Source organism: Agrobacterium sp. 10T429, from assembly GCF_056393925.1.
In genome coordinates this window covers 1-56,133 of the sequence record NZ_JBFTGV010000008.1, presented here as the reverse complement: position 1 = coordinate 56,133, position 56,133 = coordinate 1, and the positions used below count along the sequence as shown (strand labels likewise).

The 56,133-nt window shown below is 59.0% G+C and carries 56 protein-coding genes, 1 tRNA gene and 1 pseudogene (1 of these 58 only partly in view); 38 read left to right on the top strand and 20 right to left on the bottom strand.

The genetic code is table 11. From position 1 onward, the window contains the following. The 13 genes from AC1DCP_RS18125 to AC1DCP_RS18065 all read left to right on the top strand — a co-directional run. On the top strand, positions 1–79 hold the final stretch of the coding sequence (locus AC1DCP_RS18125; RefSeq protein WP_121557339.1) for an ATP-binding protein. Its footprint begins 1,079 nt before the window's first position; only the last 79 of its 1,158 coding nucleotides appear in the window; its start codon lies beyond the left edge, outside the window; it ends in the stop codon at positions 77–79. A gap of 319 nt (positions 80–398) precedes the next feature. Then, on the top strand, positions 399–1,427 hold the full coding sequence (locus tag AC1DCP_RS18120; protein ID WP_476774527.1) for a ketopantoate reductase family protein: 1,029 nt from the start codon (positions 399–401) through the stop codon (positions 1,425–1,427). Between the two features lie 48 nt (positions 1,428–1,475). Further along, positions 1,476–2,054 carry a TetR/AcrR family transcriptional regulator gene (locus AC1DCP_RS18115; protein WP_174046160.1) on the top strand — a complete coding sequence of 193 codons (579 nt, stop codon included), beginning with the start codon at positions 1,476–1,478 and terminating at the stop codon, positions 2,052–2,054. After that, positions 2,051–2,653: a DsbA family protein gene (locus AC1DCP_RS18110; RefSeq protein ID WP_476774526.1), complete on the top strand. Its 603-nt coding sequence runs from the start codon at positions 2,051–2,053 to the stop codon at positions 2,651–2,653. Before AC1DCP_RS18115 ends, AC1DCP_RS18110 begins: the two co-directional genes overlap by 4 nt. A gap of 121 nt (positions 2,654–2,774) precedes the next feature. Continuing rightward, positions 2,775–4,181, top strand: coding sequence for an FAD-binding oxidoreductase (locus tag AC1DCP_RS18105; protein WP_476774525.1), 1,407 nt, complete (start codon positions 2,775–2,777; stop codon positions 4,179–4,181). 18 nt (positions 4,182–4,199) lie between these two features. After that, on the top strand, positions 4,200–6,494 hold the full coding sequence (locus tag AC1DCP_RS18100; RefSeq protein WP_003518075.1) for a molybdopterin guanine dinucleotide-containing S/N-oxide reductase: 2,295 nt from the start codon (positions 4,200–4,202) through the stop codon (positions 6,492–6,494). A gap of 461 nt (positions 6,495–6,955) precedes the next feature. Next, positions 6,956–8,605: an ABC transporter substrate-binding protein gene (locus AC1DCP_RS18095; RefSeq protein WP_003518073.1), complete on the top strand. Its 1,650-nt coding sequence runs from the start codon at positions 6,956–6,958 to the stop codon at positions 8,603–8,605. Between the two features lie 37 nt (positions 8,606–8,642). Then, a complete protein-coding gene (locus tag AC1DCP_RS18090; protein ID WP_003518071.1) occupies positions 8,643–9,650 on the top strand; it encodes an ABC transporter permease in 1,008 nt (335 codons plus the stop codon). Beyond that, the gene (locus AC1DCP_RS18085; RefSeq protein ID WP_003518068.1) at positions 9,647–10,495 is read left to right on the top strand and encodes an ABC transporter permease; all 849 of its coding nucleotides are present in this window, start codon (positions 9,647–9,649) and stop codon (positions 10,493–10,495) included. Before AC1DCP_RS18090 ends, AC1DCP_RS18085 begins: the two co-directional genes overlap by 4 nt. Then, positions 10,474–12,213: a dipeptide ABC transporter ATP-binding protein gene (locus tag AC1DCP_RS18080; RefSeq protein ID WP_003518066.1), complete on the top strand. Its 1,740-nt coding sequence runs from the start codon at positions 10,474–10,476 to the stop codon at positions 12,211–12,213. Before AC1DCP_RS18085 ends, AC1DCP_RS18080 begins: the two co-directional genes overlap by 22 nt. Further along, on the top strand, positions 12,210–13,289 hold the full coding sequence (locus AC1DCP_RS18075) for an LLM class flavin-dependent oxidoreductase (RefSeq protein WP_003518065.1): 1,080 nt from the start codon (positions 12,210–12,212) through the stop codon (positions 13,287–13,289). The genes AC1DCP_RS18080 and AC1DCP_RS18075 overlap by 4 nt, the downstream gene beginning before the upstream one ends. Before the next feature lie 192 nt (positions 13,290–13,481). Then, entirely contained in the window at positions 13,482–14,585 is a 1,104-nt protein-coding gene (locus tag AC1DCP_RS18070; RefSeq protein ID WP_003518064.1) for an LLM class flavin-dependent oxidoreductase, read from the top strand. A 112-nt stretch (positions 14,586–14,697) separates the two neighbouring features. Further along, a complete protein-coding gene (locus AC1DCP_RS18065) occupies positions 14,698–15,879 on the top strand; it encodes an acyl-CoA dehydrogenase family protein (RefSeq protein WP_003518063.1) in 1,182 nt (393 codons plus the stop codon). Positions 15,880–15,904: 25 nt separating this feature from the next. Here the strand turns inward: AC1DCP_RS18065 and AC1DCP_RS18060 are convergent, their stop codons facing one another. Next, a complete protein-coding gene (locus tag AC1DCP_RS18060) occupies positions 15,905–17,425 on the bottom strand; it encodes an MFS transporter (RefSeq protein ID WP_003518062.1) in 1,521 nt (506 codons plus the stop codon). Positions 17,426–17,567: 142 nt separating this feature from the next. Between AC1DCP_RS18060 and AC1DCP_RS18055 the strand changes: the two genes are divergently transcribed. From AC1DCP_RS18055 to AC1DCP_RS18035, 5 genes and pseudogenes are all read left to right on the top strand, one after another. Next, positions 17,568–18,425: a LysR family transcriptional regulator gene (locus AC1DCP_RS18055; RefSeq protein ID WP_003518061.1), complete on the top strand. Its 858-nt coding sequence runs from the start codon at positions 17,568–17,570 to the stop codon at positions 18,423–18,425. A gap of 1 nt (position 18,426) precedes the next feature. Beyond that, positions 18,427–18,908 (top strand): annotated as a pseudogene (locus tag AC1DCP_RS18050) (aromatic-ring hydroxylase C-terminal domain-containing protein); the annotation flags it as partial. A gap of 144 nt (positions 18,909–19,052) precedes the next feature. After that, positions 19,053–19,835, top strand: a complete 783-nt coding sequence (locus AC1DCP_RS18045; protein ID WP_476774524.1) for a pyrroline-5-carboxylate reductase — start codon at positions 19,053–19,055, stop codon at positions 19,833–19,835. 43 nt (positions 19,836–19,878) lie between these two features. After that, positions 19,879–20,724: a PhzF family phenazine biosynthesis protein gene (locus AC1DCP_RS18040; protein WP_003518059.1), complete on the top strand. Its 846-nt coding sequence runs from the start codon at positions 19,879–19,881 to the stop codon at positions 20,722–20,724. 27 nt (positions 20,725–20,751) lie between these two features. After that, on the top strand, positions 20,752–21,348 hold the full coding sequence (locus AC1DCP_RS18035) for an NUDIX domain-containing protein (protein ID WP_035252620.1): 597 nt from the start codon (positions 20,752–20,754) through the stop codon (positions 21,346–21,348). 144 nt (positions 21,349–21,492) lie between these two features. Here AC1DCP_RS18035 and AC1DCP_RS18030 read toward each other — a convergent pair whose 3' ends face one another. Both AC1DCP_RS18030 and AC1DCP_RS18025 read right to left on the bottom strand, forming a co-directional pair. Then, a complete protein-coding gene (locus tag AC1DCP_RS18030) occupies positions 21,493–22,416 on the bottom strand; it encodes an SMP-30/gluconolactonase/LRE family protein (RefSeq protein ID WP_003518056.1) in 924 nt (307 codons plus the stop codon). 35 nt (positions 22,417–22,451) lie between these two features. Continuing rightward, positions 22,452–23,165 carry a GntR family transcriptional regulator gene (locus AC1DCP_RS18025; RefSeq protein ID WP_003518055.1) on the bottom strand — a complete coding sequence of 238 codons (714 nt, stop codon included), beginning with the start codon at positions 23,163–23,165 and terminating at the stop codon, positions 22,452–22,454. Between the two features lie 106 nt (positions 23,166–23,271). Here AC1DCP_RS18025 and AC1DCP_RS18020 point away from each other — a divergent pair, with 106 nt between their 5' ends. The 14 genes from AC1DCP_RS18020 to arsH all read left to right on the top strand — a co-directional run bounded on the left by AC1DCP_RS18020 (position 23,272) and on the right by arsH (position 36,998). Then, a complete protein-coding gene (locus tag AC1DCP_RS18020; RefSeq protein WP_476774523.1) occupies positions 23,272–24,324 on the top strand; it encodes a Gfo/Idh/MocA family protein in 1,053 nt (350 codons plus the stop codon). After that, positions 24,317–25,333, top strand: coding sequence for a Gfo/Idh/MocA family protein (locus tag AC1DCP_RS18015; protein ID WP_003518052.1), 1,017 nt, complete (start codon positions 24,317–24,319; stop codon positions 25,331–25,333). The genes AC1DCP_RS18020 and AC1DCP_RS18015 overlap by 8 nt, the downstream gene beginning before the upstream one ends. Next, on the top strand, positions 25,330–26,403 hold the full coding sequence (locus AC1DCP_RS18010) for a Gfo/Idh/MocA family protein (protein ID WP_060642177.1): 1,074 nt from the start codon (positions 25,330–25,332) through the stop codon (positions 26,401–26,403). Before AC1DCP_RS18015 ends, AC1DCP_RS18010 begins: the two co-directional genes overlap by 4 nt. Positions 26,404–26,425: 22 nt before the next feature. Then, positions 26,426–27,694, top strand: a complete 1,269-nt coding sequence (locus AC1DCP_RS18005; protein ID WP_003518050.1) for an ABC transporter substrate-binding protein — start codon at positions 26,426–26,428, stop codon at positions 27,692–27,694. A gap of 57 nt (positions 27,695–27,751) precedes the next feature. Further along, positions 27,752–28,720: a carbohydrate ABC transporter permease gene (locus AC1DCP_RS18000; protein ID WP_003518048.1), complete on the top strand. Its 969-nt coding sequence runs from the start codon at positions 27,752–27,754 to the stop codon at positions 28,718–28,720. Next, entirely contained in the window at positions 28,713–29,756 is a 1,044-nt protein-coding gene (locus AC1DCP_RS17995; RefSeq protein WP_003518047.1) for a carbohydrate ABC transporter permease, read from the top strand. The genes AC1DCP_RS18000 and AC1DCP_RS17995 overlap by 8 nt, the downstream gene beginning before the upstream one ends. 23 nt (positions 29,757–29,779) lie before the next feature. Then, on the top strand, positions 29,780–30,859 hold the full coding sequence (locus AC1DCP_RS17990; protein WP_003518045.1) for an ABC transporter ATP-binding protein: 1,080 nt from the start codon (positions 29,780–29,782) through the stop codon (positions 30,857–30,859). 39 nt (positions 30,860–30,898) lie between these two features. After that, positions 30,899–32,623, top strand: coding sequence for an L-arabinonate dehydratase (gene araD, locus AC1DCP_RS17985; protein WP_003518044.1), 1,725 nt, complete (start codon positions 30,899–30,901; stop codon positions 32,621–32,623). 16 nt (positions 32,624–32,639) lie between these two features. Then, complete coding sequence (locus AC1DCP_RS17980; protein ID WP_111804757.1) at positions 32,640–33,437, top strand: NAD-dependent epimerase/dehydratase family protein; 798 nt, start codon at positions 32,640–32,642, stop codon at positions 33,435–33,437. 34 nt (positions 33,438–33,471) lie between these two features. Beyond that, positions 33,472–34,191, top strand: a complete 720-nt coding sequence (locus AC1DCP_RS17975) for a ribonuclease activity regulator RraA (RefSeq protein WP_003518042.1) — start codon at positions 33,472–33,474, stop codon at positions 34,189–34,191. 261 nt (positions 34,192–34,452) lie between these two features. Further along, complete coding sequence (locus tag AC1DCP_RS17970; protein ID WP_003518041.1) at positions 34,453–34,809, top strand: ArsR/SmtB family transcription factor; 357 nt, start codon at positions 34,453–34,455, stop codon at positions 34,807–34,809. Further along, positions 34,809–35,867, top strand: a complete 1,059-nt coding sequence (gene arsB / locus AC1DCP_RS17965) for an ACR3 family arsenite efflux transporter (protein ID WP_111788747.1) — start codon at positions 34,809–34,811, stop codon at positions 35,865–35,867. Before AC1DCP_RS17970 ends, arsB begins: the two co-directional genes overlap by 1 nt. A gap of 2 nt (positions 35,868–35,869) precedes the next feature. Beyond that, positions 35,870–36,295, top strand: coding sequence for an arsenate reductase (glutaredoxin) (gene arsC / locus AC1DCP_RS17960; protein WP_476774522.1), 426 nt, complete (start codon positions 35,870–35,872; stop codon positions 36,293–36,295). Next, positions 36,270–36,998: an arsenical resistance protein ArsH gene (gene arsH, locus AC1DCP_RS17955; RefSeq protein WP_476774521.1), complete on the top strand. Its 729-nt coding sequence runs from the start codon at positions 36,270–36,272 to the stop codon at positions 36,996–36,998. The genes arsC and arsH overlap by 26 nt, the downstream gene beginning before the upstream one ends. A gap of 4 nt (positions 36,999–37,002) precedes the next feature. On the opposite strand, the gene arsK is transcribed toward arsH, so the two are convergent. The 3 genes from arsK to AC1DCP_RS17940 all read right to left on the bottom strand — a co-directional run bounded on the left by arsK (position 37,003) and on the right by AC1DCP_RS17940 (position 39,637). After that, positions 37,003–38,208, bottom strand: coding sequence for an arsenite efflux MFS transporter ArsK (gene arsK, locus AC1DCP_RS17950; protein ID WP_476774520.1), 1,206 nt, complete (start codon positions 38,206–38,208; stop codon positions 37,003–37,005). Then, positions 38,201–38,572: an ArsR/SmtB family transcription factor gene (locus AC1DCP_RS17945; RefSeq protein ID WP_476774519.1), complete on the bottom strand. Its 372-nt coding sequence runs from the start codon at positions 38,570–38,572 to the stop codon at positions 38,201–38,203. The genes arsK and AC1DCP_RS17945 overlap by 8 nt, the downstream gene beginning before the upstream one ends. A gap of 141 nt (positions 38,573–38,713) precedes the next feature. Next, a complete protein-coding gene (locus AC1DCP_RS17940) occupies positions 38,714–39,637 on the bottom strand; it encodes a LysR family transcriptional regulator (RefSeq protein ID WP_476774567.1) in 924 nt (307 codons plus the stop codon). 112 nt (positions 39,638–39,749) lie between these two features. On the opposite strand from AC1DCP_RS17940, the gene AC1DCP_RS17935 reads away from it, so the two are divergent. Genes AC1DCP_RS17935 through speB form a run of 5 tightly spaced genes read left to right on the top strand, consistent with a single transcriptional unit; the run spans position 39,750 to position 43,666 of the window. Then, on the top strand, positions 39,750–40,592 hold the full coding sequence (locus tag AC1DCP_RS17935; RefSeq protein WP_035199834.1) for a transporter substrate-binding domain-containing protein: 843 nt from the start codon (positions 39,750–39,752) through the stop codon (positions 40,590–40,592). 19 nt (positions 40,593–40,611) lie between these two features. Then, positions 40,612–41,262, top strand: a complete 651-nt coding sequence (locus tag AC1DCP_RS17930) for an amino acid ABC transporter permease (RefSeq protein ID WP_476774518.1) — start codon at positions 40,612–40,614, stop codon at positions 41,260–41,262. After that, positions 41,259–41,909: an amino acid ABC transporter permease gene (locus tag AC1DCP_RS17925; protein ID WP_003518030.1), complete on the top strand. Its 651-nt coding sequence runs from the start codon at positions 41,259–41,261 to the stop codon at positions 41,907–41,909. Before AC1DCP_RS17930 ends, AC1DCP_RS17925 begins: the two co-directional genes overlap by 4 nt. 1 nt (position 41,910) lies before the next feature. After that, complete coding sequence (locus AC1DCP_RS17920; RefSeq protein ID WP_476774517.1) at positions 41,911–42,693, top strand: amino acid ABC transporter ATP-binding protein; 783 nt, start codon at positions 41,911–41,913, stop codon at positions 42,691–42,693. 19 nt (positions 42,694–42,712) lie between these two features. Continuing rightward, positions 42,713–43,666 (top strand): agmatinase, encoded by a 954-nt coding sequence (gene speB / locus AC1DCP_RS17915; RefSeq protein WP_476774516.1) that lies wholly within the window; start codon positions 42,713–42,715, stop codon positions 43,664–43,666. A 211-nt stretch (positions 43,667–43,877) separates the two neighbouring features. On the opposite strand, the gene AC1DCP_RS17910 is transcribed toward speB, so the two are convergent. The 6 genes from AC1DCP_RS17910 to AC1DCP_RS17885 all read right to left on the bottom strand — a co-directional run bounded on the left by AC1DCP_RS17910 (position 43,878) and on the right by AC1DCP_RS17885 (position 48,517). Next, complete coding sequence (locus AC1DCP_RS17910; protein WP_003518022.1) at positions 43,878–44,552, bottom strand: 4-carboxy-4-hydroxy-2-oxoadipate aldolase/oxaloacetate decarboxylase; 675 nt, start codon at positions 44,550–44,552, stop codon at positions 43,878–43,880. A 101-nt stretch (positions 44,553–44,653) separates the two neighbouring features. Beyond that, positions 44,654–45,490 carry an ABC transporter substrate-binding protein gene (locus tag AC1DCP_RS17905; protein WP_476774515.1) on the bottom strand — a complete coding sequence of 279 codons (837 nt, stop codon included), beginning with the start codon at positions 45,488–45,490 and terminating at the stop codon, positions 44,654–44,656. 30 nt (positions 45,491–45,520) lie between these two features. Then, a complete protein-coding gene (locus AC1DCP_RS17900) occupies positions 45,521–46,282 on the bottom strand; it encodes an amino acid ABC transporter ATP-binding protein (protein WP_476774514.1) in 762 nt (253 codons plus the stop codon). After that, the gene (locus AC1DCP_RS17895; RefSeq protein WP_003518019.1) at positions 46,279–47,037 is read right to left on the bottom strand and encodes an amino acid ABC transporter permease; all 759 of its coding nucleotides are present in this window, start codon (positions 47,035–47,037) and stop codon (positions 46,279–46,281) included. The genes AC1DCP_RS17900 and AC1DCP_RS17895 overlap by 4 nt, the downstream gene beginning before the upstream one ends. Next, positions 47,034–47,741: an amino acid ABC transporter permease gene (locus tag AC1DCP_RS17890; RefSeq protein ID WP_476774513.1), complete on the bottom strand. Its 708-nt coding sequence runs from the start codon at positions 47,739–47,741 to the stop codon at positions 47,034–47,036. The genes AC1DCP_RS17895 and AC1DCP_RS17890 overlap by 4 nt, the downstream gene beginning before the upstream one ends. Then, on the bottom strand, positions 47,738–48,517 hold the full coding sequence (locus tag AC1DCP_RS17885; protein ID WP_003518017.1) for an SDR family oxidoreductase: 780 nt from the start codon (positions 48,515–48,517) through the stop codon (positions 47,738–47,740). Before AC1DCP_RS17885 ends, AC1DCP_RS17890 begins: the two co-directional genes overlap by 4 nt. 210 nt (positions 48,518–48,727) lie before the next feature. Between AC1DCP_RS17885 and nac the strand changes: the two genes are divergently transcribed. Further along, positions 48,728–49,633, top strand: coding sequence for a nitrogen assimilation transcriptional regulator NAC (nac, locus tag AC1DCP_RS17880; RefSeq protein ID WP_003518016.1), 906 nt, complete (start codon positions 48,728–48,730; stop codon positions 49,631–49,633). Between the two features lie 45 nt (positions 49,634–49,678). On the opposite strand, the gene AC1DCP_RS17875 is transcribed toward nac, so the two are convergent. From AC1DCP_RS17875 to AC1DCP_RS17840, 8 genes are all read right to left on the bottom strand, one after another. Further along, entirely contained in the window at positions 49,679–50,884 is a 1,206-nt protein-coding gene (locus tag AC1DCP_RS17875) for a pyridoxal phosphate-dependent aminotransferase (protein WP_476774512.1), read from the bottom strand. A gap of 49 nt (positions 50,885–50,933) precedes the next feature. Continuing rightward, entirely contained in the window at positions 50,934–51,701 is a 768-nt protein-coding gene (locus tag AC1DCP_RS17870; protein ID WP_121557329.1) for a 5-oxoprolinase subunit PxpA, read from the bottom strand. A gap of 30 nt (positions 51,702–51,731) precedes the next feature. Further along, entirely contained in the window at positions 51,732–52,727 is a 996-nt protein-coding gene (locus AC1DCP_RS17865; protein WP_112681630.1) for a 5-oxoprolinase subunit C family protein, read from the bottom strand. Then, positions 52,724–53,431 (bottom strand): 5-oxoprolinase subunit PxpB, encoded by a 708-nt coding sequence (gene pxpB, locus AC1DCP_RS17860; protein ID WP_476774511.1) that lies wholly within the window; start codon positions 53,429–53,431, stop codon positions 52,724–52,726. The genes AC1DCP_RS17865 and pxpB overlap by 4 nt, the downstream gene beginning before the upstream one ends. Next, a complete protein-coding gene (locus tag AC1DCP_RS17855) occupies positions 53,428–53,856 on the bottom strand; it encodes a dihydrolipoyllysine-residue succinyltransferase component of 2-oxoglutarate dehydrogenase complex (RefSeq protein ID WP_112959661.1) in 429 nt (142 codons plus the stop codon). The genes pxpB and AC1DCP_RS17855 overlap by 4 nt, the downstream gene beginning before the upstream one ends. Next, on the bottom strand, positions 53,853–55,211 hold the full coding sequence (gene accC / locus AC1DCP_RS17850; RefSeq protein ID WP_112959666.1) for an acetyl-CoA carboxylase biotin carboxylase subunit: 1,359 nt from the start codon (positions 55,209–55,211) through the stop codon (positions 53,853–53,855). Before accC ends, AC1DCP_RS17855 begins: the two co-directional genes overlap by 4 nt. A 29-nt stretch (positions 55,212–55,240) precedes the next feature. Further along, positions 55,241–55,675, bottom strand: a complete 435-nt coding sequence (locus AC1DCP_RS17845) for an acetyl-CoA carboxylase biotin carboxyl carrier protein (protein ID WP_112201073.1) — start codon at positions 55,673–55,675, stop codon at positions 55,241–55,243. Between the two features lie 310 nt (positions 55,676–55,985). Further along, a tRNA-Met gene (locus AC1DCP_RS17840) sits at positions 55,986–56,062 on the bottom strand. Positions 56,063–56,133 lie beyond the last annotated feature (71 nt).

Genomic DNA, 56,133 nt, shown 5'->3' with positions numbered 1-56,133 from the left:
GCATGACAGCGATTTGCAGATAGATCCGCGACAAGACGGCGGAACCGTCGTCACGGTTCTCTTCAAGGCGGCCTCCTGAAAAAAGCCAGCGAGTTGATGCTCTCCCATGCGCGCTGACGGTGTGCTTCGTTGGGGCTTATTCCACGGTTCACCGCGCCAGGACTGCTGTCGGGAATAAGGTGATCGCAAATTTTCCCTACGCCGAATTATTTTCTATAAAATAGATAGAAAAAGAACGACCTGTCTTTCTTGAGGCGCTCCTCATGCCTAGTTTAGCTTTCATCATTGGTCGCCATCAGGGAGGACCGATGTTGAGCGAAATCCCGTATCGATCCAGCAAACTGCACCGCTGCAATTGATACTGGCGCATTATCGGCCCGGTTGAATCGGAGGAAAAGGTGACACGATACGTTATCATTGGCGCAGGCGCGGTTGGCGCGAGCCTTGCCGCACAGTTCGAGCTTTCCGGCATCAAATATGCTCTGGTCGGACGCGGCGCACAAATTGCCTCCATCATTGAACAGGGACTGAGCTACCAACGCCCCTCAGGCACGCAGCAAATAAGGCTGAACGCCTTCGACGTATCCGCTCCGCCGGACCTGGCGCCCGACGATATCCTGCTGCTGACCGTCAAAACGCAGGATGCGGCAGCCACTCTGGCAGACTGGTCATGGCGACAGGTATCGGGCGTGGAAGGTCTAACAGCCACGCAGTTGCCGGTGGTTACCTTTCAGAACGGTCTGGCGACGGAAGCGCTGGCGCTCAGGACCTTCGCCAATGTCTACGGCGCCAGTATTCTGACCCCTGCCCGGTTTACACAAACCGGCGCGGTTGCGGCGGCCGGCAATCCGCAGGTCGGCGTGGTCACGATCGGACGCTTCCCGACCGGTTCCGACGAAACGGCGAAGGAGATTGCCGCAGACCTCACACGCGCCAATTATCTTGCGGAAACCAGCAGCGATATCCGCCGCTGGAAATCAGCAAAACTGCTTCATAACGTCCGCAATGCGCTGGATCTGTTCGACGGAGAAGACGATCTGCGAGCATCGATCGCCGAAGCGCTGGTCAATGAAGCCCGCCAGACGCTTGAGGTAGCAGGCTACAATCTCGCCTCTCCCTCTGAACGCGCTGTCGATATTTCAGGCTGGAGCATCGCTCAAAACAGCGGCATTCAGCCAGGCCAGCAATCGACCTGGCAGAGCTTTGCCCGGGGCGCTTCCAGCGAGGTCGATTTTCTCAACGGTGAGATTGTGCTGCTCGGCCGTCTGCATAACGTTGCGACACCGTATAACGAGGCTATCCAGTCTCTTGGCGGCAGGCTGGCGCATCAGGGCGGCTTCTTGAAGGCGGTGCCGCTTGACGCGATCCTTTCTTTTGTCGGGCAGCTCCACGAGCGCGACAAAACCGGTCTCGCCGCCGCGCAATGATGCGTGCGACCTGTTCTTCCCATGAAACCACCAAGCTGAAGCGATAAAATGAGAGAAGCCATTCCAGACCAGATTCTCACCGCCGCCGGAGCGCTGTTTTATACCGAAGGTATCCGGGCAGTCGGTATCGACCGCATCATCGAAGAAGCGAAGGTCGCAAAAGCTACTCTCTATCGGCATTTTCCGTCCAAGGATCATCTTGTCGCGGCCTATCTTCAGGATCGCCACGACCGTGTCATTCGCTCGCTGAAGGATGTTCTGACGGCGACGATTGATCCAAGGGACCAGCTGCGGGTGATTTTCGAGCGACTTTACGAGAAGGCCGACAGCCCTGAATTCAGGGGCTGCGCCTTTGCACTCGCGGTTGCCGAACACGGCGATTCCGAACGCGTCGTCACCGTAGCTCGAACCCACAAAAGAATGGTGCGGGATATTTTCGAGACCGTCATGTCTAAAGCGGGGGTGCGACTGGATCAGGCCGCCTCCCACCTTTCGCTTCTTTACGAAGGCGCACTTGCCACGGTCGCGGTCGGGCGCGATCCGCATGCCGTACTCATCGCCCGGGACTGTGCGCTCTCGGTGTTCGATCTCGCCACCGGCAAGATATCCTCAGGAGACAAGATATGACCAAGACCATCGACTACTTCTTCGGCATCGGCTCCCCCTGGGCCTTTCTCGGCCTGGAGCCTTTCGCCGCGCTCGCCGCCGAGCACAACGCCACGATACGGCCCTATGTCATCCCGCTGATCGAGGATAATGGCGCCATCTACTCACGCAACCGTCCGGAAGCGCGCCGCGCCTATTGGACGAAGGATTTGAAGCGATGGGCGGCGTTGCGCGGCAAGTCCCTTAACTTCGACAATCGCGCCGCCCTTTCCGATCCCACGCCGGCCGGCTTCATGGTCATTGCCGCGATCGATGCGCGCGAGGACTGGTTGAGGCTGACCAAGGCGCTTCAGGAAGCTTTCTGGGAAGGAGGCGAAGATATTGGCAATGCCGAAGTTCGCCGCGCAATCGCTGACAAAGCTGGTTTCGACGGTGCGGCGCTGGACGAACGCGGCGGAAGCGATGCCGTGGAAGCCATCCGGAAAGCCAATTATGAGGCCGCAAAGGCAGCCGGTGTGTTCGGGCTTCCGACATTCCGCTACGAGGACGAACTGTATTGGGGACAGGACAGCCTGCCTTTCCTCGAACGTCATCTCAAGGGCGAAAAACTGGCCGCCTGATCCCAGCCGAAAACCGGGTGACTGTCACGCCGTGGCCGCAACCCGGCCATGGCTCTCTCCAGACCATTCCCGTGGAGTTTCTCATGTCTCTTTTCCCGCCCTCTTCGCGCGGAGTATCGCGATGAGCGCACTGCCTCCCGCTCTCTCGAACGCTTTGCGCAACCGTTTCGGCGAGCGTTTTTCCACCGCGCAGGCATTGCGGGAACAACACGGCCGTGGCGAATCCCACCATACGCCGGCGATCCCCGATGCCGTCGTTTTCGCCGAGAGCACGGATGATGTGGCGGAAACCGTGCGGCTTTGCGCCGCTGAAGGTGTTCCCGTCATCGCCTTCGGCACCGGCACTTCGCTCGAAGGCCATCTGACGGCAGTGCGTGGCGGTGTCTCGGTCGATCTGTCGCGCATGTCGAAAATCGTCCGCATCAGCGCCGAGGATCTCGATTGCACGGTGGAGGCCGGGGTCACGCGCGAGCAACTGAACACACATCTGCGCGACATGGGCCTGTTCTTTCCGATCGATCCTGGCGCCAATGCGTCTATCGGCGGCATGGCCGCAACCCGCGCTTCCGGCACAAACGCCGTGCGTTACGGCACAATGCGAGAAAACGTGCTGTCGCTGACAGTCGTCTTGCCCAACGGCCAGGTCATCCGCACCGGCGGGCGGGCGCGTAAATCATCAGCAGGTTATGACCTAACGCGGCTGTTCGTCGGCTCCGAGGGGACGCTCGGCATCATCACGGAAGTGACGTTGCGACTCTACGGAATTCCCGAAACCATCTCAGCTGCACTTTGCTCCTTCGAAAGCGTCGAACAGGCTGTTGCGGCAGCCATTACGGTCGTGCAGCTCGGCATTCCAGTTGCGAGAATGGAATTAATGGACCGTGGCCTGATCGAGGCCGTCAACGCCTATTCCAGTCTTTCCCTCAAGGTCGAGGACACGCTCGCCTTCGAGTTCCACGGCTCGCCTGCTGGCGTGAAGGAGCAGGTCGAGATGGTCGCTGCCATAGTGGAAGATAATGGCGGCAGGGATTTCGAATGGGCGAATGCGCCGGAGGACCGCAACCGCCTGTGGAAGGCGCGCCACAACGCGTTTTACGCCGTGGTCTCGCAGCGCCTGAACGCCAAGGGCTGGTCTTCCGATGTCTGCGTGCCGGTATCCGAGTTGAGCGGCTGCATCGTCAGGACCCGGGAATTGCTACGCGACTGCAGCGTGCCCGCCGCCATTCTCGGCCATGTCGGCGATGGCAACTATCATGTGGTCTTCGCCGTAGATCCTGCAAATCAAACTGAACTCGACGAGGTGGCGGCAATCAACAAGAAGATGGTGCAGCACGCCATCTCGGTTGGCGGCACTTCCACCGGCGAGCATGGAGTCGGCACCGGCAAGATCGCTTATCTGCGGCAGGAACACGGCGACGCGGTGGACCTCATGGCGATCATCAAAAAAGCCATAGATCCGGCTGGCATCATGAACCCGGGCAAGATCCTGCCGAGCCAAGACTTGCCCAGCCGCCGAGAAACGCTTTGACCGTGCGGGATTTCGCAGATGGATAATTACAAGACCCACAGCTCCCACTGGGGCGCCTTTTCCGGCAGCTACCGGAATGGCAAGCTCGATATCCGTCCACATCCGGACGATCCACACCCCTCGCCCTTGCTCGCCAATCTGCCGGCAATCGCCGATAGCGCCGCGCGCATCCGGCGTCCGGCGGTCAGGCGCGGCTGGCTGGAGGGAAAACCGGGCAACGCGCAGATACGCGGGGCGGACGACTATGTGGAGGTCGATTGGCCGCAGGCGGCGGACCTCGTCGCGAAGGAGCTTCAAAGGGTTTACGGCGATTACGGCCCACAGGCCGTGTTCGGCGGCTCCTACGGCTGGTCGAGCGCCGGACGTTTCCATCACGCGCAAAGCCAGGTCCACCGTTTTCTGAACACGCTTGGCGGATATGTGCGCTCCGTCAACACCTATAGTTCAGGCGCGGCGATGGTCATCATTCCGCATGTGCTCGGACCCTACGATCATTTCGACCGCAAGAGCGTTACCTGGGATGCAATCGAGCGCAGCAGCGAATTGATCGTCGCCTTCGGCGGCATGGCGATAAAGAATACGGACGTGCATGGCGGCGGCAACAGCGTGCATATCGTGCCACAGAAGCTGAATGGCGCACGCGCACGCGGCGCGCGATTCGTGCTGATCAGCCCGCTAAAAGACGATTTTCCGAAAGACCTCAATGCGGAGTGGCTGCCGGTCATACCCGGTACCGATGTCGCGCTGATGCTCGGACTTGCGCATGTTCTCGTCACCGAGGGCCTGCACGATCGGGCGTTTCTTGACCGCTATGCCGTCGGCTATCAGCGTTTCGAAGACTACCTGCTCGGCCGGACCGATGGTGTGGCGAAAAGCCCCGAATGGGCTTCCGGGCTCTGCGGCATCGGCACGGAAACTATTAGGGAACTCGCCCGCACCATGGCGCGCGCGAGAACATTGATCACTGTCAGCCATTCGCTTCAGCGCGCCGATTATGGTGAGCAACCCGTCTGGCTAGGGATCGTTCTTGCCGCCATGCTCGGTCAGATTGGCCTCGACGGCGGCGGATATTCCTATTCCCTCGGCGCTTTGGGCAATGTCGGCAAGAACCTGCTGGCCGTTCCCCTGCCGACACTTAACCAGTTCAAAAACCCGGTCGCGGATTTCATTCCGGTCGCGCGCATCGCCGACATGCTGCTCAATCCTGGTGGGGAATTTCACTATAACGGCCAGAGGATGCACTATCCCGATATCCGCTTGGTTTACTGGGCGGGTGGTAACCCGTTCCACCACCATCAGGATATCAACCGACTACGGGCAGCGTTCAGACGGCCCGAGACCATCATCGTGCACGAAACCGCATGGACATCATCTGCGCGGCATGCCGATGTCGTGCTGCCGGCGACGACAACTCTGGAGCGCGACGACATTGGCGCCGCCGACCGCGATCCTCTGATGATCGCGATGAAAAAGCTGATCGAACCGGTTGGTGAGGCGCGCGACGACTACGAAATCTTCTCCGAGATCGCGCGCCGGCTCGACAAATTCGAAACCTTCACCGAAGGCCGCAGCAGCCGGGAATGGCTTGCCTTCCTCTATGAAACAACGCGTGGGGCGCTTGCCGCCGGTGGGTACGAGGCTCCCGATTTCGAAACGTTCTGGGAACGTGGAGAGATAGGTCTGCCGCTCAAGCCGGATGACGGAGGGCCTGCGCGTGCCTTCCGTGATGATCCCATAGCCTTCCCTCTGAAGACACCATCCGGTAAAATCGAAATCTTCTCCGAGACGATCGAGGGTTTCGGCTATGACGATTGCGGCGGCCATCCGCAATGGTATCCCGGCAGGACGAAACCGGAAGACGAAGCGCTCTATCCGCTGCATCTGGTCTGCAATCAGCCGCATCAGCGTCTGCACAGCCAGCTCGACTATGGCGCCTTCAGCCGCTCCACCAAGATTAAGGGCCGGGAACCCGTGCGCATCAACCCCGAAGATGCAGCCCGCCGGGGCATTGCCGATGGCGATATCATCAGGCTGTTCAACAGTCGTGGCAGCTGCCTCGCCGCAGCCGTCCTGAGCACGGATGTGCGCAACGGCGTGATGCAGCTGGCAACTGGTGCGTGGTTCGAACCGCATGACCGGCATGCAGAGCAAGCGATGTGCATTCACGGCAATCCGAACATCCTGACGCGCGACATCGGCACCTCGAAACTGGCGCAGGGATCGACCGGTCAGATTACCAGAGTGGAGGTGGAACGTTTTGCCGGTGAGGCGCCTCCGGTGCGGATTTTCGAAAAGATGACATTTGCAAAATAAGTGAGGGACGGGTGTTCCGGCACTACCTGAAAAATCGCACCGCCAACGTATTTCGGGCGTCGGAAAAGCTGATCCTACCACCTTCGGAAACCGCGGCAAAATAATCCATTAATTCGATAGAAAAAGAACAACTGGTCTTTCTCCTTCTGGCCACCCTGCTACGTTAGACATCAAGAACCGAATTTCAAAACAAGGGACCGCGTCATGACCGCACGATGTATCAGCAAGCACGGCCTGCGATCGAACGAGCCGTCAATGGCTGAAAGTAACGGCTAAGCCGTAACATCGGTCGGACCTTCCAAGAGGTAACGCAGGCACATTTTTCCCGATTTCAGGACATTGAAACCACCGGCAAGGCTGTCGTGTGAAGCCTTTCGTGTGCCCGCAAAAGATCAGCCAGAGCGGCGATAGTTCCTGAAATCACAAAGACAAGAAACAACGCGACCAATCAGGATTTCTTAATGACGATACGTTCTTCGCTTTTTTCCTTCTCCCGTCGGGGTCTGCTGACCACCACTCTCGCAGGGGCAATCGCGCTTCTAACGACGATGGGGCCTGCTCCGGTTGAGGCAGCCGATACCCCACGCAATGGCGGCGACATTACCTTCCTCATCGATTCTCTCGGCGACACCTGGATCCCGAACAACAGCGCCATTTCCAGCTTTCAGGGCCATATCTGGGGCCATGTCGCCGACAAGCTGCTTTATGTCGATGCCGACGGTAAGGTCAGCCCCTGGCTTGCCGAGCGCTGGGAGCAGAACGACAATGCCACCGAATTCACGCTTCACCTCAAAAACGGCGTGACCTTCTCCGATGGCACACCGCTGGATGCAGCGGCGGTCGTCGCCAATCTCGACATCTGGTATGCCGGACGCAAGAGCGAAGGCATCAACCCGATCGGTCTTTTCCCCAAGACCTACGACCATGCTGAAGCGGTGGACGCATCCACGGTGAAGGTCTTCTTCAAGAAGCCGACGCTCGGCTTTATTCCGACGCTCGGTTACCACGGCTCGATCCTGATCTCGCCGAAGACCATCGCCCAGCCCGCCACCCAGCAGGCCGATCTCAGCAAGACTTCCGGCAGCGGCCCCTATGTGGTCGAATCCTGGAAGGAGGGAGATTACGTCAAGCTGGTCAAGCGCAAGGACTACAATTGGGGTCCTGCCGCCGTTGGCCACACCGGCCCGGCCTTCCTCGATTCCATCACCTATAAGCTGGTGTCGGAACCGTCGTTGCGTGTCGCCTCGGTCCAGTCCGGCCAGGCCGATGTCGCCTATAATGCTTCGCCGCAGGAACTGAAGTCGCTGCACGAAGAGGGCTTTACCGTCGCAACGCCGCGTTATCTCGGCTTCGTCAACGGCTGGGCGGTCAACACCAAGCTTCCGCCCTATGATGATGTGAAGGTTCGCCAGGCACTTCAGGCCGGTGTAAATCGTCAGGAAATCATCGACACCGTCTATACGCCGGACTGGAAGCTCGCCACGTCCTTCATCCAGAGCAACGTGCCGGGCGCGACCGACCACAGCGCACTTCTCGCTTACGATCCCGCCAAGGCCGAAAAGCTGCTCGACGAGGCGGGCTGGGTCAAGGGCGCCGATGGTATCCGGACCAAAGACGGCAAACCGCTGTCGCTGACGATCCACTCCAATCCCTATCTCGCGACATCCAAGTCGGTCGATGAACTCATTGCCCAGCAACTCGGCAAGCTCGGTTGGAAAGTCGCTATCCGCGCTTACGACGTCGTGACCTTTGGTGAAAAGGTCAAATTCGGCGGTGCGGCCATCCCGACCTATGAGGTGACGCGCAGCTTCATCGATGCAGGCACCGTCGCCAGCATTCTCACCAACGCCAACAATGGCGAGAACTGGTTCGCCCTTGACGACCGCGACGCGACGCTCAACGGATTGCGCGACAAGATCGCCGGCGCCGGCTCTGTCGACGAGCGCAGCCCGCTTCTCGATGAGCTGCAGAAATATGTGCTTGAGCAGGGCTATTTCATTCCGCGAACGCAGATCGTGCAGAGGATCTACGTGCAGTCCCCGAAGCTGAAGGGCGAAGTATATAACGGCGTGGCTTATGCCAGCTACTACACCGCCTCCATCAGCGACTGATGCGCACAACAGGGCAACGTTGAAGGAGGTCACCGGCATGAGCAATGCCTACCTAACCTACGCCGCAAAGCGGCTTGGCCAGGCGGTCGTCGTCATACTGCTGGCCTACGTCTTCACCTTCGTGGTCGTCAGCATCCTGCCTGGCGACCCGATCACCAGCGTGCTCCGGAACCCGCAAAACGGGTTCACCGAGCAGGAGATCGCGGAAATCATCGCCGCGCAGGGCCTCGACAGACCGGTTCTCGTGCAGCTGTGGTCGTCCCTGTCGGGGTTTCTGACTGGCGATCTGGGCATGTCGATGCGCTCCAACCGGCCGGTGGCGACCCTCATCGCTGAAGTGCTGCCATCGACACTGATCCTTGCATCCACGGGACTTGCCGTCGCCTTGATTCTGGCAATGGCCGTTGCTTACGGAACCCAGGTGGTACCAAAGCGCTACGGCCAGGGATTGCTACGAGCTTTCCCATCGCTGTTTCTCTCGACACCGAATTTTGTGATTGGCCTGATACTGATCCATCTCTTCGGCTTTCAGCTGCGCCTCTTCCGCGTTATCGAACCAGATAGCTTCTGGGCAACGGTGTTTGCCGCAATCACAATCGGAATTCCTTTCTCTGCGCAAATCGCCGAGGTGCTTATAGCGAACCTCGACAGGGAGGCAGAACAGGAATACGCGGCCGTCGCCCGCAGCCGCGGCATCGGACAGGCGCGGCTGTTTGCACAGCATCTGCTCAAGCCTGCCTCGTTGCCCGTCGTCACCGTGATCGCCATCACCGTCGGTGAACTGCTTGGCAATTCACTCATCACCGAGTCTGTCTTTGGGCGAACCGGTCTCGGCAGCCTGGTGCAGCGCTCCGTGAGCACGCAGGACCTGCCTGTCCTGCAAGCGATCGTTTCGCTGGGAGCCGTGGTGTTCGTGCTCGTCAACCTGATTGCCGATCTTCTTTATCCCCTGCTCGATCCACGCGTGCAAATTCTCGGCGCGCGAAAGCCTCGCTTGGCCATTACAGAGGATTCCTCCACCACCACCAAGGCGGTGACACCATGACTTTCGCCTCGAACGCTTCCCTGCCGGGTGCGACCCCTGCAAACAGGCTGACAGGCCTGCGGATACCGCTGACCGTCGCCTTGTCCTTCGCCATTATCGCGCTCGTCGTCGCCTGGTCACTGGCGCCCGGCCTGTTTACCAGTCACAGCCCGGTCGTCGGGGTGCCGACGGACAAATTGCTCGGCCCAAGTCTTGCGCATTGGTTCGGCACCGACCACCTTGGCCGCGATGTCTACGCACGCGTCGTTTATGGCACGTCCTCTTCCGTCTCCAGCGCGCTCGTCGCGGTCGTCATCGGCGTCTTCGCTGGCGGTCTCATCGGGCTTCTTGCGGGCTTTCTCGGCGGCTGGGTCGATATCACACTTGCCCGGCTGGTCGATGTTCTCTTGGCAATTCCAAAGTTTCTGCTGGCGGTGATCGTGGTCACCGCCATCGGTTTCGAGACCATCAATGCCGCCATCGCCACCGGCGTCTCCGCCGTGGCGGTCTTTGCCCGCGTCACGCGTGCGGAGGTCATCAAGACCAGACAGGCGACATTCGTGGAGGCTTCGTACCTGCTCGGCGGCTCGCGCTGGTTCATCCTTCTGCGCCATGTTCTGCCCAACGCGTCACGCTCGGTGCTGCCGCTTGCCGTGTTGCAGTTCGGCGAGTCGATCCTCGTGATCGCAAGCCTTGCCTTTCTCGGATACGGCGACCCGCCGCCCGCCTCCGACTGGGGCCTGCTGATCTCGATCGGCAAGGATTACCTCAAATGGCCGTGGCTCGTATACGCCCCCGCCTTCGTCACAATCGCGACCGTCCTCTCTGTAAACAGGATCAGCCGATGGCTACGCAAGACAGACTGACCACCACTATCGCCCGCCCCGTTACCTTTGCGGCCAGACCGCAGCCGCAGCAGGCTCCTGTCCCGCTTCTCCGGGTCAACGATCTTTCGGTTGCCTATGGAGGCCAGGAGGTCGTCAGCAATGTCGGTTTCGAACTCGGCCGTGGCAAGAGCCTTGCCCTCATTGGCGAGTCCGGTTCCGGCAAATCGACAATCGCCCGCGCGGTCCTTCGGCTTTTGCCAAGCGGGGGACATGCCACCGGCCACGTCACCTTTGGTGATCAGGAGATATTGGGACTGCCAGAGCGCAACTTCCGACCGCTGCGGGGACGCGCCATCGGCTTTGTCCCGCAGGATCCAGGCAATTCGCTCAATCCGGTGCGGACAATCGGCGCGCAGGCCATGGAGGCGGCCGCACTTCTCGACGAGCCTGACAAGGCGATCCGCAAGGCCCTCATTCTCGAGACCTTCGCGCAGGTGGGATTGGAAAACCCGGGTGTTGTCTACGAGTCCTACCCGCACCAATTATCCGGCGGCATGTTGCAGCGGGTGCTCATAGGCCTTGCGGTTCTGCCGCGCCCGTCACTTCTGGTCGCAGACGAGCCAACGTCTGCGCTCGATGTGACGATCCAGAAGCGGATCCTCGATCTGCTCTCGCGGTTGCAGCACGAGCTGGATATCAGCCTGCTCCTCATCACACACGATCTGGCGATCGCCGCCGAACGGGCGGATTCGCTGGTAGTCCTGAAGGGTGGCAAGGTTCAGGAAGCCGGAAGCACCGCATCGGTGTTTTCCGCACCGGCCTCTGCCTATGCAAGGAAGCTGCATGCGGACGTGCCGGCACTCAATCCGGATCGCTACGCCCGGCTGCGCGATCCGGGTTTCCGTCTGCTGAAGGCAGAGTCCACCACGACGCCAAAGATCGCGGTCAATGCCGTCACCAAGAATTTCAGGGTCGGCGACAGGGTGCTGACGGCGGTCAACAACGTCTCCTTCAACGTGCCTGCAGGTACCACCCATGCGCTGGTTGGCGAGTCCGGCTCTGGCAAGACGACAACCATTCGGCTGCTGCTTGGCCTCGAGGAACCCGACACCGGCACAATATCGGTAGCCGGCGAAGAATTGACCGGCCGCTCCCGCACGTCGCTGCGTGCAACCTGGCGCCATCTTCAGTTCGTCTACCAGAACCCGTTTACCTCGCTTGATCCCACCTGGAGTGTCGAACAGCTGGTGCGCGAGCCGCTTGATCGTTTCAAGATCGGAACCCGTGCGGAACGGCTCGAAACTGTTCGTGAGGCTTTGGCCAATGTGGGCTTGAGCGAACACCTTCTCAACCGCAAGCCGACGGCCCTTTCGGGTGGCCAGCGCCAGCGCGTTGCCATTGCAAGGGCGCTGGTTCTCCGACCGGATGTGATCGTGCTCGACGAGCCGACCTCAGCACTTGATGTCAGCGTCCAGGCAGACATCGTCGATGTGCTGCTCTCGCTGCAGGCGAAGCTCGGCCTGACCTATGTTTTCGTCTCCCATGATCTGGCACTGGTACGCCAGCTCGCCCACACCGTTTCGGTGATGCAGCGCGGGCGTATCGTCGAACATGGAACGGTCGTCGATATCTTCGACAATCCGCAGCACCCCTATACCGCGTCGCTGCTGGAATCGATCCCATCCGGTGCCGCAACCATCGCCCGTGCGCCACAGCCGCTGCCCCGGCGGGTTCACGATAAGGAAAAGATCGCATGACCATCGCTGCACCCATCGATACTGCGTCCACGTCTTTCCACCCCAAACAGCGGCTCGGCTTCAATACCCGCGTATCTTTCAGCGACGATGCCGGGCCGGCGCAGGGGCTGCGTGAGGGTATCGAGCTGTTCAAGGCTGCCGAAAAACTGGGCTACCAGTCCGGCTGGGCCTATCAGCGGCATTTCGATCACTATCTGTCCTCGCCACTTCCGTTCTTCGCCGCTGCCGGCCAGCATACCCGGCATATTACGCTCGGTTCTGCGGTCATCCCCATGCGCTATCAGGATCCGATCCTGCTTGCCGAGGCGGCCGGCACGACCGATCTTTTGATTGATGGGCGACTGGAACTTGCCATTTCGACCGGCGCAAACGCCGCCTTTGACGCGGTATTCGGCACGGTCGACACCGATGCCCGCACAGAGGCCAGGCGTCGTCAGGCCCGCTTCCTCTCGGCAATCGCTGGCGATGTCCTGCACCGTGTCGAAGGCGGCCAATCCAACCCGGAGGGCACGGCACTGCGTGTCACGCCGCATAGCCCGACACTGCGTTCGCGCATCCGGCAGGGTGCAGCAAGCATTGCTTCGGCTGTGCAGGCGGCGGAACTCGGCATCGGCCTTATCTCGGGAACCGTCCAGCACGATCAGGCAGAAGGCGAGAGCTTCGGGGAATATCAGGCCCGCATCATCGAGGCCTTCCGTTCCACATGGCGCAAGACATGGACAACGGAACCGCCGCCGGTCGCCGTCGCCGCCTCCATCCTGGTTGGCACCACGGCCGAGCTTCGCGAAAAATACGCCGCCTATGATCTGGAGCGGCGTACCAAGGGTATTGCCGCGTCTCGCCCCAAAGGCGCTCTCGAACAGGCAGCCCAGCCAGCGGGGTTTCAAATTTCGCCCGTTTTCCAGGGCACGCCCGATCAGGTGCTGGAATCGGTATTCAACGATCCGGGCCTTGCAGCAGCCGATGAGGTCGTGCTGTTTTTGCCGCCTGCCTTCGGTCTCGCCGAAAACATACAACTGCTGACCGATCTGGCGGACACGGTGGCTCCGAGCCTGGGCTGGTCGCCCACCTTGTAACCGTTAGGGCACCGAGCGATTGCCACTTCGTGGCAGCGACTTGAAGACGGAAACGCGGCGGCGGTTGCTGGTCCTATATCGAAGGCCGTCGCAGGGAATATTTTCTACATATTCGATAGAAAAAGAAAGACCTGTCTTCCTCGCTCATGCGCCGCGCCCTAACATGCTTGCATTGAACCTGAAGGAGCGCCCATGTCCGCGGAATTTATCAGCGTAAGCTTTCCCAATGCATCGAACGATCTAAACCCCGTTCCAGACGCACCTGTGGATCCTGTTTTTCTGGAGCGCTATGCCCGCGCCCTTGATGATTACGGTTTCAACTATACGCTGATCCCTTACTCCTCATCGTCTTTCGATCCTTTCACGCTGGGCGCCACGGTGCTCGCGCACACGAAAAACATCAAGATCATCGTCGCCCTGCGGCCGAACACGGTTTATCCCACAGTTGCGGCCAAGTCGCTCGCGACGCTCGATCAGTTGAGTGGTGGACGTGTCGTGGTGCACTTCATTGCCGGCGGCAGCGATGAAGAACAGGCGCGTGAAGGCGACTTCCTCAACAAGGAAGAACGCTATGAGCGCCAGGAGGAATATATCCGCATCCTGCGCCTGGCCTGGACCTCGAAAGAGCCCTTCGACTTCGACGGAAAATATTACCAGTTCAAGCAATTCCGCAGCGCGGTGCGGCCCACAAACGGGCTTATTCCGATTTCGCTCGGTGGCTCCTCGGACGCCGCCTATCGCATCGGTGGTTCGCTCTGCGATATCTTCGGCCTGTGGGGAGAGCCGCTTGCCGAAACCAAGCAGCAGATCGAGCGGGTCTATGCGGAAGCCGCAAAGGCGGGCCGCACGGATCGCCCCCGGATCTGGGTCACATTCCGGCCAATCGTCGCCGAGACGGATGAGCTTGCCTGGGAAAAGGCTCACAGAACTCTGGATCGGTTGAACGAGAACCGCCAGAAAGGTGTAACACGCGCACCGCTCAACGCGCCGCGCCCGGCCAATGTCGGTTCGCAACGGCTTCTGGAAATCGCCGCACGCGGCGATGTGCATGATCGCGCCCTCTGGTATCCGACGGTCACCGCCACCAATGCCAGCGGCGCCACCACTGCGCTGGTCGGTTCGCCACGCACCATTGCGGATTCCATCCTCGACTACATCGATCTTGGCGCTGACCTGATCTCGATCCGCGGCTACGACAATTACAACGACGCGGTGGATTATGGCCGCTACATCCTGCCGCTTGTCCGCGAAGGCATTCGCGAACGGGAAGATGCGAAGAAAAAGACCGCTGCATGATGCCGCGATCCGGCCCGGTCGCCTGACCGGGCATTTTTTTGAAGTGCAGACGGAGCCAATCGCCCCTGATGGGGAAATGGTATTCCCCACAGCCAGAGAGCCTCGACCACGCATGTCTCATGACCCAACTGTCCTAGACGCAACCGCTCGCATCCTTGAACAGGCCGCACCGGATGCGGACCAGACTGGCCAGTTTCCCTGGACGGGTATCCGTGCCGTTCACGAAAGCGGCCTCCTCGAAAGCACGGTTGCGACACGTTATGGCGGCCAGGGAGCGACGCTTGCCGATACCGCCCACATTCTCGCGGCACTTGGCCGGGGCGATCCTTCTGTGGCGCTGATCAGCGCCATGACGATCTTTACCCATCTCGCCCAGGCCGCGAAAAACCACTGGCCCGAAGATCTCTACCGGCGGCTTCTGACGGACGCCAAACAACGGCCGTTGCTGCTCAATGCCGCGCGTGTCGAGCCGGAGCTGGGGTCGCCGGCGCGCGGTGGCCTGCCCGCGACGCTCGCCCGCCGGACAAACAATGGCTGGTCTATCACGGGCCGAAAACGCTTCGTGACGGGCGCATATGGTCTCACGCATTTCCTTGTCTGGGCGCATACTGACGAAACGCCGGCGCGGGTGGGAACATTCGTGGTGCCGAACGGGTTGCCGGGCATCAAGGTCATCGAGAACTGGCAGAGCCTCGGCATGCGCGCTACGGGATCGCACGATGTCGAATATGCCAATGTCGAAATCCCGGCGGAAAACGTCATCGACCTCGTCGATCCATCGGTCGCCCAGCAGGACAACCGGGCGCATGCGGCACTCACGCTGGCTTTGACAGCGCTTTACCTCGGCGTGGCAGAAGCCGCTCAGGCCAAGTTCATCCGCTTCGCGCATGAGCGTGTGCCGGCCAATCTCGGCCATCCCATCGCCCGCACGGAACGTTTCATAACGCTTTCAGGCGAAATCGATCTTCTGGTCTCAGGCGCCCGCCAGATCATTTTCGGCACGCTCGAAAACAACAATGGCGATGCAGAAGGATTCATCAGGGCAAGGCTGCTTGCCGGCCGGCAGCTGCGTGATGCCGTCGAGATCGCAGTGCGCGGCATCGGCAATCCAGGTCTTGGTAGCGAACTGGGCCTCGAACGACATTTCCGCGACATCCAGACGGTGCTCGTCCATGCGCCGCAGGAGGATACGTCGATTGCGATTTTGGGCCGCTCCGCCTTTGGCCGCTGGAGCCGCGAGGAGACTGCGGCCGCCCAACCTTCGGCAGGACTGCAAATCCTGAAATCCGCCTGACTATCGTCCCAGCGCCAGGGCACCACTAACCGTGGGCAAGCTTTCGCGCCGGGCCGAAGATCACAAAGCTCAGAGCGGCGAGCAACCAGACACTGATGCCGGCATAAAGCATGACCAGACCGAAACCGTCTGCGAGTGCCTGATGGACGAGTGCATCCGAAACACGCTCCACCGACGATCCCGCGGTTCCCGCCGCGATCTTCTCCGCGAGCGAACGCAGGGCGGGCAAATCCGCGCCGGACGGCAGGTTGGCCCTAAGCGACGACCAGACGCCCTCAACCAGAATGAAGCCCATGATCGGGATGTTGATGGCAAGCGAGATCATTCGCGCGCTCATGTCGATGCCGGAGGCCATGCCGGAACGGGCAGCGGGAACGGCACCGGTTGTCGTATTGGTGACCGGCGTGTTGGTGAGGCCAAGCCCGACACCGGACAGGATGCAGCCGGGCAGCATGGTGAGCCAGCTCGCATCTGCGACACTGCTGCCAAGTTTCATCAGCATGAAACCGAGACCGATGGTGAACAGCCCGGCCGGGACGACAAGACGGGGTTGATAACGCAGCGACAGACGCTCGGCCAACGGCGGTACGACCAGCGCTGGCAGCGTATAGGCAAGCAGACCGAGACCGGCGGTGACGCTGTCATAACCAAGGCCCGCCTGAAACCAGATCGGCAGATAGATCATGAACGGCCAGAAGCTGATGTTCATCGCCGCCGAGCCGATAATCGCGCCGGAAAATGGCCGGATGCGAAATACGGAGAAATCGAACATCGGCCTTGGCGTGAGCTTTTCGACGATCACGAAGGCGATGAAACTCGCGACTGATAGACCAAGGATCAGAAGTGCCTTTGAACTGGCAAAGCCGAGTTCCGGTCCTTGGGTGATGAAAAACGCAAGGCAGAACACGGCAACCGAGAGTGTGGCGATACCGGCAAGATCAAGACGGGTCGCATCCGGATCACGCGATTCTTCCACACCGCTTGCGGCAAGGAACAGTGTCAGGATGCCGAGGGCCACGTGAACGAGGAATACCCACTCCCAGCTCCACAGCGCAACGATGGCTCCGCCGATGATCGGCCCGAAACCCAGCCCGACGCCGGAGACAATACCCCACCAGCCGAAAGCCATTCCACGCTCGCGGGCCGTGCGGAACTGATGTGACAGAATGGCGATCTGGCATACCAGCATCGCTCCACCGCTTAGTCCCTGAAGGAAGCGTGCGCCGATCAGCACCGCCACGCTTTCAGTCATGCCGCAGGCGAGGGAGGAAATGGCGAAAGCGACGATGGTCGCGATGAAGACGCGTTTGCGACCGAAGCGGTCGGCCAACGCGCCGGTTGCCATCAGCACCATCGTCACGCCGATCGTATAGGCGTTCATGATCCACTGCAGCTGCCGGAAATCCGCGTGCAGCACCTGCTCGAGCGTCGGCAGGATCGCCGGCACGCTGGAGATTTCCAGCCCGAACATCAGAGCGGAGAGACAGACGGCGGCGAGCGCAATGGCACTTCTACTCCGGGTTGGGGCGGTAACGGCAAGGGTCATTCTTCAGCCTTTCGTGGTTTGGACTGAAGCATCAGAAGACATGCACGCTTCGATCCGTGTTTTGCAGAGTCCAAGGCAAATTAGTGAAAGCTTGACCATAACTGAATTGGATGCTTGGATATTTCAGAGACAACAAATTTGGATGATTAAAGTGACCACTCTGGATGTGGATGCCGTTCAGGCTTTCGTCACCATCGCCGATCTGCAGAGCTTCACCCGCGCTGCCGAAACGCTCGGAACCACGCAGGGTGCCATCAGCGTCAAGCTCAAGCGGCTGGAAGACCGGCTCGGCCAGCGGCTTCTTGAACGGACGCCGCGCTCGGTGCGCCTTTCCGCGCAAGGCGCAGTGTTTCTAACACCAGCCCGCGAATTCCTTGCCGCGCATGATCGCGCCATGGCAGGGCTTTTTTCCACGCGCCGACGCTTTGGCCTTGGCATAGCCGCCCATGTTGCAGGGCCGGAAGTGCCAACGCTGCTGGCGCGGCTCAACGCGCACGATCCGGGACTGACGATAGAAGTGCGGATGGACAATTCCCGCACGTTGCTGGATGCCTTCGACCGCGGCGAGATCGATGCTGCAATCATCCGGCGCGAGGATGACAGGCGTGATGGCGAAGTGCTCGGGCCAGAGCATTTCGGCTGGTTCGCAGCCCCGCAATTCGAACATCGTCAGGGCGAGCCGCTGCGACTGGCCGCGCTTTCGCCCGCCTGCGGTGTACGTGACATCGCCGCCCGTGCTCTTGATTCCGCCGCCATCGCGTGGACGGAAGTCTTTCTTGGCGGCACCTCATCGATGGTGACCGCGGCCGTTTCGGCAGGTCTCGCCATTTCGGCATTCTCCTGCCGCCTGGCGCCACCCGGTACAATCGAGGTAAGCCAGCGTTTCAGCCTCCCGCCGCTGCCTTCCACCGAGATCGTGATGTTCTCGACCCTTACCGACAGCAGATCCCGTGAGGCGCTGCGCACACTGGCCGCCGCTTTCCGGGAACATCGACCGTGACTGTGAGCGACACCCAGTGGGTGCACAGGTCCTTGACTGGTCGCGCGCCCAGGTCGCACTGATGCGCCCAAGCCGGAGCACACGGGCGCTGGAAGCCATCATCCGCGATCTCATCGAGACCCGCGATGGCTACATATTTCGCCGAGCGCGTATGGGGCATTTCCCTCCGCTACGAGCTAGGCGGCAACCATCCGCTGGTGGGCTGCAGCGTTCCGGACTTCGCACTGGTGGACGGGAGGAGCACCGGCGAACTTCTGAGAGAGGGCAAAGGTCTGCTTTTGAATTTTAGCGCGGACGCACCGCTTGAAGCGCTGGCAGGCCGCTGGAACGGCCGGATCTCCTATGTCGCTGGCAATGCCGTCGACCAATTGGGCTTGAGCACAATCCTGGTGCGCCCGATGGTATCGTCGCCTGGCCACGGAGTCTGCTCCGGACAAGGAGAAATTCGCAAGGGCAGCAGCCCGTTGGTTCGGAGAGATTTGAAGGTTATGTGAAGTGGCCGATCCGGTTGCCAAGCCATTTCTTCGGCAGATATGCCAGCCCCCGGCAATCTAGAGATTGTTTCATTGCCTTCCTGCGTCAGCCGTACCGATGTATCGTCCTTCCTATCAATGCAATGGAGTCATCATGTCCCTTCCCCAGAAAATCGGCTTTATCGGAACCGGCGCTATCACAGATGCGATGGTGCGGGGGCTGCTCAGCACGCCTGCCGCCGTGCCGCATATCATGGTGTCCCAACGCAGCGCGGATATCTCGGACAGGCTTGCCGCCGATTTTCCGCAGGTGATCGTCTCCAGCGACAATCAGGCGATTGTCGACGGCTGCGATACCGTCGTTCTGGCCATCCGCCCGCAGATCGCCGAGGACGTCATCCGGCCGCTGCGGTTTCGCGAGGGGCAGAAAGTCATAAGCGTCGTTGCCGCAACAGGTCGACAGGCACTGCTTGACTGGATCGGCGCGGATGTGCGCCTGACCCAGGCGATCCCGCTGCCTTTTGTCGCCCGCCGCAAAGGCGTCACGGCCGTTTACCCCTCCGATGCGGATACCGCCGCGATCTTCAACGTGCTCGGCAATGCGGTGGAATGTGAAACAAAGGCGGAATACGACCTTCTCGCCGCCGCAAGCGCCCTGATGGCAACCTATTTCGGCATTCTGCAACAGACGACGGAGTGGTTGGCCGAAAACGGCCTGCCGGAAGAAAAGGGCCGCGCCTATCTTGCACCCCTCTTCGCCGGCCTCTCCGAAGTGGCGCTGCTTGCCGGCAAGGACACGGACTTTACCGATCTCAGCCGCGAATTCGCCACCAAGGGTGGCCTGAATGAGCAGGTTCTTCAGGACTTTGACGGCAATGGCGGTTCGAGCGCATTGAAGCGGGCATTGAGCCGCGTGCTGGAACGGATTACGCAATAGACAGTCCGCGCCGACAATCGATCCGAACTGAAAGAACGATGCCATGACCTTTACTATCCATATGATCGATGTATTCGGCTCCGGCCCGCTTTCTGGCAATCCGCTGGCGGTCGTCACGGGTGCAGACACCTTGACCACGGATGACATGCAGCGATTGACGCGGTGGTTCAATCTGTCCGAAACCACGTTTCTGCTGCCGCCCACCCACCCCCAGGCTGATTACCGTGTCCGGATATTCTCACTGGACCGGGAGATGCCTTTTGCCGGACACCCTACGCTCGGCACTTGCCATGCCTGGCTTTCCGAAAACGGCCTGCCCAAAAGCGAAACGGGCATCGTTCAGGAGTGCGGTGCCGGTCTGGTCACGATCCGGCACGCGCATGGTCGACTTTCCTTTGCCGCACCGCCCCTTATCCGTTCAGGCGCGCCGACACCCGCAGAGCTGGAAGAGGCCCGGCAGCTGCTGGGAATAGAGACACGCGACATCGTTGATGCCGCATGGATCGACAATGGCCCCGGCTGGTTGGGGATCAGGCTGGCATCGGCTGAGAAGGTGCTTGCCCTTGAGCCGGTCCGCAGCTGGCCCGGCCGCATTGACGTTGGCGTCGTTGGTCCGCACGCAAATGGCGGCGAAGCCGCCTTCGAGGTTCGCGCCTTCTTCAGCGATCATCTGGGCGCCATCGCCGAGGATCCTGTCACCGGAAGCCTCAACGCCTCGCTGGCGCAATGGCTGTTTGCGACAGGCGTGGTCGCGGAAGACTATGTCGCCGCCCAGGGCACACGTCTTGGCCGTCAAGGCCGCATTTACCTGACCCGCGATGATACCGGCCAGATATGGGTCGGCGGCGAGACACGCACGCAAGTCGAAGGCCGGCTGCACGGCCTTTGAAAAGACAGATAATGACGAGGTGACTTGATGAATAGCAGTGTTTACCGCCCGATTTCGCAACGCGTATTGGCGGATGATTGGGGACGGCTGACCAAATATGAGTATGAACTTCAGCTAAGGGACGGAAGCTGGCAACGGCAGACCCGGGAGGCTTATGATCGCGGCAACGGAGCGACATGCCTGTTGTACAACCCCGCAAACGACCATGTTTTGCTCACCCGCCAGTTCCGTTTGCCGGTTCTCTTGAACGGCGGCCTCGAGTCGCTGATCGAGACACCGGCGGGGCTGCTTGAAGGCGCTGAACCGGCAGCGCGCATGCGTGCGGAACTGATGGAGGAGACCGGTTATGAGGTTTCCGAACTCACCCATCTGTTCGATATCTATATGAGCCCCGGATCGGTCACCGAATACCTCGCCTTTTTCTACGGCGAATATGCCGAGAACCATAAAGTGGGCACAGGCGGCGGCTCCGCGGACGAGGGAGAAGACATAGACGTGCTGGAAATCGCTCTGCCAGACGCTATGCAGATGATCAGCCGCGGCGATATTCGCGACGCCAAGACCATCGTTCTGCTGCAGCACCTCACCATCCGGCTTTTGCAGGAAAAGCACGGAACACGCTGATCTCGACCGCAATATCTACCAATGCGGAAACGATGCTGATTACGGCCAGACTACAGGATCAACAGGACGAATTTGCCTGACGTAGTCTGGCCGAAACCCATACTTGCGTTGGGCAACAAAGAACAAAGACTTACGATTTGGGCTTCACCTGCCATCCTCAAAACGGAATGCGGGAAAGCCCTTGATGCCGGACGGAATGACCCAAACGCCACCAGAAAGAGGTACCTCGCTCAGCCTGTCTTGCGTCATGTTATGGCGGTGCGATGTCACGAAAAGCGAGCCGAAATCCGGCCCGCCAAAGCAGGGCATCGTTGGATGCGGAACAGGCATCCTTATTGTCCCGATCCGTTGACTGCCGTCTTCCGAGAAAATGTTCAAAACGCCGGCAGAGACACCCGCGCTCCAATATCGGCCGCTTATGTCAAGACATCCACCATCGGGCCTTCCGGTCTCTTCCTGCATTTGTGCGACGAGCACACCTTCATCAAATACACCGTTGGTTTTGTCGAAATTCCGCCTGCGTATCCATTTCTGCACGGAGTCGCTTTGCCACATGACGGAACCGTCCTGCGAAAAAGCGAGGCCGTTGGGACATGTCAGTCCGGTCTGGATACGTTCGGCCCCATTATTCGTAATACGCCAGAGCTCTCCATGGGGCTGCATCTGCGAGAGCGGGACATTGTGCATGGTACCAACCCAGAAAGCTCCATCCGGACCGACACGTCCGTCATTCAGCCGGCAGGCGATGCCTTCAGGTGCGGGAATGGAATGAAGGGTGCGCCGCGCGCCGCTTTCCGGATTGAGGATGAGTATATCCATCCCGCAAGCGGTAATCAGATCACCGCTCTGACAGAGCCCAAGACTGGAGACGGTTTCCGGGAACGTCCATTCACGATACTGGACGCCACCCAGCCCAGCTGAACGTAGCTTCTTGCCAAGAATGTCGCACCAGAACAGGACCTGACGTCTTTCGTCCCACACCGGGCTTTCCGCAAGAATGCTGATTTCGTCGCACAGGAGTCCTGCCTGATCGATCGCAGGCGCGTTGTCGAAATTTGCTGTTGTCATTTTCTGTCTGAACCGTTGAATTGCGCAGCGTGGCGTTATTCGAAATATTCCTGATGTGCTTCGAAGATCTGCGACAGAATGCCGAGGACGCGGCGGAGATGCTGGCGCAGATAATCCACCGCGCTCTCCTCCTCACGCGCCTTTATTGCATTGTAGACGGCCTCATGCTCCGTCAGCAGTCTGGCCATGTGTGCTTCGTCGGTAATCGCCAGCGCTCGCAGGCGGTCTAGCCCAGCCTTTTCCCGGATCAACAGGGTCTCCAGCCTTTCGAGGCCGGTTGCGGCGGCAAGGGCGCTGTGGAACTGGTCGTCATGGATACGGAAGGCCTTTTTGTCGCCAAGCTCCATCGCCACACGCTGGCCTTCCAGCGCATGCAGGATTTCCTGGTCCGCTTCGGCCGGAATGCCGGTCTGGCAGAGCCTGCGGGCAGCGGCAACCTCCAGCGCCTCACGAATGAACTGCGCGCTGCGGATATTTTTGTCCGACAGTCTGGAGACATAGGTCCCGCGGCTCGGCAGGGTGACGATCAAACCGTCATCTCGCAGCCGGCTCAACGCCTCGCGCACCGGGGTGCGGCTGGAGTTGAAGGACTGGCCAATCTCGTTTTCCGACACGGCCTGGCCCGGAAACAGCTCCCGCGAAAGGATGGCAGATTTCAGCGCCGAATAGATCTGGTCCACAACCGGTCGGTTGAAATCCAGTCGTTCCATCATCGGCACCGTGCCGCCTGTCATCGGGATCTTTGGCATACGCTCTCCAAATGTCTTTCTCTATAACCGGTATACCGGAACACTGGTGTGTTGACAACCGGCATACCGGTATGCAATTGAATGGCCATGGGAAGGAGGCTCCCGAATGCAAAATATCAAGACCTGCGTCATCGTTGGTGCCGGAATGGTAGCGAAGACGCACGTGCTTGCTTGTGCGGCAAGCCCTGAAAAAATCCGCCTGAAAGCGATTGTCGACGGTGGCTCCGGCCGCGCGAAAGCGCTGGCTGCCGAAGCGGCAAAACACACCGGTCACCACGTTGCCGTATACGCGTCAATCGAGGAAGCCGCGCGTGACGGCGATGTCGATTTCGCCATCATCGCAACGCCGCCCAATGCCCGCGCCGATATCGTCGGTCCGCTTGCAAGAGCCGGCAAACACATTCTTCTCGAAAAGCCTGTCGCCCGCAACACTCGGGAAGCGGCCGATCTGGTAGCGCTCTGCCGCGATGCGGGTGTAACGCTCGGTATCATTTTCCAGCACCGCATGCGCGCCGCATCGCAAAAGGCACGCGAACTGGTCGCATCCGGCACGCTTGGCGAACTAGGCCTTTGCGAGATTTCGGTGCCGTGGTGGCGTACCCAGGCCTATTATGATGAGCCGGGACGCGGCACGCTTGTGCGTGACGGCGGCGGCGTTCTGATATCGCAGGCAATCCACACGATCGATCTGGCCCTGAGCCTTGCAGGCCCTGTGGCCAGCGTGCAGGCCATGGCGGCAACGACGCGTTTTCACAAGATGGAAACCGAGGATTACGTATCGGCCGGCCTTCGTTTCAAAAACGGCGCCGTCGGCTCGCTCGTCGCGAGCACCGCAAGCTTTCCCGGTGCGCCTGAATCCATTCTCCTCCATTTCGACAAGGCAAGCCTGCGGCTCGCATCCGGCCTGCTGCATGTCGACTGGCGCGACGGCCGCCAGGAAACCTTCGGTGGTGCCGCTTCCGGCACCGGTGGCGGCGCCGATCCCATGGCTTTCACGCATGAATGGCATCAGGGCGTTTTCGACGATTTCGTCGACGCCATTTCTTCAGGGCGCCCGCCGGTCGTCACCGGTGAAGCAGCTCTTTTGTCTCACAGACTGATCGACGCGATCATCAACTCAGCCGAAACCGGCAAGGAAGTGGAACTGCAGGATGAGTAAACCAATCAAGTTCGTGGCTCTCGGCATAGAGCACAGGCACATTTTCGGCATGGCGCAGAACATGCTGGATGCCGGTGCGCAATTCGCGGGCTGGTGGACGCAAGGCGAGCCGGACGTGGTCGAAGGTTTCGTAAAGCGCTTCCCGGACGTGCCGCGTGCTGCCTCCAAGGAGGATTTGCTGGCTGACCAAACCATCGATCTCGTCATCATTGCCGACATTCCGTCCAAGCGTGCCGATCTTGCCATCGCTGCCATGGAAGCGGGCAAGGACGTCATGTCCGACAAGCCGGGCTGCACCACGTTCGACCAGCTTGAGCGCCTGCGCCAGACCGTTGCCAAGACCAAAAGAATCTGGACCGTCGATTTTTCCGAACGCTTCGAAGTCCCGAGCGTCACGAAAGCCGCCGAGTTGGTTGCACAGGGTGCCATCGGCCGCGTCATCCAGACGGTTGGCCTTGGTCCGCACCGCCTGAACCGACAAATCCGCCCGACATGGTTCTTCGAACGCGCGGCCTATGGCGGCATTCTCACCGATATTGCCAGCCACCAGATCGACCAGTTCATGTTCTTTACGGGCTCCACCGAAGTTGAGATCGTATCTGCCACCGTTGCCAATTACGCCAATCCGGGCGATCCGGGCCTGCAGGATTTCGGCGAAGTCGTGCTGCGCGGCGACAAGGGCCATGGGTATATCCGCGTCGACTGGTACACACCCGATGCACTGCCGACATGGGGTGATGGCCGCCTGACGATCCTCGGTACCGAAGGTTACATCGAACTGCGCAAATACGTCGATGTCGGCAACACCGAGGGCACAGACCGTCTGATCCTCGTCAATGGCGACCGTTGCGAATATATCGACGCATCCGGTGCCGGCCTGCCCTACTTCGCCCGTGTATGCGACGATATCCGCAACCGCACGGAAACTGCCATGACGCAGGAACACGTCTTCAAGGTTTGTGACCTCTCGCTTCAGGCGCAGGCCAAGGCTGAAGGAACCGCAGCATGATCGGCGTCGCCATTATCGGCGCCGGTATCGGCGCACAGCATCTCACCGGTTATCTGGCGCTGCCGGAACGTTTCACCGTCAAGGCGATCTGCGATCTTGATGTGGAGCGGGCACGGGCGGTGGCTGGCGAAAATTCTTCCATCCGCATCACGGCGGATCTCGAAGAAGTCCTCGCCGATGAAAGCATTTCGCTCATAGACGTCTGCCTGCCGCCGCATCTGCATTTCCCCGTAATGCTTAAGGCCCACGCGGCCGGCAAGGACGTGGTCTGCGAAAAGCCGCTGGTGCGTTCGCTGGAGGAAGCAAATGCGCTGATGGACTCTGTCAAGAAGACCGGACGGCGCGTCTTTCCGGTTTTCCAGTATCGTTTTGGTCCCGCCCTACGGCAGCTGCGCGCCCTCATCGACGCCGGACTTGCTGGCAAAGCCTATGTGGCAAGCTCGGAAGTTCACTGGAACCGTGGCGCGAGCTACTACGACATTCCCTGGCGCGGCACCTGGAAGGGTGAATGCGGCGGCGCGATCCTCGGTCACGCCATCCATGCCCACGACCTTCTGTGCCATGTCCTAGGTCCGGTGGAACAGGTCTTCGCCATGGCCGACACCCGGGTGAACAGGATCGAGACGGAAGACTGCGCCGCCATCAGCTTCCGCATGAAGAGCGGCGCGCTCGCCACCAGCTCGGTCACGCTTGGTGCAGCCGACGACACGTCCCGTCTGCGGTTCTGCTTCGAAGGCTTCACGGCCGAAAGCGGAACGCTGCCCTATCGTCCGGCGGAAGATAAATGGCACTTTACGGCGCGGGCGCCGACCACGCAGGACCAGATCGACGCCGTTCTCGCAACGGTTAAAGATGGCGAAAACGGCTTTACCGGTTTTGTCGAGGCGATTGCCAATGCGATGGAGGGTCGCGCGGGCAAGGAAGTGACGATTACGGACGGCTTGCAGTCCATCGAACTCGTAACCGCAATCTACACATCGGTACAGGAAGGCACGGCCGTTCGCCTGCCGCTGACCGCTGACAATGAGCGGCTCAAGGGTTGGGCTCCGCGCGCGTCCGCCACGGCATAATCATCTAAAGGGAGGAAACCAGATGAGCAGAAAATACAGCCTGGCGTTTGCCTTGGCCCTCGGGACGGCATTTTTTGCCGGTGCCGCTGAGGCACAGGAAGTTCGCTTCACCTGCGCCTATGACGGCAACGGCTGCGAAGTCCTGAAGGACATCCTGTCGCGTTACGAAAAACAGCATCCTGACGTCAAGATCGTTACGGATATCGTGCCCTACAAGGCGCTTCTCGAAGGCCTGCCGGTGCAGCTCGCCGGCGGCAGCGGCCCGGATTTCGCAACCGTCACCGATCTTGGCGGCCTCAATCGCTATTATCTCGACCTGACGCCCTACGTGGATGCGAAGTACTGGCAGGACAATTTCGGCGATGTGCTGAAATGGTATCGTAGCGGCCCCGACGACAAGGGCATCTATGGTATGCAGACGCAGCTTACCATTACCGGCGCCTTCATCAACCGCACCTTGTTCGATCAGGCGAAAGTCGCCGTTCCCGGCAAGGATGCGACTTTTGACGACTGGGCGAAGGCAGCAAATGAAGTGGCCAAGGCCACCGGCTCGCCATATCCGATGGCGATCGACCGCTCCGGTCACCGTATCGCCGGTCCGGCTATTTCCTACGGTGCGAAACTTTTCGACGCCGACGGCAAGCCGATCCTGGTCGACGAGGGCTTCACCACTTTCGTGAAGAAATTCGTCGAGTGGAACAAGGACGGTACCATGGCGCGCGACGTCTGGGCCGGTCAGGGTGGCAACACCTACCGCGATGCGGCGCAGGAATTCATCAACGGTCAGCTCGTCTATTATTATTCCGGCAGCTGGCAGACAGCGCGCTTCGACAGTCAGGTCGGCGATGCTTTCGACTGGGAAGTCGTGTCGCAGCCATGCGGACCGGCCGCATGCACCGGCATGCCGGGCGGAACGGGTATCGTGGGCTTCAAACAGACCAAGAACCCCAAGATCGTCGCGGATATTCTGAACTTCCTCGCGCAGGACGAAAATTACCTCGATTTCACCGTCCGTACCCGCAACGTCCCGGCTCACAAGGCCGTCGGCGCAAAGCCTATCGACTACACCGGCGCAACCCCGGCGACCCAGAAGGCCATGAACGCGTGGCTGGATCAGGTCCCCGGTATCAGCCCCGTCGCCTACGCCTATCAGGGCTACAAGAACAACCGCGCGATGTTCAACATTTCCGTCCAGCGCGTCACGCAGGCGATTGTTGGCGAAAGCTCGGTTGACGACGCCATGACACGTGCGAAGGCCGATCTTGAGGAAGCGTTGAAACAGGCGAAGTGATCCATCGCCTTCCGGCGCGGCCTTGCCGCGCCGCGCCGGATCGAAGGAGGACCATCAATGTACAGACTTCTTGCGCCCGTCATGGGCATCATAGAGCTGCCTTTCGCCCTCTTGCAGAAAATGCTCGGGCATCGGCGCATCGCATGGGTGTTTCTGACACCCAATCTCCTGTTGTTTGCGGTCTTCGCGTTTTTGCCGATCGTTCTCAACATGGCTTATTCAGTGACCGGCAGCGAGCATATCCTGCTGTCGGAACGCCCCTCCGTGGGCGGCGAAAACTTCTCGGTCCTTCTCTCGTGCCAGAACTATTTCGATCCCAATTCCTGTCAGCGCGATCTTTTCTGGCGCTCCGTCTGGAACACGCTTTTCTTCGTGGTGCTGCAGGTCGGGTTCATGGTGGGCTTCTCGCTGATTACGGCGGTCGTGCTCAACCGTGACATCAGGGCACGCGGTTTCTTCCGCGCCGTCTTCTTCTTTCCCGTGCTGCTTTCACCGGTGGTCGTGGCGCTGATATGGAAGTGGATATTGCAGCGTTTCGGCGTCCTGAACGCTGCGCTCGATTCCCTCGGTATCGGTTCGGTGGACTGGCTGCTGGAGGCCAACCTTGCCTTTGGATGGTCGGTATTCCTGTCCGTCTGGGCGCATATGGGCTTTTACACGCTCATTCTGCTTGCCGGCCTTCAGGCCATTCCGCGTGACGTCTATGAGGCGGCACAGCTGGACAAGGCAAGCCCGTGGCGGATTTTCCGCCGGATCACAATGCCGCTTCTCGCCCCGACCATGCTCGTGGTTCTCGTATTGTCCCTCATCAAGGGCGTACAGACCTTCGATGAAGTGTTCGCATTTACCGGCGGCGGGCCGGGTTCGGCAACGACCTTCATCATTCAATTCATCTATCAGACTGGTTTTGCCGGAACACCCCGCAACTTCGGACTGGCCGCGGCCGCTTCGCTGCTGCTTGCCGTGGTTCTCGTGGTGCTGACTGCCCTGCAATTCCGGGCCAACAGGAGCAAAGTCGATGGCTAGGATTGGCGCATTTCTAACCCGCACACGCGGCAGAAACGGCAAATTGCACTGGACCGACTGGCTGTCCTACGCCTATCTCGGCGTTGCCGTTCTGATGATGTTCGGACCCGTTCTCTGGCTCGTTCTCTCCTCCTTCAAGACGGAAGCCGACCTCCAGCGGTTTCCGCCACGCCTGCTTCCCTATGCGCAGGAAACCGTGGTCATTGACGGTCAGGCCGCACCTTTGCCGGCCTTTGTCGACAAGGAAGGCCGCAAGCTCGGCATGATCAGGCGCGTCGGGCTCGTCGCCCAGGTGGTGGATCCGGCAAAGCCCGGCGAAGTCATGAAGATGCCGTTCAACGAGCTGCGCCCGGCCGAGAAGGTTGCACTGGCGACGGAGAACTACACCGAGCTTTTCCAGCGCTTCAACTTTCCGCTTTATTTCTGGAACTCGACCTTCATCACCGTGACGTCGACCGTCATCATGCTGATCGTGAACTCCATGGCGGCCTTTGCACTGTCGAAATACAGCTTCAAGGGCAGAGGCGTGGTTCTGGCACTCGTCGTCGGAACGTTGATGATCCCGCAGACCGTCGTGCTCGTTCCGCTTTTTCTCATCACCAGCCAGCTCGGCATGATCAACAGCCTGTGGGGTGTGATCATTCCAGGAGCGGCCACACCGACCGGGGTATTTCTGCTGCGCCAATACATGTTGACCATCCCGGATGAAATCCTCGATGCGGCACGCATGGACAAGGCCAGCGAATGGAAAATCTACTGGCGCATCATCCTACCGCTGTCTGCACCGGCGCTCGCGGTGCTGGCCATCCTCGCCATCATGTGGCGTTGGAACGACTTCCTGTGGCCGCTTATCGTGCTGACGCGCAACGACAATTTCACCCTGCAACTGGCGCTCAACTCCTTCCAGGGAGAAATGACGACAGAGTGGAGCAACCTGCTGGCCATGACGGTGCTGACATTGGCGCCAATCGCGCTGGTCTTCATGTTCCTGCAAAAATATATCGCCACCGGCATCGCATCGACCGGCGGAAAATGATCCTCAAGGGAGGGAATGACACAATGGCAAGTATAGAGCTTCGTCAGGTCAAAAAAACATATGGCGCCCTCGACGTCATCAAGGGTATCGATCTCGATATCAAGCACGGCGAGTTCTGTGTTTTCGTCGGCCCGTCCGGTTGCGGAAAATCGACGCTGCTGCGCATGATCTCCGGTCTTGAAGAGCTGAGCGGCGGCGATATCGTCATCGGCGGCGATGTGGTGAACGCGGTTCCGGCTGCCGATCGCGGGCTTGCCATGGTGTTCCAGTCCTACGCGCTCTACCCGCATATGACGGTCCGGGAAAACCTGTCCTTCGGCCTGGAAAACATCGGCACTCCGAAAAAAGACATCGTCGAGAAGGTCTCACAGGTGTCCAAGATGCTGCAGATCGACCAGCTGCTTGAGCGGCGGCCGAAGGATCTGTCGGGCGGCCAGCGACAGCGCGTCGCGATCGGTCGCGCTGTCGTGCGCGAACCGCGGGTTTTCCTGTTTGACGAGCCGCTGTCGAACCTCGATGCGGAACTGCGCGTGGATATGCGCGGCGAGATTTCCAGCCTGCATCGGCGTCTTGGCAATACCATGATCTATGTGACCCACGATCAGGTGGAGGCCATGACGATGGCCGACAAGATTGCCGTGCTGCGCGCCGGAAAGCTCGAGCAGTTCGGCGTTCCCCTCGATCTTTATAATCGCCCCGCAAACCTTTTCGTAGCAGGCTTCATCGGTTCGCCGAAGATGAACTTCTTCGCCGGCGAAGTAGTAGCAGAAGGTCAGCCGTCCCTTAAAATCGCGACCGGCGAATTGATCCCGTTGCCGCAGAGCGGCTTTTCCTACGCACCCGGCCAGAGGGTCACGCTCGGCATTCGCCCCAACCATGTGCAGCCCACACCGGATGGTGCGGTGACCATGTCCGTGCGCACGGCAGAGCAGCTCGGCGGGGAATCCTATCTCTATGGCAACCTCGGTGACGGCAGCCACGTCACCCTGCATCTTGCGGGGCAGACATCGACATCAGCTGGCGAAGTCATCCGCATGTCGGCGCCGCTCCAACATATCCACCTCTTCGATACGAAAAGCGGGCTTACGCTGAAGCAGGACTAAGCCTCCGTCGCCACGCCCCCGTAAAGCAGGACCTTTGACATGACCGACAAAAAACTCCGTTCCTCCCGCTGGTTCGCGCCCGACGATCTGCGCAGTTTCGGCCACCGCTCACGCATGATGCAGCTTGGCTATTCGGAGGAGGATTTTGCCGGCAAGCCCGTCATCGGCATTCTCAACACTTGGTCGGAGCTGAATACCTGTCACTCGCATTTTCCCGAACGTGTGAAGGATGTGAAGCGCGGCGTTCTACAGGCAGGTGGCTTCCCGGTCGAGATGCCCTCGCTTTCGGTCGATGAGAGTTTCACCAAGCCGACCTCCATGCTCTATCGCAACATGCTCGCCATGGAGACGGAGGAAATGATCCGTTCGCATCCGCTGGATGGCGTGGTGCTGATGGGTGGTTGCGACAAGACCACCCCCGGCCTCGTCATGGGAGCGATCTCGGCCGGCGTGCCGATGATCTATCTTCCGGCCGGGCCGATGCTGCGCGGCAACTATGCCGGCAAGGTGCTGGGCTCCGGCTCCGATGCCTGGAAATACTGGGACGAGCGCCGGGCCGGTAACGTGACCGATGAAGAATGGCGCGGCGTGCAGGGCGGCATTGCCCGCTCCGCCGGCGTCTGCATGACCATGGGTACGGCATCGACCATGACGGCAATCACCGATGCGCTCGGTCTCACTTTGCCCGGCGCTTCCTCCATCCCGGCGGTGGACGCCGAACACCAGCGCATGTCGGCAGGCTGTGGCCGTCGCATTGTGGAAATGGTGGCCGAGGAGCTGACCCCGGATCGTATTCTGACTGCGCCCGCGTTTCGGAATGCGGCCATCGTTGCCATGGCGACCGGTTGTTCCACCAATGCCGTCGTGCATCTGATTGCCATGGCGCGCCGCGCCGGTGTGCCGATGACGCTGGACGAGCTGGACGAACTCGGCCGCGTGACGCCGCTTATCGCCAATGTTCGCCCCTCCGGCAAAGATTACCTGATGGAGGATTTTTATTATGCGGGCGGTCTGCGAGCCCTGATGAAGCAGATCGAAAGCCGTCTGGACTGTTCCGTGCTCACCGTCACCGGCCGCAGCATGGGCGAAAACCTCGAAGGCGCGCGGGTCTATAATGACGACGTCATCCGCTCGCTGGATAACCCTGTTTACGCTGAAGGATCGCTTGCCGTTCTACGCGGCAATCTCTGCCCGGATGGTGCTGTGATCAAGCCCGCCGCCTGCGATCCGAAACTCCATTTCCATGAAGGTCCGGCGCTGGTCTTCGATAGCTACCCTGAGATGAAGGCGGCGATCGACGATGAAAATCTGGATGTGACGCCCGATCACGTTCTGGTTCTGCGTAATGCGGGCCCGCTTGGCGGCCCAGGCTTTCCCGAATGGGGCATGTTGCCCATCCCCAAGGCGCTGATCAAGAAGGGTCACCGCGATATGGTGCGCATTTCCGATGCCCGCATGTCCGGCACCTCCTATGGCGCCTGCGTTCTTCATGTCGCGCCGGAAAGCTTCGTCGGCGGTCCACTTGCCCTGCTGAAGACCGGCGATATCGTGCGGCTCGATCTGCCCCAGCGCCGTCTCGACATGCTGGTCAGCGAAGAGGAGATCGCCCAGCGTCGGGCCGCATGGCAGGCGCCGCCGCCGCGTTACGAGCGTGGTTATGGCTACATCTTCTCGAAACACGTTACCCAGGCGGATGCCGGATGCGATTTCGATTTCCTGCAGACGGATTTCGGCCGCACAGCTGGCGAACCCGACATATTCTGAGACGGGAGCGCGCAAAATGATGAAACGTTTGCTGATTACGGGCGCCGGCGGCAAGCTGGGCAGCATGTTGCGCGGCAGGCTCGGCCATCTCGCGGAGATCATCCGCCTTTCGGATGTGGTTGATATGGGTGCGGCGGCAGCGAATGAAGAGATCATCCGCTGCTCTCTGGAGGACGGTGGCGCCGTCCATACGCTGGTCAAGGATTGCGACGGCATCGTCCATCTCGGCGGCATCTCCGTCGAAAAGGCTTACGATCCCATCGAGGCCGCCAATCTGCGCGGTGTCTATAATCTTTACGAGGCAGCAAGGCTTGCTGGCATGCCACGCATCCTGTTTGCCTCCAGCAACCACACCATCGGATATTATCCGCAGGGTGAGCAGCTATCGCCGCAGACACCGTTTTTGCCGGATGGCCTTTACGGCGTCTCGAAGATTTTCGGCGAGGCAATGGCGAGCCTCTACCATTCCAAATTCGGACAGGAAACGGCCATCGTCCGCATTGGCTCCTGCGAAGAGAAGCCCACCAACTGGCGCATGTTATCCACCTGGCTCAGCCATGACGATCTGGTCTCCCTGGTAGAGGCCGTATTTCACGCGCCAAAACTCGGTTGCCCGGTCATCTGGGGCGTCTCTGCCAATGACGACAGCTGGTGGGATAATTCCCACGTCGATTTTCTCGGCTGGCAGCGGCGGGATAATGCCGCACGCTTCCGGGCCGATATCGAACGGGATGTCCCTCGCCCTGATCCGGATGCCGCAATCGCGAAATACCAGGGCGGCGTTTTCATAGACGAACCGATCCACAAAAACTGATGTGCAGACACTCACGCTATTCGAGGAGAATAAGATGAATACAGAAACCAGGGAAAAATTGATGACGGTTTCCGTCGCCACCCTCGCAACCGCACTCTACAAGCGCGGCCTGCGCAACCAGGTCATTCAGGGCGTCCACCCGCTTGGCCACAAGGGCGCGAACATGGTCGGGCCTGCATTCACGCTGCGTTACATGCCCGCCCGCGAAGACCGCAACCAGCTGGTGGAATTCCGCAACCCCGCACATCCCCAGCGCGTCGCCATTGAGACCTGCCCGCCCGGCCACGTACTGGTCATGGACAGCCGCAAAGACCCGAGCGCCGCATCCGCTGGTGATATTCTTATCACCCGCCTGATGGTGCGCGGTGCTGCCGGCGTCGTTACGGATGGCGGTTTCCGCGATGCTGCGACGATTGCGGAGCTGGATATTCCAGCCTACCACACCCGACCATCCAGCCCTACCAACCTCACCAAACACGAAGCAATTGAAATCAACGGCCCGATCGGCTGCGGCGATGCCCCGATTTTCCCCGGGGATATCATTGTCGGTGATGCGGATTGCGTCATCGTCATCCCCGCCGGAATTGCCGACGAAATCGCGACAGAAGCGGTGGAAATGACCGCTTACGAGGATTTCGTGGTCGAACAGGTGAAGGGCGGCGCAACCATCATCGGTCTTTATCCCTGCACGAAGGACGAACACCAGAAAGCTTTCGCCGTATGGCGCGAACAGAGAGACCGTTCGGGCGCGTGAGCCGAACAGAACGCTTGCCGGTTTCGTCCGCAATGCATTGAAGCAAGCCTGCATGGGTGGCGTCCCACTCATGCAGGCGGACTCGCATGTACAATAATACCAAGTCGCCGAAGCGACTGGGCCGACGATTTTCCCGCACTAAAAACCGGCCCGAAATTGGTTTCTGTCGATATTCGTAAAATGATCCCCTGGAGTTTGTGGTGTTTGGTAACACCCGCAAAAACACATTGACTATGCCTATATTTCCATTAATCTGGATATATGGAACAAGAACAGGCTATTCTCGCTTTGGCGGCGCTTGCCCAGCCAACCCGTCTCGAAACTTTTCGGCTTCTGGTGCGGCACGCACCGGAAGGCTTGCCGGCGGGTGACATCGCGCGCGCGCTGGTGGTGCCGCAAAACACCATGTCCGCGCATCTGAATGTTCTGTCACGCGCGGGCCTCGTATCATCGCAACGCCAGAGCAGAATCATCATGTATCGCGCGCAGATAGAACAGCTTCGCGACATGACGCTGTTTCTCCTGAAAGATTGTTGTGGTGGATCGGCAGAGCTTTGCGCTCCGCTGATCGCCGAGTTGACGCCCTGCTGCACTCCACACGCGGGAAAGTCCGCCTGATGTCCACATTTGAACGTTACCTAACCGTCTGGGTGTTTCTGTGCATCATCGTCGGTGTCGCCCTCGGCCATTTGCTGCCCGGCGTCTTCCAGCTCATTGGCGCGGCCGAGATTGCCAAGGTGAATATCCCGGTCGCAATCCTGATCTGGCTGATGATCATTCCGATGCTGCTGAAGATCGATTTCCGCTCTCTCACGCAGGTCGGCACCTACTGGCGGGGTATCGGCGTCACGCTGTTCATCAACTGGGCCGTCAAGCCGTTCTCGATGGCGCTGTTGGGCTGGCTCTTCATCGGCTGGCTGTTCCGCCCCTATCTTCCCGCTGACCAGATCGACTCCTATATCGCGGGACTGATCATTCTTGCCGCAGCGCCCTGCACTGCCATGGTCTTTGTGTGGTCTAACCTGACACGCGGCGAACCACTGTTCACGCTCTCGCAGGTCGCACTCAACGATGCGATCATGGTCATCGCCTTTGCTCCCATTGTCGGCCTTTTGCTTGGCCTGTCCGCAATCACCGTTCCGTGGGACACGCTCGTCCTCTCCGTTGCCCTCTATATCGTCGTGCCCGTCTTCCTCGCGCAGTTCATCCGGCACCGGCTCATGGCGGACGGAACGTCACGGATGCTCGATCGCATTCTCGCAAGGCTGCAGCCGATTTCGCTGTTAGCGCTGCTTGCAACACTGGTTCTTCTCTTCGCCTTCCAGGGCGAGCAGATTATCGCCCAACCAGCCGTCATCGGCTTGCTTGCAATCCCCATCCTTATCCAGGTCTATCTGAACTCCGGGCTCGCCTATCTTCTGAACCGGATGAGCGGCGAACGGCACTGCATTGCCGGTCCGTCGGCACTGATCGGTGCAAGCAATTTCTTCGAACTCGCGGTTGCGGCCGCTATTAGCCTGTTCGGTTTTCAATCAGGCGCAGCACTGGCAACCGTTGTCGGTGTCCTCATCGAGGTTCCGGTCATGCTCTCGGTCGTCTGGATCGTGAACCGCTCGAAGGATTGGTACGAGGCGGCCCCAGCCGTTTCCCGAAACACAATTACCGAAAGGCAATGAGCATGGACGTCACCATCTATCACAACCCGGATTGCGGCACTTCGCGCAACACCCTCGCACTCATTGAGCACGCCGGTATTCAACCCACTGTGATCGAGTATCTGAAGACCCCGCCGAGCCGCGAGCAACTCGTCAAGATGATCGCCGACGCCGGGCGGACCGTCCGCGAGGCGATCCGCGAGAAGGGCACGCCCTATACGGTGCTTGGGCTTGGATATCCTGAACTGACCGATGACCAGTTGATCGATGCCATGCTCGAGACGCCAATCCTGATCAACCGGCCATTCGTCATCACCCCAATGGGTACGCGGTTGTCGCGCCCCTCGGAAGTGGTTCTGGATATACTTCCGGCAGACGCATTCAAGGGGCCGTTTACCAAAGAAGACGGCGAACAGGTCCTCGATGATGAAGGAAAGCGCATTGCCTGACACATTCCCCGCACTTGAGGGCCAGCACCTGCACGCGATTGATCTCGATGCTCTGCGTCCGGCCTTTTCGACACATAAGCCCCGCATTCTGATCCTCTATGGTTCGCTACGCGAGGTATCCTACAGTCGTTTGCTTGCCTTCGAAGCAGGGCGGCTGCTCGAACGGCTTGGATGCGAAGTTCGCATATTCAATCCGAAGGGCCTGCCTTTGCCCGACGAAGCACCCGTGAGCCACCCGAAGGTGCAGGAATTGCGTGAGCTCTCGCAATGGTCGGAAGGGCAGGTTTGGGTAAGCCCCGAGCGCCACGGCGCGATGACCGGCATCATGAAGTCGCAGATCGACTGGATTCCTCTCTCGCTCGGATCTGTTCGCCCGACACAGGGCAAGACGCTCGCCGTCATGGAGGTTTCCGGCGGCAGCCAGTCCTTCAATGCTTTGAACCAGATGCGTATCCTCGGGCGATGGATGCGGATGATCACCATCCCCAACCAGTCGTCGGTCGCAAGGGCGTATCAGGAGTTCGATGCTAACGGACGGATGAAGCCGTCGCCCTATTACGACCGGGTGGTGGATGTCTGCGAGGAGCTGGTGAAGTTCACCATCATGACCCGCGATGCCTCGGCCTATTTGACCGACCGCTACAGCGAGCGGAAGGAAGAAACGGTCGAGTTGGAGAAGCGGGTCTCGCTGAAGTCGATCTGACGACCTAGGTTGTTGCGGTGGCTGGCCGCCGACAGGATGCTGCCACCGCAACGAATGCCGTGATGCTGACCGCGCCGAGACATGCGTTTCCAATGAGTGACAGGCTTAGGCCAAAGTTTTCCATGGACGCCGCGAACGCGAAGGGTGCCCCGGCTCCGAGCGCCAGTCGAGCTGCCGCCATCTTGCCCGTAATCGCGCCATACCCTTCCGATCCGAACAGATAGAGTGGCAGGCTGCCCTGCGCGATGCTGTTGATGCCTGACCCAAGCCCGAGGCAGATTGCGAACGCGACTGCCCCCGGTAGCCAGTCTCGCGTTGCCAGCAAGATCAGGATGCCGAACACGATCAGCACCGCCGACAGGACGGCGAGCGCTGGCGGCGACAGGTTCTTTCCGAAGACCATGTTGATCAGGCGGCTTGCGACCTGTGCCGGACCGAACAGAGATCCTATAACTACTGCCGCGCCACCTAGCCCGATGGAACCGAGCATCGGCACCATGTGCGCGAGGATCGCGGCAAGCGTAAATCCGAGAAGCGCGAAGGCGAACGACACCATGATCATGCTTCGGCGGCGCGCATCGTGGGGGATTGCTCCGATTATGGCTTCGCGAGGGACGGCCGCATCCGCATTCGGTCCGGTCTTGCCGACGCGCATGATCCAGACGTGTAGAGGCATGCAAAGGAACAGATTCAGCGCTGCAAAGACCAGATAGATCTCACGCCATGACATCCATTCGGAAAGCGCGGCCGAGATCGGCCAGAAGATCGTCGATGCGAACCCGCCGATCAGCGTGAGGTAGGTGATGCTCCGGGATGCGGTTCTGGGATCGCTTTCGACCAGCGTCGCGAACGCGGCCTGATACTGCACCATTCCGGACGATACCTCGAGCAGGATGATGGCAACGGCAAAGATTGCGACTGACGGTGACCAGGCACAGAGCGACAGCATAAAGGCCGCAAGGCCTGAGCCGACCGTCATCACCGTGGCGGCTCCGCTCCTATCCATCTGCCTGCCGATATAGGTTGCCGACAGACCTCCGATGAACAGCGACACCGAGAAGACGCCAAATACCTCCGCCAATGTCAGGCCGAGGTCTTCCGCCATGCCGGGGGCAAGAATACTGAAACTGTAATAGAGAGTGCCGTAACCGATGATCTGCGTGAGGCCAAGCGCTGAGACGATGCCAGCAGGTACTTTCGAATTATGCAATGATATTGCCCCCATCGGACGAAGTGCCAGCCGGACTGGCGCATCCATCGCTTCGCTCGACATTCTCCAGAATCGCCGGATGTTCGGCACAACAGTCTTCTACCAGGAATTTCACAAGCTCGGCCAAAGTGTCGTAGCTGGCGCTGTAAAGGATAGACCTCGATATTCGTCGTTGCGAGACCAGGCCAGACCGCTCCAGTTCCTTGAGATGAAACGACACGTTCGTTGCCGAGACGCCCATGCGCTCGGCGATTGCACCGGCGGCCAGTCCGTCAGGACCGGCAACGACAAGTGCTCGAACGATCGCGAGGCGCGTCTCCTGAGAGAGGGCAGCAAATGCCGAAAGAGCCTGACGCTGATCCATATTTCAACAATCCTTGAATTATTGAAGTATGGATAGCGAACGGCGATGCCATCGGCAAGGCAATTTCTTCCCGAGATCACACTTGCCCCTCTGGAACATACGTAGGCGTTCGCGGCGACGGGGCTATGAGCGGCGTATGCTCTACGCCATGCGCGCGTTCTTGTGAAACGCCTCTGATGCGAAACCGGCGAGTTCGCGAATGAAGAAATCGAGCACCGTCGAAGGCTTTTCAGCGGACCGCGTGGCAATAACGAAGGTGGACTGGATACGGGTCTTTGCTGCCATCAACGGCCGGAAAATTCCTTTCTGGACCCAATCATCCGCATAATGATCAGGCAGATACCCAACATAGTGGCCGGACATCACGAACATCGCCTGCGCCTCCATGTTGGAGGCCGAAGCGCGCGCCCGTGCCTGCGGAAAATATTGCAGCTCACGCATATTGGCATAGGGCCGCACGACAAAATCGAAGGATTCGATGCGCTCGACGGAAAGTTCGGCATCGGGAAGATGAAAGAGCTGGTGTCCCTTCGCGCAATACAGTGAATGCGCCTCCTCCCTGAAGCGCGAAAGCTTCAGGCCCTGATACGGCAGCGTTTCCGGTAAAAGTGCGATGTCGAGGCCGCCATTGGCAATTTCCGACAACAGGGCGTCCGGCGTGTCGATCACCAGCTCGATACGTGCTTCCGGCGCCTTTTCACTGATGCGGGCGATGATGCGGTGAATGGGCAGGTCGTGATCGGTAATCGTGTTGTCCACAAGTCCCAGTCGCAACGTACCGGTAATACGGTTCTTGAGCGTACCGATATCGCTTTCGAAGGCGTTCAGCGCCAGGAACAGCACTTTCGAACGCTCATGCACGAGCGCGCCGCGATCCGTCAATTCAAAACCGGATCGCCCTCGCCGACACAGCTTGAAACCGAGCCTGTCTTCCAGCGCCTTGATATGGAAACTGACAGCGGACTGGCTCAGCCCGAGCGTGATTTGCGCACCGAGAAAACTCTTGTGCTCCACGACGGCGCGGAAGACGGCGAGAGAACGAAGGTCGGATTGCGCGAGCTGCATGGGCACCGTTACATCAATTTTACAAATATAAACTCCATCAGTTTCCTATTTTTCTGGAATAATGTCCATGGTTTCCTCCTCCCCAATCACAAACCAATAAGGGAACGAAACCATGCAAAACCTGCTCACTCTGAAATCTCTCACGCTCTGCGCAGCTTTCGCCGTCAGCCTCGGCGCATCCGCCCATGCCGCCGATCTTCTGGAAAAGATCAAGGCCGATAAGGTTTTCACTGTCGCAACCGAGGCCCGGTTTGCGCCGTTCGAATTTGTCGAGGACGGCAAGATCGTCGGTTATTCCGCTGACATCATGCAAGAAGTCATGAAAGCCTTGCCCGGCGTTGAGCTGAAGCGTCTCGATCTGCCCTGGCAGGGCATCCTGCCAGGCCTTGCCGCCAGCCGCTTCGATTATGTCGTGACCTCGGTCACCGTGACGCCGGAACGCATGAAGGCCTACAAGCTCTCAGCACCCGTTGCCGATGCGACGATGGCAATCCTGAAACGCAAGGGCGATGCCGAGATCTCCAAGCCGGAAGATATCGCGGGTAAGCCCGTCGGCTCGCAGGCGGGCTCCGCGCAGCTCAAGGCGCTTGAGACGTTTTCCGCCGAACTGAAGGCCGCCGGCAAGGATGCCACGACGGTCTCCAGCTACACGGATTTCTCGGAAGCTTATGCCGACCTCGGTGCCGGGCGCCTGCGCGCCGTCGTCAACTCGCTTCCAAACCTTCTGGAAGCTGCACGCCAGCGGCCGGATGCTTTTGAAGTCGTTCTGCCGACCTTCGGACCGAAGACCTATTTCTCATGGGCGGGCCGCAACGATACTGACAGTGCGACACTAAATGCCTTCATGGACAGTGAATTGGCAAAGCTCAACGCATCCGGCAAACTGGCCGAATTCCAGAAGAAATGGTTCGGCGCGCAGATGGAGCTTCCCGCCACTCTGCCGGCGACTGAGTGACCGGCAGGTCGAACCGGTCATGGACAAGATATCTTTTGCCATCTGGCCGGTTCTTCTGGACGGCCTCTTCACCACGCTGACCGTCAGCCTTTCGGCGCTTCTTCTAGGAGCGCCGCTGGCCCTTCTCCTCGCGGCCTGCGGTCGCAGCGGCCGCCTGCCCCGCCTGGCATCCGGTCTCTACATCTCCTTCTGGCGAGGCACGCCCATTCTAGTCCAGCTGCTGATCGTCTTCTACGTCCTGCCACTTCTGGGGCTGGATCTGACGCCGGTTGCTGCCGCAACTTTGGCGCTGGCGCTAAACACAGCCGCCTTCCAGTCGGAGATATACAGGGCAGGCCTGCAATCCATTCCAAAGGGAGAGCGGGAAGCCGCCGCCATGCTCGGCCTTTCCGCAGGTCGTACATTCCTGCACATTGAAGTGCCTCAGGCCTTCAGAACCATGTTGCCGGCACTTGTCGGCGAGATACAGGCTCTCGTGAAGAACTCTTCACTCGTTTCGGTCATCGCCGTCACCGACTTGACGCGCCGTGCCCAGCAATATGCGGCCACCACCTTCCGGCCACTCGACGCCTATCTCTCGGCTCTCCTGCTTTATGTCACGGTTGGAGCGCTGCTTGCGGGAATAGGCCTCCTTGTCGAACGGCACCTGACAAAGGAAGCGACGCGATGATTTCCGGCTTCCTGAACGATATTCCTCTCTATGCGGCCGGTTTGTTCACAACACTGACAGTTTCCATTGCGGGTATCGCACTGGCCGTCATCATCGGTATCGTGCTGGCTGCGGCGCTACGGTCGCGGTACATGGCCATCTCCCTGCCGGTAAGGCTTTATGTGGAGTTTGCCCGCGGCGCGCCGCTCGCGCTGATCCTGTTTCTTTTCTATTATGGCGGCCCGCAATTGGGGCTGATCCTCAGCCCCTATGCCGCCGGCATCGTCGGTCTCGGCCTCTATGGCGCTGGCCCCTTTGCGGAGATTTTCCGCGCCGGTTTCAATGCCGTTCCAAGAGGCGAGATCGAAGCGGCGGGAATGCTGGGCATTACCTCCGGCGACACCTTTCTCCACATCCAGATGCCGCAGGCGCTGGCACTGACACTGCCGGCTTCGGTCGGCCAGGCCATTAATCTCGTCAAGGAATCCGCCGTTCTGTCCGTCATCACGCTCAGCGAGCTGACCAAGGTCGCCGGTACGATCAGCTCGATCACCTTCGCGGTCGTAACCCCTTATCTCACCATTGCCCTGCTCTACTGGGCAATCGTCGAAATCCTGTCGCGGCTCGGCCTCTATCTCGAACGCCGCCTTTCCACCGAAGGCTCCTGACATGAGCGAACGAACAGTTGTTATTTCCGCGCGCGGCCTGGAGAAAAGGTTCGGTGACAAGACCGTTCTGAAAGGCATCGATCTCGACATTCATATGGGTGATGTCCTGTGCATCATCGGACCTTCGGGATCGGGCAAGAGCACGCTTCTGCGCTCGCTTGCATTTCTCGATCCCTATGACGCGGGTGATGTCGATGTCTTCGGCCGCCTGATCGGCTGGCGTGAAACCCCGCTTGGCCGCGAACGCGCCGGTCCGAGAGAACTGGCAGAGACGCGCCGCCCGCTTGGAATGGTCTTTCAGCACTTTCATCTGTGGCCACATATGAGCGTCATCAAAAACGTGACATTGGCGCTCAGGCTCGTCCATGGTCTTCCCCAGGCCGAAGCGATAAAGCGCGGCCGCGCCATGCTGGATAAAGTCGGGCTTGCCGCTTTCGCTGACCGCCGACCCGACGGCCTGTCCGGTGGGCAGAAGCAACGCGTCGCCATCGCCCGCGCACTGGCGGTGAACCCTCGCGCCATGCTGTTCGACGAACCGACCTCCGCACTCGATCCCGAACTTGTCGGTGAAGTGCTTTCCGTCATGAAGACGCTCGCGGCGGAAGGAATGACCATGGTCATCGTCACGCACGAAATGGGTTTTGCCGCACATGCGGCCAACCGTGTCGTCTTCATGGATGACGGCAAGATCGTTGAGGAAGGCGCACCGCAGACGCTTTTCAGTAATCCGAAGAGCGAACGCCTTTCCCAATTTCTGCAAACCTGGCGCGAGCGCGCACTTTGATATCTGAAAGGACATTTCCATGACTGCCCACGGCTATGACGGCGGACGATTGAACCTGCCATTCGTCGGTATTTCCACCTTTGCCAAAAGTCCCTACGTCGAAAACTGGGACGCGATCGACGCGGATGTGGCGGTTCTCGGTGCCCCGTTCGATTTTGGGACGCAATGGCGCCCCGGCGCCCGCTTCGGGCCGCGCAGCATCCGTGAGGCCTCCACCCTGTTTTCCTTCGGCCACGCGGGCGCCTACGATCACGAGGACGACGTCACATATCTGGAAGGCGTGAAGATCGTCGATATAGGCGACGCCGACATTGTTCATACCGATACGGTGAACAGCCACGCGAATATCGAGTTCGGCGTCCGCAAAATCCTTAAAGCCGGCGCACTGCCTGTAGTGCTTGGCGGAGACCACTCCATCAACATCCCCTGCATCAATGCCTTCAGCGATCAGGAGCCGATCCATTTGGTGCAGATCGACGCGCATCTGGATTTCGTCGATGAGCGTCACGGCGTCCGCTTCGGACATGGCAGCCCCATGCGCCGCGCCTCGGAAAAACCGTGGGTCACCGGAATGACCCAGCTCGGTATCCGCAACGTCTCCTCCACCGCAAAGGAAGGATACGACTATGCCCGCTCCCAGGGCTCGGATATTCTCTCCGTGCGCCGGATCCGCAAACTCGGCGTGGACGCCGTAGTGGAGCGCATCCCCGCGGGCAAGCGCTATTATCTTTCGATCGATATCGATGGCTTCGACCCGTCCATCGCGCCAGGAACCGGGACCCCGAGCCATGGCGGCTTCATCTATTACGAGGTACTGGAACTGATTGCAGGTCTTGCAAAGCGTGGCGAGATCGTCGGCATTGATCTGGTCGAGGTCGCGCCTGATTACGATCACACCGGCTCCACCGCCATTCTGGCTGCGCAGATTCTGCTCAACACGATCGGACGTATCTTCGTAGCTCGGAACGCATAAAAAACCGCGATCCGCCGGTACTGGATCCTTGGACACGCAGCGCGCAAGAAGGGCCGCCCTTGGGGCTTCCTGGAGTTCGATGGTCTCGTCAGACGTGAAGCCAAAAGCCCTCCACGGGGGGAGGGCTTTTGTTTGCATTGATTGTAGCTATGGTTGCGACGGTTTTAAAAGTCCAAAAACGCCAAACGCGCCTCGCTGCACCACGCAAAAATCAGATATCAACGACAAGCCCCTTTGCCTTCAGGACGGGCTCCAGATTGCTAACCTCGATAACGGATTTGCCCTGCTTGTAAGCTTCAATGAAGCCCGCTTCAGCATCTTCGCGAATTTGGGAAAGACGTGCCGATTCCTGAGCGTCAGCACGACGCACAACCACCAAACCGTCCGCATCGCCAACAATGATGTCGCCGGGATTGACGATCTCATCGCCAATGATGATCGTATCGTTTACTGCGGCAATCGTTTCCTTGACGGTACCCTTGATGCAGACGCTGAACGAGAACACAGGGAAGCCAAGGTCTCGAAGCTGCAAGGTGTCACGCACACCGGTATCCGTCACCAGACCACCGATCCCCTTTGCAAGGCAGGCATTTGCCAGCACGTCGCCAAAGGAACCAGCCTCTTCGTACTCACCAGCTGAAACCACGATGATGTCGCCGGGCTTGGCGTAATTAATGGCCAGCTGCAACATGATGTTGTCACGCGGCGCGCATTTGACGGTAAAGGCGGGACCACACAGTTTCATGCGGTAATCGACAGGCTTGATGCGGGAGGAAAGTGCGCCCCTGCGACCCTGTGCCTCGTGGATGGTTGCCGGCGAAAACTTCGAAAGGGCTTCGATGTCTGCCTTGCTTGGCCGTTCTGCTATATCTTTAATGTGGATCATAAAACCTCCCACGGTAAGGCTGGCGGCGGGAACGTCCCGCCACTCGCATTGAGTTTAATTGTCATGTGTCAATCGTTGCCGTGGCTTGAAGCCAGGCGGGATCAGGGGATCGGGTCGAATTTCAGCTCGGAGAGCGGGACGACCTTGTCCGTACGGGTCATTTTGTATTCGGTATTCGGGCCAAGCCACTTGTCCCAGATTTTGTTTATCTCGCCGGAGGCGTCGAGTGTGCGCAGCACTTCATTGATTTTCGCTGTCAGGGCAGGATTGTCCTTTGCCATGCCGACACCGATCGGCTGATAGAGCATAGGCTCCTCGATCATGCGCATCGGTTTGCCCTTGGTCTTCGATTCATTGACGAACTTGGTGGTGGTCATGGTGTTGGCCACCATACCCCGCGCCTTGCCCTGCTGAACGGCAAGATAGGCAGAGGCAGTATCCTGGAAGGTCAGCGGCTCGGACTTGTTGAGCTTGATAGACATTTCAGAGGTCGAGCCCTTGGTGGAGGCGACACGCTGGCCCTCGTAATCCGACTTCTTCTTGCCGGCATCATCAACCGGCACGATCAGCATTTCCTTGGCGAGATAATAGGGATCGCTGAACTGAATCTGCTCGGCGCGGCTTTGTGTGTAGGCGAGATTGGCGACAGTGATATCGACGCGGCCAAGCTTGACTTCCGGCACACGGGCTTCCACCGACACCGGTTTGACTTCGGCCTTAACGCCCAGTTCCTTGGCGATCGCGTTGCAAAGATCAACGTCAAAACCGGCCATTTCACGGGTCTTCGGATCGGGTGCCGCGAATGGCACGACATCAGCAAAGGTTGCGCAACGAAGCACCTTGTTCGCCATGATCGTATCGAGTTGATCAGCCGCCGCTGGTGACGCGAGAGCGGTTCCAGCCAGTGCAGCGGTAAGTGTCAGGCATTTCCAGTTCATGGTCAGTTCTCCTCTTATGATTGATTGGTATCAGTGGCGCAGATCGGAAAGGAACCGCTGCGCGCGCGGATGGCGTGGTGCTGTAAAAAACTCTTCCGGCGTCGCTTTTTCGAGAATTTCGCCGGCGTCGATGAACCAGATGCGGTCGGCAACTTCACGGGCAAAGCCCATTTCGTGGGTCACGCAAAGCATGGTCATGCCCTCTGCCGCGAGCCCCTTCATGACGGCCAGCACCTCTCCAACCATTTCCGGGTCGAGAGCGCTTGTCGGTTCATCGAACAACATGACGGGCGGCTCCATGGCCAGCGCACGCGCAATTGCCACGCGCTGCTGCTGACCGCCGGACAATTGCCCCGGATAGGCGCCGGCCTTGTCGGATAGGCCTACCCGATCCAGAAGCTTCAAAGCTTTCTGGCGGGCAACATCAGGTGCGACGCCTTTCACCCGGATCGGGGAAATCGTGACATTTTCGACAACGGACAGGTGCGGGAAGAGATTGAAATTCTGGAACACAAAACCAACTCTGCTGCGCAGAAGATTGAGTTCCTTTGTCTTGGTTGCCGCGTGAATATCCTGCCCATCGAGCGTGATGGATCCGCTGTTGATCTCTTCGAGACGATTGACGGTACGGATCAATGTGGATTTGCCGGAGCCGGAAGGGCCGCAGATGACGATAACCTCGCCCCGCGCAACTTCGGCGTCGACATTCTTCAAAACCTCGTAGTCGCCATAACTCTTGCAGACATTGGAAATGCGGATGGTCTGATGTGTTGATGATGCCGTGTTTGTCATGGCTGCTCCGTTATGATTTTCGCCTGCGCCTGCAATGCCTGTTGCCGGCGACCGACCACACCGGCACGGCGTTTGGCGATACGCCGCTCGACGGCATTTGCGAGATACGTCAAGCTCCAGCAAATGGCGTAGTAGACAACCGCGAGGATGAGGAAGACCTGGAATGGTTGGGTCAGAAGCTGATTATTGACCTGACTTGCCGCAAAGGTGAGGTCGGGTACGTTGATGACGTAACCGAGCGTCGTATCCTTGATCGTGGCGACGAATGTCGAGATCATGCTGGGGATCATGTTGTAAAGCGCCTGCGGCAAGATGATGAAGCGCATTGCACCGAGATAGCTGTGGCCAAGCGCTCTCGCCGCATCCATCTGCCCCGCACCAAGAGCGACAATACCCGCTCTTACGACTTCGCTGAGAAATGCGCCCTGATAGATGACAAGCGTCGTCAACATGATGACGAAGCTTGGCACGTCTGCGCCGGTCCACAGCGGAACGAGGAAATAACTCCACAGGATGAGCATGAGCAAAGGCACGCCGCGGGTGACATAGACCAGCCCCGTTACCGGCCACCGCAGGAGCCGCCACTTGGACAGGCGCGCCATAGCCATAAGGATGCTGACAGGAAAGGCTAGTGCGATGGCAAGGGCAGACAGGATGATCGTGTTCGCAAGCCCTCCAAGCGGGCCGTTCGGATATTGCCCGATCAGCAGCAGCAACCAGTTGTCATGAACGATGGTAATCATGTCGCCGATCATCCGCGTGCCCTCCACGCTGGATCAAGGCGCATCGAAAGATACGCACCGGCACCCATGATCAACAGCGAGAAGAAGAGGTACAGAACAGTTCCGACAAGATAGATCTCGAAGGTCTGGAAGCTGAGATTTTCAATTTCCTTGATGGCATGGGTCAATTCGGAAGCGCCGATAATGAGGGCGAGGCTGCTGTTCTTGAACAGGGAGACACTGTGATTGATGAGCGGCGGCAGGGCATTGCGCACGCCTTGCGGCATGATGATGAAGCGCATCGCGGAGAGATAACCGTGGCCCAATGCCTTGGCCGCTTCCATCTGTCCCGGGCTGACGGAGCGCAGGCCTGAACGCAGATCCTCACTAAAATAGGCTGCCTGACAGAGACCAAGACCCACCACGGCAAAGATCGCTTCGGCATTGTGACCGATCAGCCAGTCCGTCAAACCTGAAGGCAGGAGCGTGAATATCCCGAAGTACCACAGCATCAATTGCACGAGTGTGGGCACATTGCGGTGGTAGGAAACATAGGCCGCCACGGCGCGATCAGCAAAACGCGACGATGAAAACCGCACGCATAACAGGACCAGCGCAAGCGTCATGGCGAGAGACCATGACCCGATAAAGATGACGGAGGTCATCTGCAATCCGTGCCAAAGCATTGCAATATATTGCGGGTCGCTCAGGATTGCCGACAGGTCGAAACCGCTCACGGCTTTTGTTCCTTCGCTGCGTCAGCTTGCGCCACAGTCTGCGGTTTGGCCGTCTGAAGTCCGCCCATAACCTGCAATGTCGGGGTAATTTCCATATGGCCGATATTCATGGAAACTGGCGCGGCAACGGCAAAGGCAATCGCGTCGGCAATATCTTCCGCTTTCGGCAACTCGAAACCATCGATGAAGCGCTCGCGCACGCTCGGATCGTTGCCGTGAACGTGAGTGAAGATATCCGTCGCCACGCGGCCGGGGCAAATCTCCGTTACGCGGACGCGTCTGCCGAATGCATCCAGCCTCAACTGGTTCGAAAGCATGGCGACACCAGCTTTAACGGCATGATAGGTCGAGTTGCCACCGAAATTATAGTTTCCGGCGATGGACGAGATATTGACGACATGCCCGCGATCACGCTCCACCATGCCCGGAACAATCAGCCGACAGATGTGGAGAACGGCGCGGAGATTCACATCGATCAAAAGGTCGATATCCTCCGCATCAGCCTGAAGGAACTTCTTCGGCCTGTCGACGCCGGCATTATTCACGAGAATGTCGAACTGCACCTTGTTTGCAAGATCGGCAATTGCAGCGCGATCGGTAACGTCGATCGCGTGCGGTATGCAGCCGGTGCGTTCGGCAAGTTCATTCAGGGCGCCGGCGCTGCGGGCAACCGCGTGGACTTCAATGTTTTCGCGGCAAAACCGCTCGACGACAGCGGCACCGATACCGGATGAAGCACCGGTGACCAAAGCGGTCTTGTAATCGGAGAATGGCATTCTGATCCCCTTTTTTGTTACCATCAACACTAGCGAAGCTTTCCCTGCTTGCCTAAGACCGATTATTTTTGGAGTAATAAGTAAGTTTTATGGAGACCCGCAAACAGGCAATTAGAGACGGGATTCCGGGATGTTCTTGTTCCAGGCAGGAGCTTTCCGCTCTGGCGCCCAGATTGCAAAACGCGTGCGAGCCTGTAAGCTGCGCCAAGCATGGATATAAGACGTCTCAAATCATTCATCGTCATCGTAGACAGTGGCAGCATCACGCGCGCCGCAGATATTCTGCATCTGGCGCAACCGGCACTCAGCCAGCAACTAGCCGCGCTTGAAGATCATTTCGGCCAGAAATTGCTCATCCGTAGCCAGCAGGGCGTGACGATGACGGATGCGGGACATGCCGTTTACCGCCATGCACAGATCATATTGCGCCAGATGGAACAGGCGCAGGTTGACGTATCGGCGGCGGGTAACTCAATTGCGGGACGCGTCTCGGTCGGTCTGGTCCCATTCAGCAGCGCTGCAACGCTTTCCGTGGAACTGTTGGCGGAAACGCGGAAGCGACATCCGGGGATATTGATCCACCTGACGGAAAGTGTCGGACAAACCTATAGCCAGATGATCATGAATGGACGTCTGGAACTGGCTTTGATCCATGGGGTCGGACCAATCAAGGGCGTAAAATTCGAGCCCATGCTCAGCGAAGAATTTTATCTCGTCGCACATCGCGATTTCGCAATCGAAGCGGATTCAAAACCGGTGCCGATCGCCGCGCTTGATGGCATGCCCATGCTGATGCCACCCGCGTATAATTTTGTCCGGCGCGCTGTAGACACGGCATTTACCCGCAGCCGGATCAATCTGAAGGTCGTCGCGGAAGTGGAAATCGTCAGGACGCTTGCCCGCGCCGTTGCCAGTGGTCTCGGCGCAACCATCATGCCAAAAGCGATAGCCAACCGGATCGTCTCGGAAACGAGCGAACCACTTATTTGCCGGCTGCTGTCGCCACGGATCGAAGAAACACTGTCGCTCTGCATGTCCGACCAGAATTCGCTGTCTGAGCCGGCTTTTGCCGTCAAGGATATTCTGGTGGAACTGACGGAAAAATTGAAACTTTAGAGTATCCTTTGGCCCGGCAGCCGAGCCAAAGGATCGTTTTCAGGATCAACGCATATCCTGGCAGAACTGCGCAATGCGGGCGCAACCTTCGCTCAACATCTCCATGCTCGTTGCATAGGAGATCCGGAAGTATGGGCTCATACCATAGGCGGCGCCCTGTACCGTTGCCACGTGATGCTCATCAACCAGCGCCATCACAAAATCCACATCGCCTTCGATTTTGCGTCCGCCCTTGGTGGTCTTGCCGATAAGCCCAGACATATTGGGATAGAGGTAAAAAGCGCCTTCCGGCTTATGGCAGCGCAAACCGTCAATCTCGCCGAGTTTGCTTAGAACAAAATCGCGACGGTCGCGATAGATAGCCGCGCGTTCTTTAAGAAGATCCTGGGGACCATCCAGCGCTGCAATCGCTGCCGCCTGCGAAACAGTGGCAATGCCGCCGCCGTTCTGACCGTTTACATTGCTTATTGCGGCGATAAGTTCCTTCGAGCCGCTGGCGCAATAGCCCAGACGCCATCCCGTCATGGCGTAAGCCTTCGACACGCCGTTCATTGTCAGAACGCGGTCATAAAGCCGCGGCTCCACATCGGCAATTGTGCCGAATTCGAAGCCATCATAGACAAGATGCTCGTAAATATCGTCAGTCAGGATCCAGACATGGGGATGACGCAGCATAACCTCTGCGATTGCTTTCATCTCCGCACGGGAGCAGGCGGCGCCGGTGGGGTTGTTGGGAAAATTGAGAATGAGCCACTTGGTACGTGGCGTAATCGCAGCTTCCAAATCTTCGGCACGCAGTTTGAAACCGGTTTGTTCGACGCACGGCACAGCGACGGGAACACCCCCTGCGAATTTGACGATATCCGCATAGCTGACCCATGACGGGGTGGGAATAACGACCTCGTCGCCCGGATTGCAGGTTGCAAGCATGGCGTTGAAAATTACCTGTTTGCCGCCTGCGGAAACGATGATCTGGCTGGCATCGTAGGTCAGAGCATTGTCCCGCTTGAACTTTCTGGCGATCGCGGCTTTCAGCGCAGGCGTGCCATCCATCGGTGGATATTTCGTCTGCCCGCCAAGGGCTGCTTCGTGCGCGGCCTCGATTGCGTGAGCAGGCGTCGGGAAGTCCGGTTCACCTGAGGAGAGGCTGACCACCTTGACACCCTGCGCGGCCAGTTCTCTGGCGCGTTGGGTCATGGCGGCGGAAGCGGAGATGGAAACGTTTTTCAGGCGGTCTGATGTGGAGGGCATCTGCATGATCTTTCAGTAAGATTTAGAGAACGGGCCAACCAGAGGCCCATTAAGACGCGAGTTCTGCCGCAGGCGCGAGCGCTGCGCCGGAGGCGCTGATTTCACTACGCACGATACGCGCCAGCTCCAGTGAACCGGGCGTATCGCTGTGGACGAGGATGGAGCGAGCCGGCATTGTGATGACCGTGCCATCGATGGCTTCGACCGTGCCATTGGTAAGGAACCGGCGGACACGGGCGCGCACCGATGGTTCATCCTTGACCAGCGCGCCGGGAAGACCCCGTGCGACAAGGCTTCCCTTGGCGTCGTAGGCGCGATCGGCCAAAAACAATGCCAGGGTCTTCAATCCAGCGCGTTTTGCCGCTCTCTCGATTTCGCTGTCCGGCGTTACGAACACCACAAGCTTCGGATCAACGGCAGAAATGGCATTCATCATCATATCGGCAAGCGCCGGGTCGCGATTGACCATATTGCCCATGGCCGCATGAAAACTGAAGTGCCCGACTTCGACGCCTTCGCTTTTGGCAATCGCGATCAAGGCCCCGAGCTGATAGAGCATCTGCTGTCTCAACTCATCCGGCTGAAAGGGCATTTCGCGTCGGCCGAAGCCTGCCCTATCAGGCAATCCCGGATGCGCGCCAATGCCAACGCCATTTTCTTTGGCAAGGCGAACCATTCGCGCCATGGTATCTGGCTCGCCGCCATGAAAACCACAGGCAATATTAGCCGACGATACGATCTTCATCATCGCTTCGTCGTCACAGAGCCGGTAAGGACCGAAGCCTTCGCCCATGTCGGAGTTCAGATCGATCTTCATCGTTTCCTCCCTTTGCTCCCTGGTTGTCCGTCAACCCATCGCATTCAGCGCTCGCTTGACCATTTGTGAGGTCTGGCGAACATCATCGACGTATTTCGCAACTGCCCGCTCGGCCACACGCGCTTCCTCGTGATTGGACTTCACGAATTTGATCTTCCCACCCGGGCGTGCCTGTCCTAACCGCCACAGGTCGGCTTCGATCACGCCGGCAATCTTTGGATAACCGCCCGCCGTATTTGCATCGCTCATCTGGATGATCGGCTCGCCACCTGGCGGCACCTGTACAACGCCCGGCATCACACCGTGGGAACGCATTTCGATGGTTTCCGTCGGTTTTATAGGATCACCCGACAGCCGGTAACCGGTCCGGTCGCTGCGGGAGGATATGCGCCAGATCTGGCTCCAGAATTCCTCGCCATCATTGGCAAACAGCTTTTGTTCACCGGCCGGAATAGCACGTATCGGCAAAACGCCGTCCACCACAGGCGGAAAAATATCGCTCAAAGCCACGGAAGGCTCAACTACACCAAGCCCGTTTGATGGTAGTGGTAAAAGATCGGCGGAAGCCCCTATTTCCAGCCTGTCACCTTTTGCAAGCGGTCGCCCATCGTGACCGCCGAAACTGCCGCGCAGTGCCGTGCTTCGAGATCCCATCAAAACCGGAACGTCCACCCCGCCCGTAACCGCGACATAAGCGCGGGCGAGTTTCGGCGGCTGCCTCAGTTCCAGTATCTGACCTTCCTTGCCGATATGAGCGCACCAGGAAAGCAGCTCTTTCCCGTCAAGCAACGGGCGCCCATCCGTCCCGGTAACGGCAAATGTTGCTGTTTTCGTAAAACGCAATTTGAATGGAAAAGTCTGGACCTCGATGACGGCAGCATCTGCGGCATTACCGGTCAGAATATTGCCGATCTTGAGCGACAGAGGATCCATGGCACCGCCAGCAGAAACCCCGATGTCACGGTAACCGGGGCGACCGAGGTCTTGCACGGTGTTGAAGGGGCCGGTTTCGATGATTTCGATCATAGCTCGATCCCTGTAGGTATGAAGCGAACCGTATCTCCGGGTGCCAAAAGAGCTGGCGCAGAAGAGGCGGGATCGAACATCTGCAAATCGGCGTAACCGATGGAATTCCACCCATTCGGTCCGGTCAACATCGCCACACCCGTCTGCATTCCACCGATCGTCACGCAACCCTTTTCCATCTTGATCGATGGCACGGTTTTTCGGGGCATATAGATGCGCGCATCAAGACCATGCAGATAACCAAAGCCCGGCGCGCTCCCAAGCGCGAAGACGCGGTAGGTCGCCTCATGGTGAATCCGCACGACTTCGCGGTCGCTCAGCCCTGAAAAATCACAGATGGCTGGAAGGTCGGCAGCGTATTCGCCCCCATAATGTACCGGTATTTCAACTTTCTTCCCGACAATATCCAGACTGGCTGCTTTATCCCAGGCATCGAGCAACTGAGACACGATGGACTCTGGATCTTCAGGCGTTTCCTTAAAAATCGCCAGAAGGTTCGTCATGCCGGGAATGACTTCCGCAACACCTGCCCAGACTTTTACCGTTTGCGAAAGCGCCCAGATCCAGCGTTGTGCTGGCAGATCAAATTCGCCGGATGCTTCGAGCAAGAATGACCGGGAGCCTATGAACGAAACGCGCGCCTGGCCTTTTATGACGGGCTGGATTTCGTGACGAGTTGCTAGAGTGTTCGATGTCGCAATCATGATTGAAGCTCGATTTCGAACAGCGGATCACCAAAACCAACCAGAGCATCCTGCACGGCAAGCTGATTGACGAGCGAACCGTTACGACCCGCGACAACGGGGATGAGAATGTGGTCGATCCGGATAAATCCGATCACGTCATCTGCAGCAACCAAACGCGGAAGATTTTGCGTTTTTGCAGGCAGAGCAGGCTTAGAAGAGCAGAAGAGGCCGGCAATCGGCGCTTTTACCACCACTTTCGAAACAGCGGCCTTTGGTGAGCAAACAGTGCCAGCGACGGAAATTGCAGATCTTGCCGAAGCAGAAACAATAATGCGTACCTGACCCTCAGGCGTCGTGATTTCCACGCCATCCACGCCTGCATCCGTCAGCATATCGGTCAAAGCTGTGAGTAAGGCAGGGTCGCTAAAGTCGGGCCTGCTCATGCTGCGCTCCGTTCTTTTAGCCATTGTTCAAGATAGTGAATGTCTGTTTCGCCCTGCGCAAAAGCGTCGTCCTCAAACAGGGCGCGCAGGAGCGGAAGATTGGTCGAAATACCCTCCACCCGTGTACCCGCAAGCGCTTGGCGCATCCTAACCATGGCTTCAGCACGGGTCGGCGCATGTACGATCAACTTGGCGATCAAGGAATCATAATAGGGTGACACCCGGTAGCCGACATGGATATGGGTATCGACGCGAACCCCCTCTCCTTCCGGCAGCACAAGATCGGTCACGATGCCTGCCGAGGGGAGAAACTTATCAGGATCTTCGGCATTGATCCGGCATTCGAAAGAATGTCCGTCGCAGATAACATCTGCCTGCCGCAAGTCCAGAGGCTTACCCTGCGCCGCCTCGATCTGGGCCTGAACGATGTCGATGCCGCTCGTCATTTCCGTAACGGGATGTTCGACCTGCAAGCGCGTATTCATCTCGATGAAATAGAACTTGCCGTCTTCAAACAGGAATTCGAAAGTTCCCACCCCGCGATAGCCAATCTGTCGGCAAGCCTCGACGCAAGCCATACCAACCGGCTGGATCACATCGACCGAAATTCCAGGCGCTGGCGCTTCTTCGACCACTTTTTGATGACGACGTTGCATCGAACAGTCGCGGTGACCAAGCCAGACGGCATTGCCGTGCGTGTCGCACAAGACCTGTATCTCGATATGACGGGGATGCTGGAGAAACTTCTCCATGTAGAGGACAGCAGAGCCAAAAGCCTGCCTCGCCTCCTCCCTCGTCAAGGTAATGGCTTCATGAAGCAAGGCAGCTTCCTGCACTACTCGCATGCCGCGCCCGCCACCACCGCCCGCAGCCTTGATGATGATTGGATAGCCGATCTCATTCGCGATACGCTCAACCGTTGCGGCATCCTCGGGAAGCGCTGTATCCGGTCCCGGTACACATGGCACACCGGCCGCAATCATTGCCCGTTTGGCAGCGATCTTGTCGCCCATCGTGGAGATCGACCTTGCGTCCGGACCGATGAATACGAGACCGGCATCTTCGACAGCCTGAGAAAAGGCGGCATTTTCGGACAGAAATCCATAACCGGGATGGATCGCACCCGCACCCGTCAGACGGGCAGCGATTAAGATAGCATTCTGATTGAGATAGCTCTTGGCAGCATTCGCCGGTCCAACACAAAGGAAGGTGTCAGCCGTTTGGCCATATGGAGCCTGCCTGTCCGCCTCAGAGCAGATGGCTACGGTCTTCAAGCCCAATTCGCGGCAGGCGCGCTGAATGCGTGCAGCAATTTCACCCCGGTTGGCAATCAGGACCGTGTCGAAACCCGGCATATCCGATGTAGTGTTGAGACCTTCCGCCACTACGCGATCTCCGCCAGCAAATCATTGGCCTCAACCTCGCCACCATCAACCTCCGTCAGATAGGTGATCCGGCCAGCGCGTGGCGCAACAATTTTATTGAAGACTTTCATGGCTTCGATGATGAAGAGGGCCTGCCCCTCCTCGACCACATCTCCAGCCTCGACAAATGAAGGTTGTCCCGGCGCGGAAGCGCGATGCAAAACGCCAAAAATCGGGGCATGAACGGAGGTGGCCGATGTGGTGGCAGGAAGGATCGACTCCGACCGATCGATCAGGGCGTCATCCTCGGCTTTGACCGAGACATTGCTGCCAGTCTCTGTTCGAGGTGCGGTTTTGAATATCCGCACAGTTACGCTTTTCTCTGTCACCATGAGTTCGGTGACGTTCGTTCGTCCGACAAAATCAATCAGCGTCTTTATCTTTGGCAGGTCCATAAGCGTACTCGGCATTGTCCAAAGCCACCCGGTAATCCCGCACGATCGGGTTCACTTTCGGCTGCCTTAGACCTAGCACGATAGGCTGTTTGATGGGGTCAGAAGAACTTTTGATGGAGGTGTTCAATGAATTGGGGCCGTGAGCCTGTTGAGTTCGCGAAGCTCGAGTGGGCGTAATGGATCGACCGCTGCACGCTATCAGAGCCCCACGTGGCTATACCGCCAGCAATTCATTTGCGGTATCCAAGGCCCTAAACGCAAGGTGCCCTCCGGGATGGGAGGGCTTTGTTGTTGATAGTCTTGAAGATATTGGTTGCGGGGGCAGGATTTGAACCTGCGGCCTTCAGGTTATGAGCCTGACGAGCTACCGGGCTGCTCCACCCCGCGTTACCAGCGTAAATCCCTATGGGATTTATCGCGACCAGCGTAAATCCCTATTGGATTTATCGCGACTGCAT

Bases quoted from the DNA above. Each gene is read 5' to 3' on its own strand.
- AC1DCP_RS18115 (WP_174046160.1), top strand. From the start codon at position 1,476: ATGAGAGAAGCCATTCCAGACCAGATTCTCACCGCCGCCGGAGCGCTG.
- AC1DCP_RS18110 (WP_476774526.1), top strand. From the start codon at position 2,051: ATGACCAAGACCATCGACTACTTCTTCGGCATCGGCTCCCCCTGGGCC.
- AC1DCP_RS18105 (WP_476774525.1), top strand. From the start codon at position 2,775: ATGAGCGCACTGCCTCCCGCTCTCTCGAACGCTTTGCGCAACCGTTTC.
- AC1DCP_RS18100 (WP_003518075.1), top strand. From the start codon at position 4,200: ATGGATAATTACAAGACCCACAGCTCCCACTGGGGCGCCTTTTCCGGC.
- AC1DCP_RS18095 (WP_003518073.1), top strand. From the start codon at position 6,956: ATGACGATACGTTCTTCGCTTTTTTCCTTCTCCCGTCGGGGTCTGCTG.
- AC1DCP_RS18090 (WP_003518071.1), top strand. From the start codon at position 8,643: ATGAGCAATGCCTACCTAACCTACGCCGCAAAGCGGCTTGGCCAGGCG.
- AC1DCP_RS18085 (WP_003518068.1), top strand. From the start codon at position 9,647: ATGACTTTCGCCTCGAACGCTTCCCTGCCGGGTGCGACCCCTGCAAAC.
- AC1DCP_RS18080 (WP_003518066.1), top strand. From the start codon at position 10,474: ATGGCTACGCAAGACAGACTGACCACCACTATCGCCCGCCCCGTTACC.
- AC1DCP_RS18075 (WP_003518065.1), top strand. From the start codon at position 12,210: ATGACCATCGCTGCACCCATCGATACTGCGTCCACGTCTTTCCACCCC.
- AC1DCP_RS18070 (WP_003518064.1), top strand. From the start codon at position 13,482: ATGTCCGCGGAATTTATCAGCGTAAGCTTTCCCAATGCATCGAACGAT.
- AC1DCP_RS18065 (WP_003518063.1), top strand. From the start codon at position 14,698: ATGTCTCATGACCCAACTGTCCTAGACGCAACCGCTCGCATCCTTGAA.
- AC1DCP_RS18060 (WP_003518062.1), bottom strand. From the start codon at position 17,425: ATGACCCTTGCCGTTACCGCCCCAACCCGGAGTAGAAGTGCCATTGCG.
- AC1DCP_RS18055 (WP_003518061.1), top strand. From the start codon at position 17,568: ATGATTAAAGTGACCACTCTGGATGTGGATGCCGTTCAGGCTTTCGTC.
- AC1DCP_RS18045 (WP_476774524.1), top strand. From the start codon at position 19,053: ATGTCCCTTCCCCAGAAAATCGGCTTTATCGGAACCGGCGCTATCACA.
- AC1DCP_RS18040 (WP_003518059.1), top strand. From the start codon at position 19,879: ATGACCTTTACTATCCATATGATCGATGTATTCGGCTCCGGCCCGCTT.
- AC1DCP_RS18035 (WP_035252620.1), top strand. From the start codon at position 20,752: ATGAATAGCAGTGTTTACCGCCCGATTTCGCAACGCGTATTGGCGGAT.
- AC1DCP_RS18030 (WP_003518056.1), bottom strand. From the start codon at position 22,416: ATGACAACAGCAAATTTCGACAACGCGCCTGCGATCGATCAGGCAGGA.
- AC1DCP_RS18025 (WP_003518055.1), bottom strand. From the start codon at position 23,165: ATGCCAAAGATCCCGATGACAGGCGGCACGGTGCCGATGATGGAACGA.
- AC1DCP_RS18020 (WP_476774523.1), top strand. From the start codon at position 23,272: ATGCAAAATATCAAGACCTGCGTCATCGTTGGTGCCGGAATGGTAGCG.
- AC1DCP_RS18015 (WP_003518052.1), top strand. From the start codon at position 24,317: ATGAGTAAACCAATCAAGTTCGTGGCTCTCGGCATAGAGCACAGGCAC.
- AC1DCP_RS18010 (WP_060642177.1), top strand. From the start codon at position 25,330: ATGATCGGCGTCGCCATTATCGGCGCCGGTATCGGCGCACAGCATCTC.
- AC1DCP_RS18005 (WP_003518050.1), top strand. From the start codon at position 26,426: ATGAGCAGAAAATACAGCCTGGCGTTTGCCTTGGCCCTCGGGACGGCA.
- AC1DCP_RS18000 (WP_003518048.1), top strand. From the start codon at position 27,752: ATGTACAGACTTCTTGCGCCCGTCATGGGCATCATAGAGCTGCCTTTC.
- AC1DCP_RS17995 (WP_003518047.1), top strand. From the start codon at position 28,713: ATGGCTAGGATTGGCGCATTTCTAACCCGCACACGCGGCAGAAACGGC.
- AC1DCP_RS17990 (WP_003518045.1), top strand. From the start codon at position 29,780: ATGGCAAGTATAGAGCTTCGTCAGGTCAAAAAAACATATGGCGCCCTC.
- araD (WP_003518044.1), top strand. From the start codon at position 30,899: ATGACCGACAAAAAACTCCGTTCCTCCCGCTGGTTCGCGCCCGACGAT.
- AC1DCP_RS17980 (WP_111804757.1), top strand. From the start codon at position 32,640: ATGATGAAACGTTTGCTGATTACGGGCGCCGGCGGCAAGCTGGGCAGC.
- AC1DCP_RS17975 (WP_003518042.1), top strand. From the start codon at position 33,472: ATGAATACAGAAACCAGGGAAAAATTGATGACGGTTTCCGTCGCCACC.
- AC1DCP_RS17970 (WP_003518041.1), top strand. From the start codon at position 34,453: ATGGAACAAGAACAGGCTATTCTCGCTTTGGCGGCGCTTGCCCAGCCA.
- arsB (WP_111788747.1), top strand. From the start codon at position 34,809: ATGTCCACATTTGAACGTTACCTAACCGTCTGGGTGTTTCTGTGCATC.
- arsC (WP_476774522.1), top strand. From the start codon at position 35,870: ATGGACGTCACCATCTATCACAACCCGGATTGCGGCACTTCGCGCAAC.
- arsH (WP_476774521.1), top strand. From the start codon at position 36,270: ATGATGAAGGAAAGCGCATTGCCTGACACATTCCCCGCACTTGAGGGC.
- AC1DCP_RS17945 (WP_476774519.1), bottom strand. From the start codon at position 38,572: ATGGATCAGCGTCAGGCTCTTTCGGCATTTGCTGCCCTCTCTCAGGAG.
- AC1DCP_RS17940 (WP_476774567.1), bottom strand. From the start codon at position 39,637: ATGCAGCTCGCGCAATCCGACCTTCGTTCTCTCGCCGTCTTCCGCGCC.
- AC1DCP_RS17935 (WP_035199834.1), top strand. From the start codon at position 39,750: ATGCAAAACCTGCTCACTCTGAAATCTCTCACGCTCTGCGCAGCTTTC.
- AC1DCP_RS17930 (WP_476774518.1), top strand. From the start codon at position 40,612: ATGGACAAGATATCTTTTGCCATCTGGCCGGTTCTTCTGGACGGCCTC.
- AC1DCP_RS17925 (WP_003518030.1), top strand. From the start codon at position 41,259: ATGATTTCCGGCTTCCTGAACGATATTCCTCTCTATGCGGCCGGTTTG.
- AC1DCP_RS17920 (WP_476774517.1), top strand. From the start codon at position 41,911: ATGAGCGAACGAACAGTTGTTATTTCCGCGCGCGGCCTGGAGAAAAGG.
- speB (WP_476774516.1), top strand. From the start codon at position 42,713: ATGACTGCCCACGGCTATGACGGCGGACGATTGAACCTGCCATTCGTC.
- AC1DCP_RS17910 (WP_003518022.1), bottom strand. From the start codon at position 44,552: ATGATCCACATTAAAGATATAGCAGAACGGCCAAGCAAGGCAGACATC.
- AC1DCP_RS17905 (WP_476774515.1), bottom strand. From the start codon at position 45,490: ATGAACTGGAAATGCCTGACACTTACCGCTGCACTGGCTGGAACCGCT.
- AC1DCP_RS17900 (WP_476774514.1), bottom strand. From the start codon at position 46,282: ATGACAAACACGGCATCATCAACACATCAGACCATCCGCATTTCCAAT.
- AC1DCP_RS17895 (WP_003518019.1), bottom strand. From the start codon at position 47,037: ATGATCGGCGACATGATTACCATCGTTCATGACAACTGGTTGCTGCTG.
- AC1DCP_RS17885 (WP_003518017.1), bottom strand. From the start codon at position 48,517: ATGCCATTCTCCGATTACAAGACCGCTTTGGTCACCGGTGCTTCATCC.
- nac (WP_003518016.1), top strand. From the start codon at position 48,728: ATGGATATAAGACGTCTCAAATCATTCATCGTCATCGTAGACAGTGGC.
- AC1DCP_RS17875 (WP_476774512.1), bottom strand. From the start codon at position 50,884: ATGCCCTCCACATCAGACCGCCTGAAAAACGTTTCCATCTCCGCTTCC.
- AC1DCP_RS17870 (WP_121557329.1), bottom strand. From the start codon at position 51,701: ATGAAGATCGATCTGAACTCCGACATGGGCGAAGGCTTCGGTCCTTAC.
- AC1DCP_RS17865 (WP_112681630.1), bottom strand. From the start codon at position 52,727: ATGATCGAAATCATCGAAACCGGCCCCTTCAACACCGTGCAAGACCTC.
- pxpB (WP_476774511.1), bottom strand. From the start codon at position 53,431: ATGATTGCGACATCGAACACTCTAGCAACTCGTCACGAAATCCAGCCC.
- AC1DCP_RS17855 (WP_112959661.1), bottom strand. From the start codon at position 53,856: ATGAGCAGGCCCGACTTTAGCGACCCTGCCTTACTCACAGCTTTGACC.
- accC (WP_112959666.1), bottom strand. From the start codon at position 55,211: ATGCCGGGTTTCGACACGGTCCTGATTGCCAACCGGGGTGAAATTGCT.
- AC1DCP_RS17845 (WP_112201073.1), bottom strand. From the start codon at position 55,675: ATGGACCTGCCAAAGATAAAGACGCTGATTGATTTTGTCGGACGAACG.